Below are 51,947 nucleotides of genomic sequence, written 5' to 3'. Positions count from 1 at the left end.
GGCGTCAGCCGGGGTGGGCACCGCCGGGGCCGGCGTCGCCGCGACCGCGGCCGGGACACCGCCGGGCGTGGGCGCCACAGCGGCGGGGTGCTCGCTGCGGTCGACGTGCGGCAGGGACCGGAGCGACCGTTCCAGGTGCCACTGCGCGTAGGCCGCGACCACGCCGGAGGCCCGGGACCGAGTGCGTTCGTCGGCTGCGTCGACCACCCGCCAGTCGCCGGCGAGCAACGACCCGAGCAGGCGGAGCGTGTCGTCGTCGAGCCGCGGCGTGCCCGGAGGAGCAGCGTGGTCGGCCACGACACCGCCGAGCTGGACGACGAACGCGGAGTGCGGCCCCGGCTCACCGGTCACCGCACAGTCACGGAACGAGGGCGCCCACCCCGCGATGCTCATCGCCCGGAGCAGGTACGAGTCGAGCGTCGCGCTCGACACGTGCTCACCGCGGGACAGGGAACGCAACGCGCCGACGAGGAGCAGGTACTGCTGGAGCCCGGCGTCGGCCTCGCTCAGGCGGTCGGCGGTCTCGACCATGGCGCTGGCAGCGGTGTACGCCCCGTAGTCGGCGACGATCTGTGCGCCGTACGACCCGAGGGACTCGGCCTGGGTGACGATGTCGAGCGAGCGGCCCTCGTAGAACTGGGCGTCGACGACCATGAACGGTTCGAGCCGGGACCCGAACTTCGACGCGGTCCGCCGGACGCCCTTCGCCACCGCGCGGATCTTGCCGTGCTGCCGGCTCAGCATCGTGACGATGCGGTCGGCTTCCCCGAGCTTGTGGGTGCGCAACACGACGCACTCGTCCCGGTACAGCGGCATGGCTCCAGTATCCCCCTCCCCACCGACGCCCCGCGCCGACCCGCAAAACGCAACGTCGGCGGCACCTCGCAGCGGTATGTCGCTGCGCAGAACCGCCAACGTTGCGTTTTGCGGGAGGGAGGTCAGGCGGAGACGAGCTCCGACGCTCCGGATGCCGCCCCCGCGCGGACTGCCCGGTTGACCGCCGAGACGATCGCCTTGAGCGACGCCGTCGCGATGTCGGCGTCGATGCCGACGCCCCACAGCCGCACGCCGTCGACATCGAGCTCGACGTACGACGCCGCCTTCGCGTCGCCCGAGGCGCTCATCGTGTGCTCCGAGTAGTCGTACAGCGTGACGTCGACACCCTGCTCGCGCATCACCGTGAGGAATGCGTCGATCGGGCCGGTGCCCACGGCATCCGCGGCGACCGAGCCCTCGTCGACGCGCATCGCGACCGAGAGCTTCGTGGTGCCGTCGAAGTCGCTCGACGTCGCCGTCTTCGTGATCTCGTACCGGCCCCACTTGTCCGACTCGTCGGCGGCGGGCAGGTACTCGTCGCGGAACAGGTCCCAGATCCGCTCCGAGGAGAACTCGCCACCCTCGGCGTCGGTGCGCTGCTGCACGACCCCGGAGAACTCGATCTGCAGCTTGCGCGGCAGGTCGATCGCGTGGTCGGTCTTGAGCAGGTAGGCGACACCGCCCTTGCCGGACTGCGAGTTCACGCGGATGACGGCCTCGTACGAGCGACCGATGTCCTTCGGGTCGACGGGCAGGTACGGCACGGCCCACTCGATCTCGTCGATCGACTTGCCCGCCGCCTCGGCCTTGGCCTTCATGGCGTCGAAGCCCTTGTTGATGGCGTCCTGGTGCGAGCCGCTGAACGCCGTGTACACGAGGTCGCCCGCCCACGGCTGACGCTCCGGCACGGGCAGCTGGTTGCAGTACTCGACGGTGCGCTTGATCTGGTCGATGTCCGAGAAGTCGATCTCGGGGTCGATCCCCTGCGTGAACAGGTTCATGCCGAGGGCGACCAGGTCCACGTTGCCCGTGCGCTCTCCGTTGCCGAACAGGCAGCCCTCGATGCGGTCGGCGCCGGCCATGTAGCCGAGTTCTGCCGCGGCCACGGCGGTCCCGCGGTCGTTGTGCGGGTGCAGGGACAGGATCACGTCGTCCCGGTGGGCGAGGTGGCGCGACATCCACTCGATCGAGTCGGCGTACACGTTCGGCGTCGCCATCTCGACCGTCGCCGGGAGGTTGATGATCACCTTGCGGTCGGGGGTCGGCTCGAAGACCTCGAGCACGGCGTTGCAGATCTGGACCGCGACCTCGAGCTCGGTGCCGGTGTACGACTCCGGCGAGTACTCGTAGAAGACCGTCGTGGGGTGCTGCAGGTTCGCCTCGGCCGCGCGGCACAGCTTCGCCCCGGACACCGCGATGTCGACGACGCCCTGCACGCCGGTGCGGAACACGACCTCGCGCTGGACGATCGAGGTCGAGTTGTAGAGGTGGACGATCGCCTGCTTCGCGCCGTCGATCGCCTCGTACGTGCGGTTGATGAGGTGTTCGCGTGCCTGGGTCAGCACCTGGATGGTGACGTCGTCGGGGATGGCCCCCTCGTCGATGAGGGAGCGGACGAAGTCGAAGTCGGTCTGCGAGGCGCTGGGGAACCCGACCTCGATCTCCTTGTATCCCATCCGGACCAGCAGGTCGAACATCGCGCGCTTGCGCTCGGAGTCCATCGGGTCGATCAGGGCCTGGTTGCCGTCGCGCAGGTCGACCGCGCACCAGCGAGGCGCCCGCTCGATGCGCTTCGTCGGCCAGGTGCGGTCCGGGAGGTCGACGCGGATCTGCTCGTGGAAGGGAACGTACTTGTGGATCGGCATCCCGGAGGGGCGCTGCGTGTTCTGCATCGTTTCGTCGCTTTCGTCGTCGTGCTGTTCGTCAGCACTGCGTGGTTGCGGCCACGACGGACTCCGCGACGAGGTGGGCCGTTGTGTCAGGCCTCGTCGCGGCAGCGAAGGAGGAGGAGCGCCGAGTACATCGCCTCCACGGTAGCACCGGCCGGGGGCCGTGTGACAACCGACTTGTCGGACTGGAGGCGCGGCGCGTGCCCGCCCCGCGCCTCCAGTCCGACACCCCGGACGACCAGGGCACCCCGTCAGTCGACGGCGAGCGCCTCGGTCGGCGGGACGCGCATCGCCCGCCGCACCGGCGCGATGGTGGCGACCACCGCGAGCACGAGGGCTCCGACGACCACGATCCCCACCGTCACCGGTGGCAGCACCGGTGTCGTGGCGAACCCGAGCGAACCGAGCAGCGTCTGACCGCCGACCCACCCGTAGAAGGTGCCGAGCACGAGCCCGGTGACGACGGCCGCGACGACCATCTGGACCGCCTCGGTGACGATCATGCGCCGGACCTGTGCGCCGGTGAGCCCGAGGACGCGCAGGAGTCCGAGCTCCCGGCGGCGCTGCAGGACCCCGAGGGCGAGGGCGTTGACGACGCCGACGGCCGCGATGACGGCGGAGAACCCGACGATGACGCTCACGACGACGTTGAGCTGCACGAAGAAGTCACGCTGTCCCTGGACCATCTCGGTGGTCATCTGACCGTGGTCCATCGACCGGAGCTGCGCTTCGAGCACGTGCTGCATGATCCCGAGGGCGACTGCGAACGTCACGAGGAGGGTGACGCCGATGACGAGACCGATCGTCGCGCGTGCGGAGCGGCCCGGCGCACGCATGGCGTTCCGCCCGGCGAGCAGGACCACGGGGTCGCGCGACCCGATCCGACCGATCAGCTGGAGGACGGGCGGCATCACGATGGTGGCACCGACGGCGACCCCGGCGAACGAGACGAAGCCGCCGAGCGCCGCCGGCAGCACCGCGACGGGCGACAGGCCGCTCGCGAGCAGCCCGACCAGCAGGAGCAGACCGCCGCCGGCCATGAGGACGATCGCCCAGACCTTCCGCGCGGTGCCCGAGCGGACGTCGTCGTGGCTCGGCTCGACGCTCGACGACAGCGCTTCGAGCGGCGTCACGGTGAGCACCCGGCGCGACCCGACCGCGAACGCACCCCAGGTGGCGAGGACGACGGCGACGACGGGGAGCACGAGTTCCCACGGCACGAGCGTGTACGTCGTGTCGGGCAGGAAACCGTTACCGCGGAGGATCGCGACGAAGAGCGACGAGAGCCCCGTGCCGACGACCGCGCCGATGAGACCGCCGAGCACACCGACGACCAGCCCCGTGCGGGTGATCCGGCCGCGCAGCGTCGCACCGGTCGCGCCGACGAGCCGCTGCAGCGCGATGATCCGCGTCTGCCCGGCGATGAGGGTCGCGCAGGTGTTCGCCGTGACGATCGCGCCGACGTACAGCGCGATGCCGAGGAACAGCCAGCCGACGACGGACAGGATCGCCTTGACCGGACCGAGTTCGGAGAGACCGGTCGCGGCGAGCGCCTCGGTCACGATGCCGGGAGCGATCACGAGCGCCGAACCGAACGTCGTCCCGAGGGCAGCGACGAGGATCGTCGGCGAGAACGCACGGACGCCGTTCACGCGGCGGCCTCCATCCCGAGCATCGTGGTCGAGATCGCGGCGGCGTCCATCGCGGGGCGGTCGCCCACGACACGCCCGTCCGCGAGGAACAGGATCCGGTCCGCGTTCGCCGCCGCCACCGGGTCGTGCGTCACCATCACCACGCTCTGCCCCCACTCCGACACGGCCCCGCGCAGGATCTGCAGCACGTCGCGCCCGGTCCGGGAGTCGAGTGCACCCGTCGGTTCGTCGGCCACGACCACTGCGGGCCGGGATGCCAGCGCTCGCGCGATCGCGACGCGCTGCTGCTGGCCGCCCGACAGCTGGTGCGGCCGGTGCGACAGCCGGTTGCCCAGTCCGAGCATCTCGATGAGCCGGTCGATCCACGCCGACTCCTCAGGGCTCGGCCTGTGGCCACCGAGGAGGAACGGCAACCGGATGTTCTCGCTCACGTCCAGCGTCGGGACGAGGTTGAACGACTGGAACACGAACCCGAGCCGACGACGTCGGAGTTCGGTGAGGTCCTTGTCCGCCAGGCCGGTGATGTCGGTGCCGTCGATCTGGATCCGGCCGGCCGACACCGCGTCGAGCCCGGCCGCGACGTGCATCAACGTCGACTTGCCCGACCCGGACGGTCCCATCACCGCGGTGAACTCCCCCGCGCCGATGTCCACGCTCACGTCGTCGAGCGCGGTCACCCGCCGCGCGGCGTCGCCGTAGTGCTTCGAGACGTGGTCGAGACGGATGATCGGTGCATGGCTGGTGGTCATGCCTCCACGATGACGTTCTGGAGGCCCGCCCCGCGTCGGTCTGACGGCTCCTGTGGATGGTCCGCTCGGCTCGGATCCCTGTGGGGAAGTCATCCGAGCGGATGACAGGAGCCCTCGGTCAGTCCTGCTTCGCCACGAGCCCGTGCTCGTGGGCGAACACGACGAGCCGAACCCGGTCGCGCAGCTCGAGCTTGGTGAGGACCCGCGAGATGTGCGTCTTCACCGTCGCCTCGCTCACGTACTCGTGCTGCGCGATCTCGCTGTTGCTGAAGCCTCGCGCGGCCAGGTCGAAGATCTCCCGTTCGCGCGGCGTGAGGTCGGCGAACGCCGGCGGCACCGACGCGGCCTGCTCGCTGGTGTCCTCGTAGCGGCGGAGGAGCTCGCGCGTCGCCGAGGCCGCGAAGACCGCCGTCCCCGCGTGCACCGTGCGGATCGCGGCGAGCAGGAACTCCGGGTCGGCGTCCTTCAGCACGAAGCCGCTCGCTCCGGCACGGATCGCCTTCGCCGCCGCCTCGTCGAAGTCGAAGGTCGTGAGCACGAGGACCTTCGCGCCGTCCGCTCCACCGTCCTCGACGATGTGCGCGGTCGCGGTGATGCCGTCCATCACCGGCATGCGGACGTCCATCAGCACGACGTCCGGACGACCACGACGGACGAGCTCGACACCCTCCGCACCGTCGCCGGCCTCGCCGACGAACTGCAGGTCCGGCTGCGAGTCGATGAGCATCCGGATGCCGGTGCGGAAGAGTGCCTGGTCATCGACGAGCGCGACGCGGATCGGGGTCTCGTTCATCGGCCGGAGCGCTCCTTGGAGGTCGAGGTGGGGGTCGAGGTGGGGGTCGAGGTCGGGGTCGAGGTGGTGCTCGGGACGAGCCCGCGCGGCATGTGGCCGCTCGCAGGGACGGACGGCATCCGGACGGCGACGGCGAAGTCGTCGCCGCGGGGTCCCGCGGTCATCGTGCCCCCGGTCATCGTGGCACGTTCGCGCATCCCGACGAGGCCGTGGCCGGTACCCGGTCCACGGGTGCCGTCGTCCGCGCGACGGTTCACCACGGTGATCTCGACGGTGTCCGGTCGGTAGGTGAGAGCGGCGTGCACCGGGGTCCCCGGTTCGCCGTGCTTCCACGCGTTCGTCAGGCTCTCCTGGACGATCCGGTAGACCGCGAGCTGCGTCGTGGTGGGCAGACCCGCCGGGTCCCCCTCGCGCTCGACCCGCACGTCGAGGCCGACGCCGCGCATCTCCCCCACGAGCCGGTCGATGTCGTCGATCTCCGGAGTCGGCGCACTGCCCTGCTCGTGCCGCAGCGCACCGAGCAGTTCGCGGACGTCCCCGAGGGCGCGGCGCGCGGTCGTGGAGATCGTCCCGAGGGCCTCGTCGGCGATCGCCGGGTCGGCCTTCAGCGCGTAGCGGGCACCGTCGGCCTGGGCGATCACGACCGCGAGCGAGTGGGCCACGATGTCGTGCATGTCGCGGGCGATCCGGACGCGCTCCTGCTCGACGGCGACGGCCCGATCGGCGCGGGCGGCGTCGCGCTCGGCGACGAGCTGGGCTTCGCGGCTCAGGCTCGCGGAGCGACGGACCCGGCGGACGAGCCCGGCGAGCCAGGGCAGCAGCAGCAGGAGCAGGACGACGGCGAAGTACGAGATCGCGACCTTGAGGGACTCCTGCTCCGGCGTCGTCGCGGTCTGGATGCCGGTGCGGGTCCGGTAGTCGTCCAGACCGAGGTAGGCGGCGGCGATCAGGGGGCCGGCGATCGCCGACACGAGACCCGCGAACCGGACCCGGCGGCTGCCGTACGCGCTGGTCGTGTACATGACGCCCGCGATGAACAGATTCGACAGGTCCGGGTCCTGCCCGGTCACCATCTCGAACGCCGCGAACACCCAGGCCGTCGCGAGGGCGACGCCGGGCGAGAGCCGCCGGAGTGCCAGCGCGGCGGTCATCCCCACCACGGTCAGGATCGCGAGCGGCGAGTCCATCCCCCGGGCCGTCGCGATGAGCACGAGCGCGCCGAGGACCACGGCGACGACGACGTCGGTGATGACCTGCGCGCGCAGCATGGGACGGAACACCACACCACGGTACGGCGCTGAACTGCCGCACGCGTCATCCCGCCGATTGACTCGCGACCACTCGACGCGGGGTTTGCATTTCCCATGCGATATATTTGTATGGTGCAGCAACCCCTCAAGCGACCAGACATCGAAGGCCTTCGCGCCTTGGCCGTCCTGGCAGTGGTCACGGAGCACACGTTCGCGACGCCCTCCGGTGGTTTCCTCGGCGTCGACGTCTTCTTCGTGATCTCGGGATACCTCATCACCCGCTCCCTGCTCGACGAAGTCCATCGCACCGGTCGCATACGCATCGGGCGCTTCTGGCTGCGCCGAGTCCGCCGACTCGCTCCCGCATTCCTCGCGATGGCGGGCACCACGGCGGTGGCTCTTCTGCTCCTGTTTCCGTCGCAAGACCCGGTCTCCCTCCTCACCCCTCTCGGAGCAGCGGTCGCATCCGTCTCGAACTGGTGGTTCATTAGCCAGGGAACCGACTACTTCGGGGGCTTCGACGTCGTCTCACCCTTCCAGCACACGTGGTCCCTGTCGGTGGAGGAGCAGTTCTACGCGCTCTGGCCGCTGCTCATCGTCCTGTCGACGTGGATCGTGCGACGGCGAACGGGAACCGTTCGATCGTCCCCGCTGCTGAAGCGGCTCCTCCTGGCGTTCCTCACCTTGGCAGTGTGCTCATCCCTCGCAGCGGCGTTCGTGACCTCCGTCGACGATCCGCAGACCGCGTACTTCTCCACCGCGACGAGGGCGTGGGAACTCGCGGCGGGAGCGATGCTCGCTGTGTTCATCGGCAGCGCCCGACCGGTGTCGGAACGGAGCGGCCTCGTGCTCGTGATCGGCGGCATGACCCTGATCGTGTCCGGCATGGTGTTCTTCGCGCCGTCGGTGCCCATGCCGGTTCCCGGTGCGGTGCCCGCCGTGGTCGGGACCGTCCTGGTGCTCGTGGGCGGACGATCACCTCGCGGTGGCACCTGGCTCCTCGAGAACCGCGTCTCTCGCTTCTTCGGCAGGATCAGCTACTCGCTCTACCTCTGGCACTTCCCCATCCTCATCATCGTGCAGCAGGTGCATCCCGAAGCACTTTGGTCGGTCATCCCGGTCTCCTGCGCGTTCGCAGCCGCGTCGTTCTCGTTCATCGAACGACCGATGCTCGCGGGTGGCGCCCGCACTGTTCCCAGCAGCCTTCGGCGGACGTTCACCGCTGCCGGAACCATCGCCTCGACGGCAGTCGCGATGGCAGCAATCGGAGCCGCCCTGCCCACCTCGACCGTGATCACTGCACCCGCTCATGCCGCTCCCACCCCGACCTCGTCGGTCGACGCTCGTCAGGAGTCGCTCGAACGCGCGCTTCGTGAGACGAACTGGGACACCGCCTTGCACGATGACGGGCGACACCCCGGTGGCCCCGACCCCCGTGACTGTGGGCGCCTCTCACTCGAGCTGCCAGAAGAGAAGTGCACGTTCGGTGCGAGTGACGCGGAGCACACGGTCGTCCTCGTCGGGGATTCGATCGCCGGTGCGTGGAGCGAAGCAGTCATCGAGCTGATGCGGACGACGCGTCCGTCCCGGAAGGTGGTCGTACTCGCACGGAACGGTTGTCCCTTCATCGATGCCGAGGTGCAACGCGGAATCGAATGCGGACGCGTGCAACAGCAGGTCATCGATCGAGTCGCAGATCTCAGGCCGGACGCCGTCATCATCGGCTCGCGCATGGACGGCATCCCGTTCGAACAGGTCGACGGCCGCGGTGTACTGACGGCGTCGCAGTTCGAGCGCGCGAGTGCAAGCATGCTCGAGGAACTCCGCGGTACGACCGGAGTCGTGCTCCAACTCACAGCGCCCCCGGCCGGCAAGGACCCGGCGCGGTGCCATGTTCGATTCGGTTCGCCCCAGGCATGCACGCAGCGGGTGTCGCAAGAATGGCTGTCGAGGATGGCTTCGACCGAACGCGTTGCTGACAAACACGATGTCCGGCTCGTCGACACGCGCCCTCTCGTCTCGGTCGACGGGCTCACTCCCGGTACAGCGGACGGCGCGTTCATCCGAACGGACGCTGTGCACGTGACGCCGTCGTTCTCTCGCGCGAGTGCGCCCGCTCTCGGGGAGCTCATCGACGAGGCCGGCGGTCTCGACCCTCGTTGAGACCGGTCAGAAGCCGAGGCGCCCCAGCTGCTTCGGGTCGCGCTGCCACTCCTTCGCGACCTTCACCCGGATGTTGAGGTACACGTGGCGTCCGCCGAGCAGCGCTTCGATCTCGGCACGGGCGCGCGACCCGACGTCCTTCAGGCGCTCGCCCTTGCGACCGATGACGATCGCCTTCTGGCTGTCCCGCTCGACGAACAGGTTCGCGAAGATCCGCAGCGGACCGTCCGGGTCGTCGTCCTCGTCCGGTTCGACCACGTCCTCGATCACCACGGCGAGCGAGTGCGGCAGTTCGTCGCGGACGCCCTCGAGCGCGGCTTCACGGATGAGCTCCCCGATGCGTTCCTCGTCGGTCTCCTCGGTGACGGTCGAGGCGTCGTACAGCTGCGGCGACTCGGGCAGCAGCTTCGTGATCTCGTCGAGCAGCACCTCGAGCTGCAGCCCCTTCGTGCCCGACGTCGGGATGACGGAGTCCCACTCGCGGAGCTTCGACACCGCGAGGAGCTGCTCGCCGACCCTGTCCTTCGCCGTGCGGTCGATCTTGGTCACGATGGCGACCTTCTTCGCACGCGGGTACTGGTCGAGCGTGTCGTTGATGAACCGGTCGCCCGGGCCGATCGGCTCGTTCGCCGGCACGCAGAAGCCGATCACGTCGACGTCGCCGAGGGTGGACTGCACGAGGTCGTTGAGCCGCTCGCCGAGCAGCGTCCGGGGGCGGTGCACGCCCGGGGTGTCCACGATGATGACCTGCCCGTTCGGCCGGTGCACGACGCCCCGGATCGCGCGACGAGTGGTCTGCGGCTTCGACGAGGTGATCGCGACCTTCTCGCCGACGAGGGCGTTCGTCAGCGTGGACTTGCCGACGTTCGGGCGCCCGACGAACGAGACGAACCCGGCACGGTACGGCTCCCGGGTGTCGGAGGCGGCAGGGGTGGTGTCGGTCATGTGTGCGTGGGTCCCGTCGTGGTGGATGCTGCGTCGTCGAAGGCGTCCTCGACGCCGGCGAGTTCCGGTGTGCGCTCGGCGAGCACGGTGATGAGGTGTCGGCGCTTGCCCTCGACCCGGTCGGCCGTCAGTACGACGCCGGACACGGTCACGGTGTCGCCGCGGATCGCCAGGTGACCGAGCTCCTTGGTGAGCAGGCCGCCGGCGGTGTCGACGTCGTCGTCCTCGAGCTCGATGCCGAACAGGTCGCCGAGCTCGTCGATCGGGAGCCGGGCGGAGATCCGCCACACCCCCGGCTCGACCTCGACCCGGTCGACCACGGCGCGGTCGTACTCGTCCGAGATGTCGCCGACGAGCTCCTCGATGAGGTCCTCCATCGTGACGAGCCCGGCGACGCCGCCGTACTCGTCGACGACGAGCACGAGGTGGTTCTTGGCGACCTGCATGTGGCGCAGCGTGTCATCGGCCGCCTTCGACTCCGGCACGAACTCGGCCGGGCGCAGCAGGGTGGTGACGCGATCCGAGCCCGACCCCGGCCGCTCGTACAGCGCGCGGGAGACGTCGCGGAGGTACAGGACCCCGAGCACGTCGTCGCTGTCCTTGCCCGTGACGGGCATGCGCGAGACACCGGCGGCGAGGAACTGCTCCATGCCGGCGGCCAGGGTGTCGGAACCGTCGACGGTGAGCATGTCGGTACGCGGCACCATGACCTCGCGGACGACGGTGTCGCTGAACTCGAACACCGAGTGGATGAGCTCGCGGTCGTCCTGCTCGAGGACGTTGCTCTCGGTCGCTTCGTCGACGAGCGACAGCAGCTGCTCCTCGCTCGAGACCGTCGAGGCGCTGCGCCCCCGGCCGGGCGTGACCCGGTCGCCGATCGCGACGAGCAGTCCTGCGAGCGGCCCGAGGACGATGCGCACCCCGCGGACGAGACCACCCGTCGACCCGATGAGCCGCTCGGCGTGCGCGCGTCCGACGCTGCGCGGACTCGACCCGACGAGCACGAACGACACCGCGGTCATGATCGCCGCCGCCACGATGAGGGCGACCCACCAGGTGTCGAACACCATGACGAGCGCGATCGTGACGAGCACGGCCGCCGCGGTCTCGGCGAGCACCCGGAAGAAGTTGAGCGCGTTGACGTGGGCGCCGACGTCGTCGCCGATCGCCTCGATCGCCCGACGGTGTCCGCTCCCCCGCGCGATCTCGTCGAGGTCGGCGCGGGACAGCACGGAGAGCGCCGCATCGGACGCGGCGAGCAGCCCGCCGACGACGACCAGCACGAACGCCACCGCCAGCATGACGACGACGAGCAGCATCAGGTCACCGTCCTCGGCGCTGCGCGGCGAACGCGCTGAGGATCTCGCCCTGCAGCCCGAACATCTCCGCCTTCTCGTCGGGTTCGGCGTGGTCGAACCCGAGCAGGTGCAGGATGCCGTGGCAGGTCAGCAGGAGCATCTCGTCGGTGCTCGAGTGGCCGGCCGTCTTCGCCTGCTCCTCGGCGACCTGGGGGCAGAGCACGATGTCGCCGAGCAGTCCGGCGGGCGTCGGGTCGTCCTCCGTGCCGGGCCGGAGCTCGTCCATCGGGAAGCTCAGGACGTCGGTGGGCCCGGGCTCGTCCATCCACCGGACGTGCAGCTGTTCCATCGCCCCCTCGTCCACGAGCACGATGGCGAGCTCCGCGTCGGCGTGGACGTGCAGCGCGTCGAGTGCGAAGGCGGCGAGGCGCTGGATGGCGGCCTCGTCGACCTCGACGCCGGACTCGTTGTTGAGCTCGATGCTCACCGGTTCCCTCCTCGGGGATCGTTCTGGGGGTACGGGGAACGCTGGCGGTCCTGCGGCGGACGCCCCCGCCGCTCGGCGCGGTTCGCGCCGGCGGGGTTCGGCGTGGCAGCGCTGCCCCGGCCGCCCGGGCGGTACCCGGACTGCTCGGCGAGGCGCTCTTCGTCGTACACGGTGTAGGCGTCCACGATCCGTCCGACGAGCGTGTGCCGGACGACGTCCTCGCTGCCGAGGCGTGCGAAGTGGATGTCGTCGACCTTGTCGAGGATCCGTGTCACGAGTCGGAGCCCGGACAGGTTGCCGGGGAGGTCGACCTGGGTGATGTCACCCGTGACGACCATCTTCGAACCGAACCCGAGACGCGTCAGGAACATCTTCATCTGCTCGGGCGTGGTGTTCTGGGCTTCGTCGAGGACCACGAAGGAGTCGTTGAGCGTCCGCCCGCGCATGTACGCCAGCGGAGCCACCTCGACCGTGCCGGCCGCCAGCAGCTTCGGGACCAGCTCGGGGTCCATCATCTCGTTCAGGGCGTCGTACAGCGGGCGCAGGTACGGGTCGATCTTGTCGGTGAGCGTGCCGGGCAGGAAGCCGAGCCGCTCGCCGGCCTCGACCGCGGGGCGCGTGAGGATGATCCGGTTCACCTCGCGCCGCTGCAGTGCCTGCACCGCCTTCGCCATCGCGAGGTAGGTCTTGCCGGTACCGGCCGGACCGATGCCGAACGTGATGGTGTTCTCGTCGATCGCGTCGACGTAGGCCCGCTGGCCGTCGGTCTTCGGCCGCACGGACTTGCCGCGGCTCGAGACGATCGGGGTGCCGAACGTGTCGGACGGCCTGCGGTCCTCGTCCAGGAGTCGCGCGGACACCGGGATGTCGGTCGGGCCGATGTCCTGCCCGCGCTTGACCATGCCGACGAGTTCGTCGACGAGGGCGTGTGCGCGCGTGACGTCGCGCTCCGGACCGGTCAGCGAGACCTCGTTCCCGCGGACGAGCACACGGACACCCGGGTACTGCCGTTCGACGGTCTTGAGCAGCCGGTCCTGCGGGCCGAGCAGCTGCACCATCGCGATGCCGTCGACCTGGATCTCGGCGGAGACGTCCGTCGGGTCGGCCTGGGAGGGTACTGGTTCGTTAGCCGGCAAGAGTGCCTTCCTGCAGTTCACCTGCGAGTACGTGCGCGTGCACGTGGAACACGGTCTGACCGGCGGCTTCGCCGGTGTTGAAGACGAGTCGGAACTGGCCGTCGGCGCGCTCGTCGGCGATGCGCTGCGCGGTGGCGACCACGTGGGCGAGGAGGTCCGGGTCGCCGGCGGCGAGCTCGGAGACGTTCGCGTACTCCTCGGTCTTGGGGATGACGAGCACGTGGACGGGAGCCTTCGGTTCGATGTCCTCGATCGCGATCACGCGGTCGTCCTCGGCGACGATCGCCGCCGGGATCTCGCGCGCGATGATCTTGGAGAAGACGCTGGGCGTGCTGGTGCTCATGGACCCATCGTAGAACGCGGGACCGACGCTCGGCCCTACCAGCGCCCGAGCCGCGTCTGCAGGACCGCCAGGGCTGCGGGCCCGGCGGTGGAGGTCCGGAGCACGGTGTCGCCGAGCCGGACCCGGAGGGCGCCGGCGGCCACCAGCCGGTCGAACTCCGAGCGGTCGATCCCGCCCTCCGGCCCGACGACGAGCACGATCTCCTCGACGTCGACCGGTGGCTCCCAGGCGGACAGTCGCACGTCCCCGACCGGGTCGAGCACCAGCACGACGCGCAGAGCGCCGGCACCGGCGCCGGCACCGGCACCGGCACCGGCAGCGGCACCGGCAGCACCGGCACCCGCTCCGGCCGCCAGCTGCGCCGTCGTCACCGGCGCCTCCACGACGGGCACCCGCGACCGGATCGCCTGCTTCGACGCCTCGTGCGCGATGGCCGCCCAGCGCGCCCGGCCCTTCTCGACCTTCGCGCCGTCCCACCGGGAGACACTGCGCGCCGCCGACCACGGCACGATCCGGTCGACGCCGATCTCGGTCGCCGCCTGCACGGCCATCTCGTCGCGGCCGCCCTTCGCCAGCGCCTGCACGAGCGTCAGCGCCGGTGTGGGTGGCGCGTCGGACGCCACCGACGCCACCGACAGGGACAGGGAGTCGCGGTCGACCGACGCGACCGTCCCGGTCACGACGGTGCCGCGGCCGTCGCCGATGCGCAGCGTCTCCCCCACCCGCACGCGTGCGACGGACACCGCGTGGCGTCCCTCCGCCCCGTCGAGCGGGACCGTGTCGCCGACCGCGACGCCGTCGAGCGACCCGACGAGGTAGAGCGACGCCATCAGAAGTTGAAGAACCGGTCGCGGAGCTTGCCGAACATCCCCTGCTGGAAGCGGGCGAGCTGCGGCTTCGGTGCCCGGTGCGACTTCGCGAGCTGCTCCACGAGCTGGCGTTCCTTGTGCGAGAGCTTCGTCGGTGTCACCACCTGCACGCCCACGCGCAGGTCGCCGCGCCCGTTGCCGCGGAGCTTCGTGATGCCGCGGTCCTTGATCACGAGCACGTCGGCGCTCTGCACACCCGGGCGGATCTCGAGTTCGACCGGCCCGTCGAGCCCGTCGATCGTCGTGTTCGTGCCGAGCACGGCGTCGGTCATCTGGACCTCGAGCGTGGCGAGCAGGTCGTCGCCGTCGCGGCTGAACACGTCGTGGTGACGCACCCGGATCTCGAGGTACAGGTCGCCCGAGGGACCGCCGGCCGGACCGACCTCGCCCTGCCCGGGCATCTGCAGCCGGAGACCGGAGTCGACACCTGCCGGGACGTCCACCGGCACCGTGCGGCGCGCACGGACACGGCCCTGCCCCTGACACGTCGGGCACGGGCTCGGGATGACGGTGCCGTACCCGCGGCACGTGCCGCACGGCGCGCTCGTCACGACGTTGCCCAGGAGCGATCGGACCTGGCGCTGGATGTGCCCGGTGCCGCCGCAGATGTCGCAGGTCTGCGGGCTGGTGCCCGGCGCGCAGCAGGAGCCGCCGCACGTCTCGCACAGCACGGCCGTGTCGACCTCGACGTCCTTGTGGGTGCCGAAGACGACCTCGTCGAGGTCGACGTCGATGCGGAGCAGGGCGTCCTGCCCGCGCTCGGCACGGCTGCGCGGCCCGTTGCCACGGCCGCCGCCGCCACCGCCCCCGAAGAACGCGTCGAAGATGTCGCTGAACCCGCCGGCACCGCCGAAGTGGCTGTCGGCCTGCGGTCCGGCGTCGTAGCGGCGGCGCTGTTCGGGGTCGCTCAGCACGTCGTACGCGTGCGTCACATCCTTGAACCGCTCGGCCGCTTCGGGGCTCGGGTTCACGTCCGGGTGCAGTTCGCGCGCCAGACGGCGGTACGCCTGCTTGATGTCGGCATCGGAGGCGTCCTGCTGGACGCCGAGGACGTCGTAGTGGTCTGCCACGTATCCCTCAGTCGGTTTCGTTCGGTCGGTGCGGTGCGGCGGTCGCCGCGGTTCTGGTGGTCGTCGGTCGGCCTGGAGGCGCGGATCGCCCGCTCGGGGTCGGCCCGCTCAGGCGCGTGGGGGCCTGGTCAATGTTCGCCCAGGAGTTTGGACAGGTACCGAGCGACGGCGCGCACGGCGGCCATGTTCGTGCCGTAGTCCATGCGGGTCGGCCCGAGCACGCCGAGCCGGGCGACCTCGCCACCGGCCAGGTACCCGCCGGCGACGATGCTCGTGGCGTCGAGCCCGTACTCGGCGTTCTCCACGCCGATCCGGGCGGCGACGCCGTCGTCGATCTGCATCTCCCCGAACAGCCGGAGCAGGGTCACCTGTTCCTCGATCGCCTCGAGCACGGGGAAGAGGCCGCCGGAGAAGTCCTGCTCGCTCTTCGCGAGGTTCGCCGCGCCGGCCATCACCAGGCGGTCCTGACGGTTCGCCGCGACCTGCTCGATGAGCGTCGCGACGACGACGCCGGCGAGGGGCTGGGCGTCCGGACGGATCTGCAGCGGCACCGCGCGGAGCGCCGTCGCGACGTCCTGCAGCAGCAGCCCGACGGTGGCGCCGTTCACGACGGCACGGAGTTCGGTGAGCGCGCCCTCGTCGAGGATCACGTCGGTCTCGACCACGCGCTGCTCGACCCGCGCCGTGTCGGTGATGAGCACGACCATCAGGCGGTTGTCGCCGAGGCGCACGAGCTCGATGTGCTGCACCCGTGCGCGCACCATCGACGGGTACTGCACGAGGGCGACCTGGTTGGTGAGCTGGCTGAGCAGCCGGACGGTGCGGCCGAGCACCTCGTCGAGGTCGTTCGGCGCCCCGAGGAACGTCTCGATCGCGTGCCGCTGCGCGCTGGAGAGCGGTCGGGTGCCCGCGAGGTGGTCGACGAAGAGCCGGTACCCCTTGTCCGTCGGGACGCGGCCGGACGAGGTGTGCGGCGCGGCGATGAGCTGTTCGTCCTCGAGTTGCGCCATGTCGTTCCGGATCGTGGCGGCGCTCACCCCGAAGGCGTGCCGCTCGACGATGGTCTTGGAACCGACGGGCTCGCGGGAGGCGACGTAGTCCCGCACGATGGCCTTGAGGACCTCGAGGCTGCGTTCGCTGACCACCCGGACCCCTTCCACTCGTTCTGGCACTCGGACGTGTCGACTGCTGATCCTACGCCCGACCGCCGACCGACCGGGACTTCTGCACGGCCTGCCGATACGCTTCCGGCATGACCTACGGACAGCAGCCCGGCGGCCCGCAGTTCCCCGGCGGAGCAGGACCGAACTACCAGCCGCCGCAGCCGATGTCGCCCGAGGACCAGCGCCTCTGGGCCACGCTGACCCATGTCGGCGGCATCCTCTTCAACTTCATCGCTCCGCTCGTGGCGTACCTCGTGCTGCGCGACCGCGGCGGCTTCATCCGCGAGCACACCCGCGTCGCGCTGAACTTCCACATCACGATGGCGATCGCCTACTTCGTGGCCGGACTGCTCACGCTGGTACTCATCGGCGCGCTCCTGCTGCCCGTCATCTGGATCGTGACGATCGTCTTCGGGATCATGGCCGCCGTCGCCGCGAACCGCGGGGAGTTCTACCGCTACCCGCTCTCGATCGAGTTCGTCAAGCCGTAGCGACGGCAGGTCAGTCGAGCAGCTCGCGGACCACCGCGTCCGCGAGCAGGCGACCCTGCAGCGTCAACTCGATCCGTCCCCGCACCGCGGCCGACCCGTCCACGAGACCACGTGCGATGAGGTCGGCGACCCGGCCCCGCGCCTCCTGGCGGAGCTCGGTCGTGGCGAGCTCCCCGCGGACCCGCGCCGCGAGCAGCACGCGCTCGACGTACCGGGTCTCGTCGTCGAGGGCCTCGCGACCCGCTGCCGGCGACTCGTCCTGCAGCACGCGGTTCGCGTAGGCGGCCGGGTGCTTCACGTTCCACCAGCGTGTGCCGGCGACCGCCGAGTGAGCACCAGGGCCCACGCCCCACCAGTCGTGGCCCTTCCAGTAGGACAGGTTGTGCCGGCTGGCGTGCTGCTCGCCGCGCGCCCAGTTCGACACCTCGTACCAGGAGTAGCCGGCGTCGCCGAGGACCCGGTCCGCGAGCTCGTACATGTCCGCCGCGAGGTCGTCGTCCGGCGCGGGCAGCTCACCGCGCGCGACCATGCGGCCCATCGCCGTGCCGTCCTCGACGATGAGCGAGTACGCCGACACGTGGTCCGGCTCGCACGCGAGGGCTGCGTCGAGCGAGGTCCGCCAGTCGTCCAGCGTCTCCCCCGGCGTCGAGTAGATGAGGTCGAGCGAGACGTCGAGGCCCTGCTGCTTCGCGAGGTCCACCACCAGGGGCACGCGCGAAGGGTCGTGCGTCCGGTCGAGGGTCGCGAGCACCTGCGGCACCGCCGACTGCATGCCGTAGCTGACGCGGTTGAAGCCGCCCGCGCGGAGCACCTCGAGCGAGGAGGCGTCCACCGAGTCCGGGTTCGCCTCGGTGGTGACCTCGGCGCCCGGGAGGATCCCCCAGGTGTCGTCGATCGCGCGCAGGATCATCACGAGGTCGGACGCCGGCAGCATCGTGGGCGTCCCGCCACCGAAGAACACGGTCGACACGGGTCGACGCGGGACACCGGACCGATCGAGCACCTGGGCGGCCCACTCGATCTCGCGGACGGCGTGCCCGGCGTAGTCGTCACGCCGCACCCCGCGCAGCTCCGACGCCGTGTACGTGTTGAAGTCGCAGTAGCCGCAGCGCACCCGGCAGAACGGCACGTGCACGTACACCCCGAACGGCACGGCACCCGCGTCGGACACCGGCGTGATCAGTCCGTCCGCGGGAGCAGGATCGGCGATCGGCAGGGCACTCGGCATGGACTCCATTGTCCGTCATGATGGAGACATGGAGCACCACACCGTCCCCACCACCGTGCTGTGGGACATCGACGGGACCCTCGTGATGAACGCCGCGTCACCGGGCAACCTGTACCACGTCGCGCTCGAACGGGCGGTCGGTCGTGACCTCGTGCTGCGGGTGGGTCACCAGCACGGCCGCACCGACGCGGGGCTCATCGCGGAGCACGTCCGCGCGCACGAGCTCGACACCGATCTCATCCCGCTCGTCAGCCGACACCTTCGCGACCTCACCGAGGAACGCCACCGCTCCGGCGACCACCGCAGTCCGGCCCCCGGTGCGGTCGCCCTCGTCGCCCGGTTCGCGGAGCTCGGCTGGCGGAACGGACTGCTCACCGGCAACTCCGCGTACCGTGCCCGCGTGAAGCTCCAGGGCGCCGGCTTCGACGTCGACGCGTTCGACTGGGACCACTCGTTCTTCGGCGACGCCGAGGTCGAGCGGATCGGCGTCACGGCGCGCGCCGCCGAGGCCCTCGCGGGCACCCGTGCCGTCATCGTCGGGGACACGCCGCGCGACGGCGAAGCCGCGGAGGCTGTCGGCATCCCGTTCCTCGCCGTCGCGACCGGTGTCTACGACGTGGCCGCGCTCCGCGCCACGGGTGCCGTGACGATCGCCCGGAACTGCGTCGAGGACGCGCAGCTCATCGAGGACGCCATCGCCGCACTGCCCCCGCTCCGCCCGGTCGAGCGCTAGTCGCCGCGCAGCGCCTCGAGGTACTTCTCCGCCATCACCTTCTGCTGCCGACGCAGCAGCGGCGCGACGAACTGCCACTTCCGGCTCGACGGCTGCGAGAACTGCCGGATCTGCAGCCACACCGAGCCGTCCGGCGTCCGCTCGACCACGAACGACTCCTCGCCCGAGAGCGGGTGCCCCTCCAGCGTGCCGTACGCGAAGCCCTTGCGGTCGGCCTCGTCGATGATCGACACGACCCGCACCGGCGCCTGCACCGTCTGCCCGAACGCGTGCATCGTGAGCGTCGCGGTCGTGCCCGCCGTCATCAGCGGCGTCCCGTCGGGCGCGAACTTCTCCACGCGCGGCGTCCCGATCGACGCCGGCGCGATGGGCACACCGTCATCGTCGAACGTCACCGGGTTGTAGCGCACCTCGTCGTCGTCGGGCTGCTCCTCGACGTGCACACGGATCCCGCTGCGCTCCTGGATCTGCCACGTCAGGGCCTGCGTGACCGCGGTCTCGAACCGCTGGTCGCCGTGGCCGATCCGGGAGCGCGACTCCGACGGGGTGAACCCCTCCGGCGGGTACGTCATGAGGTCCGGGGCCTGGGTCGCGCCCACGGCTCCGTACGTCAGGGCGGTCCGGTAGCTCCCGCGGGTACTCATGCCGCCCATGCTACTGGGGCCTCCGGGCTCGCATCGAACCGACCTCGCCTCGCCGACGGTGCGCCGACCGAACGCCGCTGCGCGCTACTTCTTCTTCTCTTCCACATCGCCCGACAGCGCGGCGATGAAGGCTTCCTGAGGGACCTCGACGCGACCCACCATCTTCATGCGCTTCTTGCCCTCCTTCTGCTTCTCGAGGAGCTTGCGCTTGCGGGTGATGTCACCGCCGTAGCACTTCGCGAGGACGTCCTTGCGCATCGCCCGGATGCTCTCGCGGGCGATGATGCGCGCACCGATGGCGGCCTGGATCGGGACCTCGAACTGCTGGCGCGGGATGAGCTTGCGGAGGCGCTCGGTCATCAGCGTGCCGTAGGCGTAGGCCTTGTCGCGGTGGACGATCGCACTGAAGGCGTCCACCTGCTCGCCCTGCAGCAGGATGTCGACCTTCACGAGGTCCGCTGCCTGGTCACCCGTCGGCTCGTAGTCGAGCGAGGCGTACCCCTGCGTCTTGCTCTTCAGCTGGTCGAAGAAGTCGAAGACGATCTCGCCGAGGGGCATCTCGTACCGGATCTCGACGCGGTCCTCGCCGAGGTACTCCATGCCGAGCAGGGAGCCGCGGCGTGACTGGCAGAGCTCCATGATCGCGCCGACGTAGTCCTTCGGCGCGAGGATCGCCGCACGGACCATCGGCTCGCGGACCTCGACGATGCGACCGCCGGGGAACTCGGACGGGTTCGTGACCTCGGTCACGGTGTTGTCCTCGTTCGTGACCTCGTAGATCACGCTCGGGGCCGTGGTGATGAGGTCGAGACCGAACTCGCGGCTGAGGCGCTCGGTGATGATCTCGAGGTGGAGCAGGCCGAGGAAGCCGCAGCGGAAGCCGAAGCCGAGCGCCACCGACGTCTCGGGCTCGTACACGAGCGCGGCGTCGGAGAGCTTGAGCTTGTCGAGCGCTTCACGCAGGTCGGGGTAGTCCGAACCGTCGATCGGGTACAGCCCCGAGAAGACCATCGGCTTCGGGTCCGTGTACCCGGCCAGCGCGTCGGTCGCGGGCTTCTGCGCCGACGTGACCGTGTCACCGACCTTCGACTGGCGGACGTCCTTCACACCGGTGATGAGGTAGCCGACCTCACCGACGCTGAGGCCCTTGGTCGGCTTCGGCTCCGGAGCGGAGACCCCGATCTCGAGGATCTCGTGCGTCGACTTCGTCGACATCATCTGGACCTTCTCGCGCGGGTGGATCGTGCCGTCCACCATGCGGACGTACGTCACCACACCGCGGTAGCTGTCGTAGACGGAGTCGAAGATCATCGCGCGCGGCGGAGCGTCCACGTCGCCGACGGGAGCGGGCACGGACCCGACGACGCGGTCGAGGAGCTCCGGCACGCCCACACCCGTCTTGCCGGACACGCGCAGGACGTCATCCGGCGAGCCGCCGATGAGCTGCGCGAGCTCGGCGGCGTACTTCTCCGGCTCGGCCGCCGGCAGGTCGATCTTGTTGAGGACCGGGATGATCTCGAGGTCGTTCTCGAGCGCCAGGTACAGGTTCGCGAGGGTCTGCGCCTCGATGCCCTGCGCCGCGTCGACGAGGAGGATCGCTCCCTCGCACGCGGCGAGCGATCGGGACACCTCGTACGAGAAGTCGACGTGTCCGGGCGTGTCGATCATGTTGAGCGCGTACGTCCGACCGTCGAGCTCCCACGGCATGCGGACCGCCTGGGACTTGATCGTGATGCCGCGCTCGCGCTCGATGTCCATGCGGTCGAGGTACTGCGCACGCATGGCGCGGTCCTCGACGATGCCGGTGATCTGCAGCATGCGGTCGGCCAGCGTGGACTTGCCGTGGTCGATGTGCGCGATGATGCAGAAGTTGCGGATCGCGTCGGCCGGGGTCGAGGCGGGCTCGAGCGGCGCGGATGCTTGTGGGCTCACGGTTCCTCGGGGTGGGTCGGACGGTCGAACGATTCTCCCACGGTTGCGCGCCGGCGGCGCGCAACCGCGCCCGTCCTGGGGAGGACGCGACGGGTTCCGACGGTGTGGAGGACCGACGGGAGGCGCGGGTCGGGCCCGCACCGTGCCTCCAGACCGTCAGACGGTCACCGTGGAGGGCGAGGGCAGGGCACCGAGCCCGCGACGCAGGTCCGCCGCCGTCGCCGCGAGGCAGACGCGGATCCAGCCCTCACCCGTCCGGCCGAACGCACTGCCGGGAGCCACCGCGACCCGCTCGCGCTGCAGGAACTCGAGCGCCCACTCCGCGACGTCGCCCCGGGAGACGTGCGACACGTCGATCCACAGGTAGAACGCACCGTGCGGGTCGAGGTACCGGATGCCGGCTGCGTCGAGGACGTCCTTCGCCACGTCGAGGTTGGCACGGTAGTGCTCGCGGGCGTCCTGCACGGCGGAGTGGTCCCCCACGATCGCCGCGAGGGCCGCCCACTGATCGGGCTCGGCGACGCAGCTGATCATGGCCTCCTGCGTGGTGCGCATGGTCGGACCGAGGCCCTTCGGCGTCACGAGGTACCCGACCCGCACGCCGGTCATCGCGTACGTCTTGCTCAGCGAGAACGCCGTGAAGACGCGATCGTCCTCGTCGAGGCTCGCGAGGCTGACGTGCCGCGTGCCGTAGGTGAAGTACTCGTACACCTCGTCGCTGATCACCCAGAGGTCGTGGCGCTTCGCAAGGGCGAGCAGGTCACGGAGGGTCTGCTCGCCGAACACCGAGCCGAGCGGGTTCGACGGGGAGTTCACCACCAGGGCGCGCGTCCGCTCGGTGATGCTCGCCTCGAGCGCCTGCAGGTCCGGCTCGAAGCCGTGCTGCGGTTCGAGCCGGTACGGCACCGGGGTGGCGCCGATGATGTGCGCGTTCATCGTGAAGGTCGTGTACCCGGGGTCCGGGACGAGCACCTCGTCGCCGGGCGACAGCACCAGGGTCATCGCCTCGAAGAGGGCCTGCGTCGCTCCGATCGTCATCCAGATCTGCTCGAGGTCGACCTCGATCCGGTTCTCACGACGGAGCTTCTCACGGACGGCCTCCCGCAGTGGGGCGATGCCGCCGTTCGGGGTGTAGGCCGTCCGGTCCTCCGACCACGCGCGCCGAGCAGCCTCGCCGATGTGCGGGGCGACCGGGACGTCCGGCTCGCCGATGACCAGCATCGCGACGCCTTCGTCGCCGGCGTCACCGCCGTGGTCGGCACGCAGGAGCGCCGCCTGCTCGAACACCCGACGGATGCCGGAGGCGGGCACGGTCTCGATCCGGGGTGCGAGGGATGGCATGCTCGTCACCGTATCCGGTGCGTGTTGCGGCGCGGTTTCGGCGTTTCGGTGCTTTGGCCGTGGCCCGTCGGGCTGGTAGTGTTGGTGGCTGGCTTCCGCGTTCCCCGCCCACGGGTGGAACGCGATGCGACCAAGGGCCCCTCTACCCAGCGGTCGCGACCACCCGTAGAGACGATCAAGGAGCAACACGCATGGCGAACATCAAGTCGCAGATGAAGCGCATCAAGACCAACCTCAAGGCCCAGGAGCGCAACAAGGCCTACCGTTCGGAGCTCAAGACGGTCATCCGTCACACGAACGAGGCCGTCGTCGCCGGCGACAAGGACAAGGCCGTCGCGGCACTGACCCTCGCCTCGAAGAAGCTCGACAAGGCCGTGAGCAAGGGCGTCATCCACAAGAACCAGGCCGCGAACCGCAAGTCGGCCATCGCGAAGAAGGTCGCTGCGCTCTGACGCACTGATCTCGTTCGAAGGCCCCGCACCGTTGGTGCGGGGCCTTCTTCGTTGTGGGGGCGGGCGGCATGCCGTAGCGCGGCGTCGAACCGCGGGGACGCACCGCTCGCGTTCGTCGACGTTCCACGGACCGGCACCAGCCGCCGAGAGATGCCGCGTTCTCGGTACCTCGAGCGCGCCCGCGCGTCCGCCGGGTCGGGAGGCGCGGGTCGTCTCAGCGGGATTCGCCGCGCCGGGCGATGGTCCGGACCATGACCTCGAGCGCGTAGTGCGCGTCGCGCGAGCCGCCCTTCACCGCGGTGTCCGCCTCGGCGATGCTGATGATCGCGTTCGCCAGTCCGGCTTCGCTCCAGCCCGCCACGTCGCGCTGCGCCCGCTGCACTTGCCACGGCGCCATGCCGAGGGCGGAGGCAGCCTGCCCGCTCGGGCCCCGGAAGGCGCTCACCTTGGCCATCGTGCGGATCTTGCTCGCGAACGCGGCGACGATCGGCACGGGTGCTTCTCCGGTCGACAGTGCGTGCCGCAGCTCGACGATCGCCGGAGCCGAACGTCCCGCGAGCGCGATGTCCGCGACCTTGAACGCGTTCGTCTCGACGCGACCGCCGTAGTACTTGTCGACGACCTTGTCCGTGATCTCTTCTGCTTCGTCCGCGAGGAGCTGTCGGCACGCCGCTGCGAGCTCCGCGAGGTCGTCTGCGAAGGCGGCGACGAGGGTGCGCACCGCCGAGGGCGCGATCTTCCGACGTGCGGCGCGGAACTCGGCCGTGACGAAGTCGATCCGGTCGGTCTCGCGCTTGAGTTCGTCGCACTGCACCTCGACGCCGCCGCCGACCCCGCTGCGGATGGTGTCGAGGAGCTTCTTGCCACGGACGCCACCCCCGTGGCGGAGGACGAGCGTGACGTCGTCCGCCGGGGCGCCGAGGTAGGAGATCGTCTCCGTGATGAAGGCGTCGGTGCACTTCTCGACGTTGGTGACCCGGACCAGCCGTGGTTCGCCGAACAGGGACGGGCTGGCGAGGGTCGCGAGCAGCCCCGGTGCGTACTGGTCCGCTTCGAGGTCGTGAACCTCGAGCGCCGGGTCCTCGCCCACGAGCAGGTCGCGCAGCACCGTGCTCGCGCGGTCGGCCAGGAACGCCTCGGGCCCGGTGATGAGCACGACGGGCGCCGGGCGGATCCCCGACCAGGGCACCTGGTCGATCTTCGCTGCGGCGCGTGCGGGCTTCTTGGCGGGCATGCCTCGATCCTACGGGCGACCGCCGACGCCGAACGCTCCGTCCACAAGCGGAGCGAGTCGGGTCCGTCGCGGCCCACGACGACCGTTCCGTGGAGGTCGGTGCGGTACGCCGACGTGCCCGCGGTCTCGAGCATCGCGAGTGCCGAGCGGGTCGGGTGGCCGTACGTGTTGCCGGCGCCGACGCCGACGAGGCCCACGGCCGCCGCCGTCTCGCGGTACAGGACCGGGTCCTGGTCCGCCGACCCGTGGTGCGCCACCTTCACGACGTCGACCGGGCCTGCTGTGCCGATCGGAGCACCGCCGAGGGCGCTGCGGAGGCGGCGCTGTGCGGACTCGCCGAGGTCCCCGAGGAACAGCCCCGAGACGCATGACGTGCAGCCGGGGCCCGGCTCGGTCCGGAGCACGAGGCTCGCGTCGTTGCCCGCGTCGCGTGCACCCGCACGCGGCCACAGCAGGCGCCAGCGGAGCGGGCCGAGCGATCCCGAGGTCGTGTCGTCGGCCTGGTGGACGTCGATGCCGGCGTCCTCCAGGGAGCGCACGACGCGTTCGTCCTCGGGCCGTCCGGTCGGGCCGACGAGCGCCGTCGTCACGCGGTCGGTCACGACCTCGGCCGCTCCGACGTGGTCGCGGTCGAAGTGCGTCAGCACGAGGAGGTCGATCCGGTCGATGCCGAGCAGGTCCAGGCACGCCGTCAGACGCTCGGCGTCGTCCCCGGTGTCCACGAGTGCGACGGCCGCGCCGCCACGGACGACGACCGCGTCCCCCTGCCCGACGTCGCAGGCGGCCACCGACCAGTCCGCCGGCAGTCCCGCGCGGACGACGACCCGGGGCAGCGCGACGGCCGCCACACCGATGACCGCGACGGTGCCGGCGAGCAGGAGCAACCGGAAGCGCACCGTTCTCGGGGCGAGGACGGCCACCGCGATGCAGGCGCTGACGATCGCCGCGGCGCCCACCCCCACGACTCCGCTCGGCCAGGGCGCGGAGGCGTACGGGAGTGCCGCCGCCCCGTGCGCGATCCCGCCGATCGCGCTCGCCGGTGCCCAGGCGACCCCGGCGAGCACCGCCCCGCCCCACGGCCAGATCGGCGCCGTCAGACACGCGGCGAGCCCGACCACCGTGACGATCGGCGCGAGCGGCTCGGTGAGCAGGTTCGCCGGTACCGCGTACGTGGGGAAGGCCGCGGACAGCGGGATCGTGACCGGCCAGCACGCGAGCTGCGCCGCCACGGGGATCGCCAGCGCAGCGGCCACCGGCGTCCAGATCCGCCGCGCGAGCAGTGCCGTCAGCGGTGGGCCGAGCACGACGATGCCGCTCGTGGCGAGGACGGACAGGGCGAAGGCGAAGGAGCGCGCGTACCAGGGATCGACCACCAGCATGCCGATCACGGCCAGGGCGATCAGCGGCACGCCACGAACGGGACGCCCGGTCAGGTGCACGACGAGGACGACGACCGCCATCACGGTCGCGCGCACGATCGACGGATCCGGGCGAACGAGCACGACGAACGCGAGCAGCAGCGCGACGGCCACGACAGCACGGGCGAGCCGCGGGAGCCCCAGCGCCCGGCCGGCCACCACGACCAGTCCGACGATCACCGCGCAGTTCGCCCCGGAGACCGCGGTGAGGTGGGTCAACGCCGAGGTCTCCATCGCGGCCTCGGTCGCCGGGTCCAGGCCGCTCCGGTCACCGATCGCCAGCCCCCGGAGGAGCGACCCGCCCGGCTCCGGCAGCGTCGAGGTCGCGGACACGAACGCCTGTCGCGCGCGGTCGGTGGCGGCGAGCAGCCCGGTCGGTGGTTCGACGTCGAAGCCCCCGCGGAGGAACGCGACGTACGACGTTGCTCCGCCGGGCTCGTCGGGTTCGAGCGAGGCGGACGAGGACACCCGGGTTCCGGCCGCGAGGACGTCGACGACCGTGGGGGCGGCCGGCACCGCACGGACCGGCACGTGCAGCCCGCCGATCGCCCCGGCGCGCTCGAGCGTCCCGACGACCGACCTGTCGCCGGGTACGAGGTCCCGCGCGAGCACGATGTCGACCTCAACGGCGCCGGAGACGCGGTCGGTTCCGGTGCCCGCGAGCGGCTCGGGGCTCCGTCGCGCTTCGCCGACCACCACGGCGACCGCGACCAACCCGCAGAACGACGCCACGGTGACCAGGAGACCGAGCGCACCCAGCACCCGACGAGGCCACCGTACGACGAGCCCGACCACACCACCGGACACCACGAGTGTGCACGCGAGCACCACCCATCCCGCGCTCCCGGGCACGCCCACGAGCACCGCGGCGCAGATCCAGGCAGCCGCCACCGGACCGGCCACCCGCAGGTCGCGCACACCCGGCGCGAGGTCCACTGCCACACGCGGTCCCGGTCAGACCCGGACGAGGTCGCGGAGGTCCGCGAACCGGCCGTCACCGATGCCGCTCACGTCGAGCAGGTCCTCCACTGCGCTGAACCGGCCGTGTTCGTCCCGCCACGCCAGGATCCGGCCGGCGAGCGACGGCCCGATGCCCGGGAGCGTCTCGAGCGCCGCCTGGTCAGCGGTGTTCAGGTCGACGACCACGTCACCGGCCCCGGTCCCGACGCCGGCACCGGCACCGGCACCGGCACCGACACCGCCGCCGCCTGACGGCACAGCGAGGGAACCGTCCAGTGCCGCCGGAATGTCGGTCTCCCCCACCCGCGGCACGTACAGCCGTTCCCCGTCCTCGAGCACACGTGCGAGGTTGAGCCGTGCGAGGTCCGCCTCCGTGCTCGCCCCTCCGGCACGGTCGATCGCCGCGGACACCCGGCTGCCCGCGGCGAGCGTCACGACGCCCGCGCGCTCGACCGCCCCGACGACGTGCACGACCACCGGCCCGGCCGACGCCGCCCCGGACGACGAGGCCCCGCCCGGCGCCGCCGCGGCCGACGGCGCCCCCGACGACGACCCCGCGGGCGCGGACGACACCGACGACGGCGCTCCCGTCACGGTGACCCGCCCGTCACCACTCCCCGACGTGGCTCCGGACCGTGCGCCGAGCAGCACCACCACCACGGCGACCGCGACGACCACCGCCGCCAGTACCACCGCGGCCCGCGGCGACAACGCCAGCGCAGCGAGACGCGACGAGGACGAGGACGGAGACGACGAACCCGAGGACATGCCCGAACGCTACGGAGCCCGGCCGATCGGCCGGGCTCCGTAGCGAGCTCCCGTGGACGACGCGCTCGGCCCCGCCGCTGTGGAGGAGGAACTACCCCTTGATCGCGATGTTCACGAGCTTCGGCGCCCGCACGATCACCTTCACGATCTCGCGGTCCCCGATGTACCGCTGCACGTTCGCCGACGCACGCGCCATGGCCTCGAGTTCGGACGGCTCGATCGCCTTCGACACCTCGAACGAGTCACGCACCTTGCCGTTGACCTGCACGACCGCGGTCAGCGACTCCTGCACGAGCAGCGTCGGGTCGGCCTTCCGCCAGCCGTACGTGGCGACGGTGGCCTCGTAGCCCAGCTTCTCCCACATCTCCTCGCCGGTGTACGGCGCGAAGACGCTGAGTCCGAGCGCGATGGTCTCGACGGCCTCTCGCACGGCGGGGTCACCGGCGCCGGGGCCGCTGTCGATCGCCTTGCGGGTGACGTTCACGAGGTCCATGAGCCGCGCGATCACGACGTTGAACTTGAACGACTCCATCATCCCCGGCGCGTCGGCCAGGAAGCGGTGGGTCACCTGGCGGAGCGCACGGTCGCCGTCGGCCCACACGGCGTCGGGCGACGAGGTCACGTCGAGCGCCAGGCGGTACGCCCGGGCCAGGAAGCGTGCGGACGCCGACGGGGAGACGTCCTCCCAGTTGATGTCGTCCTCGGGTGGGCCGGCGAAGCCCATGACCAGGCGGATCGCGTCGACACCGTTCGCGTCGAGCTCGTCGCCGAGGGAGACACCGCCCTTCGACTTCGACATCTTCGAGCCGCCGGACAGCACCATGCCCTGGTTGAGCAGTGCCGAGAACGGCTCGGTGAAGTCGAGGTAGCCGAGGTCGAACAGGACCTTGGTGACGAAGCGGGCGTAGAGGAGGTGCAGGATCGCGTGCTCGATGCCGCCGATGTACTGGTCGACGGGCGCCCACTTGCGGGCCACGGCGGGGTCGAACGCCTGCGTGTCGTCGTTCGCCGCCAGGAACCGCAGGAAGTACCACGACGAGTCGACGAACGTGTCCATCGTGTCGGTGTCGCGCGTCGCCGGCGTGCCGTCGACGGGGTTCGGCACGTTGACCCAGTCGGTCGCCCCACCGAGCGGCGAGGTGCCCTTCGGCTTGAGGTCGAGCCCCTCGGTGTCGGGCAGCCGCACGGGGAGCTGGTCGAACGGCACCGGGTGCTCGGTGCCGTCGGCGCCGTGGATGATCGGGATCGGGGTGCCCCAGAACCGTTGGCGCGAGATGAGCCAGTCGCGCAGGCGGTAGGTCTTGGCGGCGCGGCCGGTGCCGCGCTCCTCGAGCAGCGAGATCGCGGCGGTGATGGCGTGCTGCTTCGACATGCCGTCGAGCGGCCCGGAGTTGATCATCCGGCCCTGGCCCGTCAGTGCTTCACCGGTCGACACCGGGTCCAGAGCAGGCAGTTCCATGTCCGGGGTGATCACCGGGATCGCTCCGGTCACGGCGGCGTTGGTGTCCACGACGACCTTCACCGGCAGGTCGAACGCCCGCGCGAAGTCGAGGTCGCGCTGGTCGTGCGCCGGGACCGCCATGACCGCGCCGTGGCCGTAGTCGGCGAGCACGTAGTCGGCGGCCCAGATCGGCAGGCGCTCGCCCGTCAGCGGGTGGATCGCGAAGCGACCGAGCGGCACACCGGTCTTCGGGCGGTCGGCGTTCTGCCGGTCGATCTCGGAGGTCTTCTGCGTGGCGGTCAGGTAGTCCGCGAAAGCAGCACGCACCCCGTCATCAGCAGAGGCGACCAGGGAAGCCGCAAGGTCCGAGTCCGGTGCCACCACGAGGAACGTCACCCCGTGGATCGTGTCCGGACGCGTGGTGAACACCGTGACGGGTTCGTCCCGCCCTTCGATCACGAAGTCGACGTCGGCGCCGACCGACCGGCCGATCCAGTTGCGCTGCTGCGCGATGACCTTCGCCGGCCACCGCCCCTCGAGCTGGTTGAGGTCGTCGAGGAGCCGGTCCGCGTACTCCGTGATCTTGAAGTACCACTGCGTCAGCTTCTTCTTGACGACGACCGCGCCGGAACGGTCCGAGGTGCCGTCGGGCAGCACCTGCTCGTTGGCGAGGACGGTCTGGTCCACCGGGTCCCAGTTGACCCAGCTGTCCTTCCGGTACGCCAGGCCCTTCTCGTACATCTTGAGGAACAGCCACTGGTTCCACTTGTAGTACTCGGGGTCCGAGGTGTGGATCTCGGTCGTCCAGTCGAAGGACGGGGCGTAGCGCTTGAACGACGCCTTCTGCTGCTCGATGTTCGCGTAGGTCCACTCCTTGGGGTCGACCCCGCGCTTGATCGCCGCGTTCTCGGCCGGCAGCCCGAACGAGTCCCAGCCGATGGGGTGCAGCACGTTGAAGCCCTGCTGCCGCCAGTACCGCGCCACGAAGTCGCCGAGCGCCCAGTTCTCGGCGTGCCCCATGTGCAGGTCACCGGACGGGTACGGGAACATCTCGAGGATGTACTTCCGCGGGCGCGTGTCGTCGAGATCGGTGGTGAAGAGGCCGAGCTCCTCCCAGCGGGGCTGCCACTTCTCCTGCAGACGACGGAAGTCGTAGGCGTTCGGGTCCTCGGGGTGCTGCTCGGTGGTCACGGAACTCTCAATCGGTCTGGAGGCACGGCTCACGTCCGTCGGACGCGCTCCGGTCAACAAGGATATAAGGCCTGGAGGCGCGCATCACCGCAGCCCGTCGTCTCTCCCCACGCAGGTGGTCGGGCTCACGCCCCGACGAAGCGTCCGTCGCACATCCGGACCGTCCGGTCGACGAGGTCGTCGGCGACCGGCACGTGCGACACGATGACGACGGTCCGACCTTCCTGCCGCGCGGCACCCACGAGGTCCCGCAGCACGGCGTCGCCGAGGTCGGGATCGATGTCGGCGGTCGGCTCGTCGAGCACGAGCACGGGGAACGCGTGCAGGAGCGCCCGGGCGAGCGCGAGCCGGTGCGCCTGCCCGCCGGAGACCAGCACGCCCCGCTCCCCCACGCCCGCGTCGAGCCCGCCGCGCCGTTGGACCCACGAGCCGAGACCCACCCGGTCGAGCACGGCGAGCAGGTCGTCGTCGGACGCGGTCTCGCGCGCGAAGAGCAGGTTCTGCCGCACGGACTGGTCGAACACGAACGGGTCCTGCTCGATGAGGCCGATGCGGGCGCGGACGGCGTCCGGGTGCATGTCCTTCGCCTCGACCCCGTCGAGCGTGTAGGACCCCTCGTGGTCGACGAACCGGACGAGCGCGTCCACGAGCGTCGACTTGCCCGCACCGCTCGGCCCCTCGAGCACGACGACCTCACGGGGCCGGAGATCGAGCGAGACCCCGTCGACCGCTGCGGTCGACCCCCCGGGCCAGCGCACCGTCAGGTCGCGCAGCGACACCGCGACCGGCCCGTCGACCACGAGCGTGGCGGGGTCGGCGTCGTTCTCCGGTTCGGGGACGATGCCCGCCGGCACCGCTGCCGGCACGACCCGTTCCACACGATCGGCGGCCGCGCGCACCCGGCGGAGCGTCAGGACTGCGAGCGGCACGCCGCCGACGACCTCGAACAGGGCGAGCGGCACGAACACGGCGAGGGCCCAGAGCGGACCGTTGAGCGCTCCGGCGACGACCGCGGGCGCCCCGACGGCGAGGATGCCGATCACGGCGCCTCCACCGACGAGCCCGACGAGCGCCCCGACGAGCGACTCGACCGTCCCCCGACGACGGACGGCCGCGGTGACGCGGGCGTCGAGCCGTGCAATGTGGCGGAGCCGTTCGTCGAGCGTGCCGTACGCGGCGAAGACGTCGAGCGTCCGGACGGTGTCGAGCACGAGGTCGGCCACGTGTCCGCGCTCGGCAGCGGTCTGCTCGTCGGACCGCTTCGCGATCGACAGCGTCACGACCGAGCCGAGCAGGGCGGCCACGGCGAGGGCGACGAGCAGCACGAGCGCCGCCGGCACCGACACGAGCGCCACCGCGACGACGGACAGCAGCGCGACGATCCCCGCGGACACGAGCGGCCCGACGACCCGGATCGGCAGGTCCTGCAGCCGGTCGGTGTCGGTGACGAGCCGCGTGAGGAGGTCCCCGCGACCGGTGGACCCGAGCCCGGCCGGAGCGACCGACGACAACCGCCGGTACATCTCCGTCCGCACGACGGCGAGCTGCCGGAACGACGCGTCGTGCCCGGCGAGCCGGTCGACGTAGCGCAGGGCCGCACGGCCGAGTGCGAACGCCCGCACCCCGACCATCACGAGCGTCAGGTAGAGGATCGGCGGGTGTTCGGCCGCACGCGTGATGAGGTAGCCGCTCGCGGCGAGCAGCGCGACGGCGCACGCGGCGCTGAGCGACGCGGCCGCCACGGCCTTGCCCCAACCGGCCCCGTGCGGCATGGCGAGCCGCAGGACGGACTCGTGCCGCGCCTCCCGGCTCATGCCTGCGCTCCGATCGACCGGGTGACCGTCACCGATCCGTCGCTCCGCAGGTCGACGCGGACGTTTCCGGCGGCGACCACGGCCGGCCGGTGGCTCGCGACCACGACGACCGCGCCGGCATCCGCGAGGCTGCGGAGCGCGTCGACGACGTGCGCCTCGGCCTCGACGTCGAGTGCCGAGGTGGGCTCGTCGAGCAGCACCAGCGGCGTGCGCGCGCGCTCCGCGCGGTAGAGGGCGCGTGCGACGGCGACGCGCTGTGCCTGGCCGCCGGACAGACCGCTGCCGCCGGAACCGACCTGGAGGCCCGGGTCGAGTCCCAGCCCCGCCTCGCGCAGGGCGGTCCAGACGCCGGTGGCGTCGGGGGTCGCGCTGAGCGCGACGTTCTCGGCGATGGTGCCGCGGACGAGTCGGGGGCGCTGGTCGGCCCACGTCGTGCGGTCGGTCGTCGTGGTGCCGACCGGTCCAGGCACGACGACCGTGCCGTCGTGCGGCAGTGCGCCGCGGATCGCGGCGATGAGGCTGGACTTGCCGGATCCGCTGGGGCCGGCGAGGACGACGATCGTGCCGGGCGCGGCGCGGAGGTCGACGGGTCCGATGACGACGTCCGGGCGTCGGACGGTCAGTCCGTCGAGCACGAGGTCGTCGGCGGCGGGGACGTCGGCCGGGCGGGCGGGCGGCGGAGCGGTGTCATCGAGGACGTCGAGCACGGCGGTCGAGGCCTCGACGCCGTCCTGGGCTGCGTGGAAGTCGGCGCCGACCTGGCGGATCGGGGCGAACGCCTCGGGCGCGAGGACGAGGACGAACATCGCGGCGCCGAGTCCCAGCGAGCCGTCGACGAGCCGGATGCCGATCGACACCGCGACGAGCGCCACCGAGAGGCTGGCGGCGAGCTCGAGCGCGAAGCCGCTGACGAACGACAGGCGCAGCACGCCGAGGGTGCCGCGGCGGTACTCGTCCGTGACCGCACCGATGCGGCCGACCTGGCGCCGGGCCCGGCCGAACACCTTGAGGGTCGCGAGTCCCTCGACCGCCTCGGTGAAGGCGCCGCCGAGCTTCGCGAGGGCGTCGGACTGCTTCCGCTGCAGTGACTGTGTCGCCAGCCCGATGAGGATCATGAACACCGGGATGACCGGCAGGGCGCAGAGGAGGATGATCCCGCTCGTCAGGTCGCCCAGACCGATCGCGACGAGGAGGACCGGCGTGGCGATGGCGGTCAGGGCGAGCTGCGGCAGGTAACGCCCGAAGTACGCGTCGAGGGCGTCGAGCCCGGGGCCGAGCGTCGTGGCGAACCCGGCGCTCGACCGTTCGGCGAGCCACGACGGTCCCCGTTCGGCCGCTCGCGCGAGGACCGTCGCCCGGAGCTCGCTCTTCACCTTCGCCGCCGCGCGGGCCGCGAGGTCGTCCGTGGCCCACGCGGCCACGGCGCGGAGGACGAACGCCCCGCCGAGGAGTGCCAGGGCCTGCGCGATCGCGGTCGGGACGGTGCCGTGGTGCACGGCGTCCACCCCGAGCGTGACGGCGGCGGCGATCCCCCACGCGATCGCGATGGTCGCGAGCGTGCGGAGGACGCCGGTGCCGGCGGCCGCGACGATGAAGCCGCGCGCCGTGCGCGACAGACGCAGGAGTCGCGGGTCGAGCGGCTTCACCGTCGCCCCGCTAGTGCGCGGCCTGGGTGATCTGGGTCCGCGAGACGCGCTTGCGGAACACCCAGTACGTCCAGGCCTGGTAGGCGAACACGAGGGGGACGAAGATCAGCGCGACCCAGCTCATCACCGTCAGGGTGTACGTGCCGCTCGACGCGTTGAAGACGTTGAGGCTGTTCGCGGGGTCGTTCGTCGCGGGCATGACGTCCGGGAAGATCGCGGTGAACATCGCGAGCACGACGGCCGCGATCGTCACCGCCATCAGCGTGAACGCACGCCCCTCCTTGCCCCACGCGTTACAGAGCACGGCCAGGACGAGGGCGAGTGCGGCGACGACGGAGAGCACCAGCGACGCGGGGGTCGCTCGGACGAACGCCATCGTGACGAGGAACGCCGCGCCGACGACGATCGTGACGATGCCGGACCGGGTCGCCAGACGCTTCGCACGCTCCCGGATCTCACCCTCGGTCTTGAGCGCCACGAACACCACGCCGTGGGTGAAGAACACCAGCAGCGTCGCCAGGCCGGTGAGCAGGGCGAAGGGGTTGAGCAGGTCGAACAGGGTGCCGGTGTAGTTGTGGCCGGCGTCCATCGGGATGCCGCGGACGACGTTCCCGAACGCGACGCCCCAGAGGAACGACGGGACGGCGCTGCCGATGATGATCATGAGGTCGAAGCGGCGCTTCCACTCCAGGTGCTTGTTCTGGTGCCGGTACTCGAACGAGACACCACGGGCGATGAGCGCCGCGAGGATGAGCAGCAGGGCGAGGTAGAACCCGGAGAACATCGTGGCGTACCACTCGGGGAACGCTGCGAACAGGCAGGCGCCGGCGACGATGACCCAGGTCTCGTTGAGGTCCCACACGGGTCCGATCGTGTTGATGAGCACGCGTCGGTCGGTGTCGTCCTTGCCGAGGAACGGCAGGGACATGCCGACGCCGAAGTCGAAGCCGTCGAGGACGAAGTAGCCGACGAAGAACACGCCGACGATCGCGAACCAGAGAACGGGCAGGTCCATCTCAGTACACCGTCACTTCGTGCTTGACCTCGCCGGTCTCCTCGTCGACCTCCGCCGGGGCGGCGGGGCCCTCCTGCGCCACCTTCTTGATGAGGCGGAACTCGACGACGGCCAGCGAGCCGTAGATGAGCGTGAACACGACGAGCGAGATGAGGACCTCGACCCCGGTCACGTTCGGCGAGACGCCGTCGCTCGTCTTCAACAGCCCGAACACGAGCCACGGTTGCCGGCCCATCTCCGTGAAGATCCAGCCGACGATCATCGCGGCCATCGGCAGCGGGACCGTCCACGTCGCGATGCGCCACACCCACCGCTTGGTCGGGAAGCGGCCCTTGCGGGTCAGCCACAGGCCGACGAGGGAGACCAGCACCGCGCCGACGCCCAGGGCGATCATCCAGCGGAACGCCCAGTACGTGACCCAGATGATCGGCTTGTAGTCGCCGGGACCGTACACCTGCGAGTACTCGGCCTGCAGGTCGTTGATGCCCTCGACGGTGCCGTTGAAGGTGTGCGTCGACAGGAACGACAGCAGGTAGGGCACCCGGATGGAGAACAGCTCGTGCACACCGTCCGGCGTGCCGAGCGTGAAGATCGAGAACGAGGCGTCCTTGCCGGTGGCGGTGTTGTACAACGCCTCGGCCGCCGCCATCTTCATCGGCTGCGTGTCCACCATGGTGAGCCCGAGCTGGTCGCCCGTGAGCACCGTCAACGCCCCCGCGGCGAGCATCGTCCACATGCCGAACTTCAGCGCCGGCATCATCGTCTCGAGGTTCTGGTTGCGTGCCAGGTGGTACGCGGCGACCGAGATGATGACCGCCGCGGCGACCATGAAGCAGGCGAACAGCGTGTGCGGGAACGCGGCCAGGGCGACCTTGTTGCCGAGCACGGCCCAGATGTCCGTGAGCTCCGCGCGCCCCTTGGCCCCGTTCATGGTGAACCCGACCGGGTGCTGCATGAACGCGTTCGCGGCGATGATGAAGTACGCCGACATGATCGAGCCCGCACTGACGCACCACATGCTCGCGAGGTGCAGGCCCTTCGGCAGACGGTCCCAGCCGAAGATCCAGATCCCGATGAACGCCGCCTCGAAGAAGAACGCGAGGATGCCCTCGAGCGCGAGCGGTGCGCCGAAGACGTCACCGACGAACCGGGAGTAGTTCGACCAGTTCATGCCGAACTGGAACTCCTGCACGATCCCGGTCACCACGCCCATGGCGAAGTTGATGAGGAAGATGCGCCCGAAGAACCGGGTCAGCTGGAGGTAGTGCGCTCTGCCCGTCCGGTACCAGGCCGTCTGGAACACGGCCACGACGACGGCCATGCCGATCGTCAGCGGGACGAACAGGAAGTGGTAGATCGTCGTCAGACCGAACTGCCACCGCGACAGGATGAGCGGATCGAGGATGTCGTTCATGCGGCGCGTCCTTGCCGGGTCGCCGCGCGCTGTTGGTGCACGTCAGTTGCTTCCTGTGGAAGGGGGAACTTCTGGTGTCACAGCCGTTGGGACACCTCCACGCTACCGTGCGGACACCTCGCTCGACAAGTTGTAGAACCCTCGCCTGCACGAACGTGCATCCATCGTGCACGGCACAACCGTGCGGCACGATCGTGCCGCCTGTCCGCTCCGCGAACGACGACAGGTGCCGGGCGGATGCCCGACACCTGTCGTTTTGTTCTGTGGGATCGCCCTACAGGAGGTCCTTGTCCTGCAGGAAGGACTTCGCGACCGAGGCCGCCGACTTCTGGTCCACCGAGTTCTGGCGGTTCAGCTCGATGAGCATGTCCGTCGTGAGGAGCTTGTCGACCTTGTCGATCGCCTCCGCCGCCTTCGAGTCGAGGTCCTTCGAGACGATCGGCGTGACGTTGTTCGCCGGCACGAGGTGCTTCGGGTCCTCGAGCGTGACGAGCTTCTCGGTCTTGATCGAGGCGCTCGCGGAGTAGATGTCCGCCACCTGCGAGTCACCGTCCTGGATCGCCTTGATCGTCAGCGGGCCGCCCGAGTCGTTCTGCTGGTTGACCTCGCCGGTGATGCCGTACTTCTCCTTGAGGCCCTTGGGACCGTACGCGGCGGTCGCGAACTCGGGGTTCGCGGCGATCGAGATGGTCCCGCCGATCTTGGACAGGTCGGCGATGGACTTCAGGCCGTACTTGTCGGCGGTCTCCTGGGTCACCGTGTAGGTGTCCGCGTCGGACGCGTCGGCCGAGGTCAGCGCCTTCACGCCCGAGGGCAGCGCGTCCTTCAGCGCCGAGTTGATGCCGTCCGTCGTCGTCTCCGTCGTGGTGTCCTTGCCGTCTTCCTGGAGCAGGAAGTTGAGCAGGTTGCCGTTGTACTCGGGGAAGACGTCGATGCTGCCCTTCGAGACCTCGGGCCAGTAGGCCTTGCGCTGCCCGATGTTGAGCTTCTTCGTGACGGTGAAGCCCTCGTGCTGGAGCTCCTGCGCGTAGAGCTCGGCGATGATCTCGTTCGACGGGTACGCCTGCGAACCCACGACGATGGTCTTGGAGTCCCCGCCGCCGGAGCCGGAGGAGAGCGGGTCGCTCGACGAGCAGCCCACGAGGGCGATGGCGGCCGCGGAGGCGACGGCGATCGTCGCGGCGAGGCGCCGGGTCGTTGCTGTGATCACGGGTGGGTTCCTTCCACAGGGGTTGATGCTCGTGGTGCTGAGCTACGGGTGTTCCGACGCGACTGCCGCCCGGACCCCGCGGAGACACCCGCGGGCACGGCGAGCCGCTGCAGTGCGGCGAAGACGATCTCGAACGCGATGGCGAGCACGATCACCAGGATCGAACCGCCGAGGACCTCGACGTAGTCCGAATTGGCGAGACCGGAGAACGCGTACCCGCCGAGACCGCCGGCGTTGATGTACGCGGCGAGCGTGACGGTGGCGACGACCTGCAGGACCGCCGCGCGGATGCCGCCGACGATGAGCGGCAGTGCGAGCGGGATCTCGACCTTGCCGAGCACCTGCCACGGGGTCATGCCCTGCGCGCGGGCGGCGTCGATCGTCGCCCGGTCGATCGCCTCCACCCCGGAGTACGTGCCGGCGAGGATCGACGGGATGGCGAGGATGACGAACGCGATCACCGGTGCCTGCAGCCCCAGGCCGAGCCACAGCGCGAGGAGCGTCAGGACGCCGAGGGTGGGCAGGGCGCGGATGCCACCGGAGAGCCCGACCGCGACGCTCCGTCCCTTGCCGGTGTGGCCGATCAGCAGCCCGAGCGGCACGGCGATCACGACCGCGACGGCGACGGTGAGCAGCGTGATCGTGACGTGCTCGCCGAGCCGGACGAGGATGGCGTTGTTCCCCGTGTTGTTGGCCGGGTCGAAGATCCACGCGATGCCCTGTGCGAAGAGGTTCATGCGGAGACCTCCCCCGCGCGGACGTCGGCGGCGGCCCGTCGGCGCACGGCTCGGGCGGCGCGGCCGGTCCCCCGGGTCCACGGCATGACGATCCGCCCGAGGAGCACGAGCAGCCCGTCGATGACGAGGGCGAGGGCGATCGTCAGGACGATCCCGGTGAGGATCTCCACGCTGATCCCGCGCTTCAGCCCGTCCGTGAGCAGGAAGCCGAGGTTCGCGATGCCGAGCAGCGCACCGACCGTGACGAGGCTGACCGTCGACACCGCCACCACGCGGATGCCGGCGAGCAGGACCGGACCGGCGAGCGGCAGCTCCACCTTGAAGAACCGCTGGGCCGGCGAGTACCCGAGCGCCTCGGACGCGCCGACGACCTCGGCGTCGACGGCGTCGATCGCGTCCGCCGCCGACCGGGCCATGAGCGCGATGCCGTACACCGTGAGCGCGATCACGACGTTGACGGGGTCGAGGATGCTCGTCCCCAGGATCGCGGGCAGCGCCAGGAAGAACGGGAACGACGGGATCGCGTAGAGGAGGCTCGATACCACGACGATCGTCGAACCGGTCGCGTGCGCGGCACCGCGGCGCTTCCGCAACCGCGACACGACCAGCCCGATCGGCACCGACAGCACGAAGCTGATGACGATCGGCGGGATCGACAGCCAGACGTGCGCGATCAGGTTCGACGTGATCGTGTCGAGGTTTCCCAGGACCCAGTTCACGCGTCGTCCCGCTGCTGCTGCACGGCCTCGGCGGCGTCGACGACCTGGACCGGCCCGGTGAGCACTCCCGCGGCGCGGCCCTCGCCGTCGACGACGATCGGCCCGGTCGGCGTCTGCTCGACCCGGAGCGCGCGGCGACCACGACCGGCGCCGATGAAGTTCGCCACGAAGTCGTCGGCCGGTTCGGCGAGGATCTGGGCCGGGGTGCCGAGCTGGGCGATCTCGCCGCCCTTCTTGAGGATGACGACCTGGTCGCCGAGCTTGAACGCCTCGTCGATGTCGTGGGTGACGAACACGACGGTCTTGCCGAGCTCGCGCTGCAGGCGGATGAGTTCGTCCTGCAGGTCGGTGCGGACGAGCGGGTCGACGGCGCCGAAGGGCTCGTCCATGAGCAGGATGTTCGGGTCCACCGCGAGGCCGCGGGCGACGCCGACGCGCTGCTGCTGCCCGCCGGAGAGCTGGGACGGGTACCGGTTCGCGAAGGCCCGGTCGAGGCCGACGGTGTCCATGAGCTCGAGGGCACGTGCGCGCGCCTCGGCCTTCGAGACGCCCGTGAGGAGCGGCACGGTGGCGATGTTGTCGACGACCTTGCGGTGCGGCAGCAGCCCGGCGTTCTGCATCACGTAGCCGATCCGGCGACGGAGCTGGACCGGGTCCACACCCGCGACGTCCTCGCCGTCGATCTCCACGGCGCCCGCGCTCGGGTCGACCATCCGGTTGATCATCCGGAGGAGGGTGGTCTTGCCGCAGCCGCTCGACCCGACGAAGACCGTCGTGGTCCTGGAGGGGATGACGAGGCTGAAGTCATCGACCGCGTTGGTGCCGTCCGGGTAGGTCTTGCGCACCGAGCGGAACTCGATCATGGGTGCCCTTCTGTTCGGAGGTAGCCCGACTCCGAGTGAGAGTACCCGCCGGGTCCGACACCGGTTCAGCCGTGACGATCCGTGACGCGCCCCGGACGGCCGGTCGACGTTCTGCGGCCGGCCGACTGCGCGACCGTCGGCCGCGCGCACGACGACGCCCGCGCCTCCAGTTCGGAGCGCGGGCGTCGTCGGTTCGGTGACCCGACCCGACCGGGTCGGTCAGGAGGCGGCGACCACCGCTTCGAGGTGGGCGCGGCTCATCGTGCGGTACTCCTCGATCAGGTCCGTCTCGGGGTTCGAGGGGTCACGGTGCGCGCGGGCGAGGACCGCGTGCGCCGACTCGGCGAGCACCACCCACGTGCGTTCGATGCGCTCGCCGGTGGGCAGACCGAACCGTTCGTGCATGATCTGGGCGACCGCGCTCCCCAGCGCCGCCATCCGGTCCTCGGCGTCGCCCGTGCCGGTGTCCGCCGCGTCGCCGAAGCGGATGGCGCGGAACCCCGGCTCGGTCCGGTACATCTCGGCGGTCGCGTCGATGAGTGCGTCGCAGGCGTCCTGCCAGGTCGCGGCGGCACTCGCGTCGAGCGCCGCGACGAACCGCTCGGCCAGACGCTGGGTGCTCCGGATCGCCAGCGCCTCGACGACGGCGATCCGGTCCGGGAAGTAGCGGTAGACGGTACCGATGGACGCCCCCGCCCGCTCGGCGACCATCGCGGTGGTCAGGCGCTCGAACCCGATCTCGTCGATCACCGCGGCCGCGGCGTCGAGGAGGCCGGCGAGGCGCGCCGAACTGCGGGCTTGGACCGGCTCGTTCCTGAGCAGTGATGATCCCCCCGGCAGTGCGTTCGATACCTCGGTGACGAGCACGTGTTCTCCTCTTGCGCGGACAGCGCGGTCATGTGGGTGTGACGGACCAACTGTCGCAGAGACCGGCTGGAATATCGCTGCGACTCTCCCAGAGCGCCTGCGAGGTCGTAGGTGTCCCGGGTCCGGCCGTGGAATGATGGGGCGATGCCCGACCCGACGCCCCACGAGCCGTCGCTGGCCGAGCCGATCCTCCACCGGGCCGCCCGCATCGAGGACGCCGTCCAGGAGTTCCGCGAGCAGCGAGCACGCCGCCGCGGCCTCGTGCCGACGGTGATCCCGTACAACGGCTACGGCGCTCCCGGCTGGGTGCGTGTGCTCTGCCGTGTCCTGCTCACCCGGCGCGGACTGGCCTCCGACGCGTCCTTCTACGGCGTGCGCGGCTGGAAGAGCTTCACGAGCGTGGCGGTCGACGACGCCGAGGTCACGATCACGGCCGGCGGCACCACGCACGTCGTGCAGTCCGACCGGGGCGGCGTGGTGGACACCATCGTGCCGATCGACCTCGAACCGGGGTGGCGCACCATCAGGCTGTCCGCCGGGGGCATGCGGGACGTCGAGGCCGACGTCTTCATCGTGCACCCGGACACCCGCTTCGGGCTGCTGTCCGACGTCGACGACACCGTCATGGTGACCTCGCTTCCCCGTCCGTTGCTCGCCGCCTGGAACTCGTTCGTCCTCACCGAGCACGCGCGCCGTCCGGTGCCCGGCATGTCGGTCCTCTACGAACGCGTGCTCGCCCAGCACCCGGGCGCCCCCACGGTCTACCTCTCCACGGGCGCGTGGAACGTGGCACCGACGCTCCAGCGGTTCCTGACCCGCAACCTCTACCCGTCGGGGACGCTCCTGCTCACCGACTGGGGCCCCACGCACGACCGCTTCTTCCGCAGCGGCCAGCTCCACAAGCAGCAGAACCTCGAACGGCTGGCGAAGGACTTCCCGGACGTGCAGTGGCTCCTCGTCGGCGACGACGGGCAGCACGACGAGGCCCTGTACGGCGAGTTCGCCCGGCAGCACCCGGAGAACGTCGCGGCCGTCGCGATCCGCCAGCTCTCCACCAGCGAGGCCGTCCTCGCCGGTGGGCGTTCGCGCGCCCAGGAGCGCTCGCGCGAGTCGTCCGCGCCCTGGGTGTACGCACCGGACGGCGCCGGGATGTGGTCGGAACTCGCACGCGTCGGCCTCGCCGAGGCGGATCCCGCCGACCCGGCCTGAGGCATCCCTCAGCCCGCTGCGCGGTGTCCGGAGCCGCCGGTGGTTGGATCGCCCCATGACGACGGCGAACGCACCGACCAACCGCATCGAGGACCACGCGCTGATCGGTGACACGTACACCGCTGCACTGGTCGGCCGGGACGGCACGATCGACTGGGCCTGCCTCCCCCGGTTCGACAGCCCGTCGACCTTCGCGTCGATCCTCGGCACCCAGGACCACGGTGAGTGGACGCTCCGCCCCACGGACCCCGACGCGACCGCCACCCGTCGGTACGACCACGACACGCTCGTGCTCTCCACGGTGTGGACGACGAGCACCGGTGTCGTCGAGGTCACCGAGTGCATGCCCATCGGTGCGCACCGGGCGACGATCATCCGGCGGGCGCGGGGTCTGCGCGGATCGGTCGAGCTCCGTCAGACGCTGCGGATCCGTTTCGACTACGCACTCGCGCTCCCCTGGGTCCGGCAGATCGGCGGCGACGAGGAGCCGGCGCTCCTCGCGACCGCCGGCCCGGGCTCGATCATCGTCCGCGGAGTGCGCTTCCACGCCGACGACCACCGGCACACGGCGACGAGCACCGTGCACGACGGCGACGTCCTCGACACCGTGCTCACCTGGTACCCGTCGCACCGCGAACCCCCGGAGCCGGTCGACGTCGACGCGGCACTCGAGCGCACCCGATCGTGGTGGCGCGCCTGGATGGCACCGCTCCGGACCCAGGGACGCTACGTCGAGGCGACCCGGCAGTCGCTCATGTTCCTCCGCGCGATGACGCACGCCGAGACCGGCGGCGTGGTGGCGGCCGCGACCACGAGCCTCCCGGAGGACCCCGGTGGCGTCCGCAACTGGGACTACCGCTACGTGTGGCTCCGCGACGCGTCCCTCGCCCTGGCGTCCCTCATCGCACACGGGTACCGCGACGAGGCGGCGCACTGGCGTGGTTGGCTCCTGCGCGCCATCGCCGGGGACCCCGCGGACGTGCAGATCATGTACGGGATCGCCGGCGAACGCGAGCTCCCGGAGCGCGAGCTGCCGAACCTGCCCGGCTACGCGGGCTCCGCACCGGTCCGGATCGGGAACGGCGCGTACACGCAGTACCAGGGCGACGTGTTCGGCGAGGTACTCGCGGCACTGCACGACGCCCGGGAGCTCGGCGTCGAGGAGAACGCCGACTCGTGGGCCCTCCAGCGCGCGCTGCTCGGGTACGTCGAGGAACACTGGCAGCAACCGGACAACGGCATCTGGGAGATGCGCGGACCACGCCGGCACTTCACGCACTCGCGCGCGATGATCTGGGCGGCGTTCGACCGCGGGGTCGCGGCCGTGGAGGAGTTCGGACTCGAGGGCCCCGTCGACCGTTGGCGCACCCTGCGCGCCGAGGTCCGCGCCGAGATCGAGCAGCACGGCTGGAACGCGGAGCGCGGCAGCTACCGGCAGCACTACGACACCGACGAGGTCGACGCGAGCCTGCTCGTCCTGCCGCAGATCGGCTACGTGAAGCCCGGCGACCCGCGGATGACCGGCACCGTCGCCGCGATCGAGCAGGACCTGCGGACCGGCTCCGAGGGGCTCGTGCTCCGGTACCGGACGTCCGCCGGCTTCGACGGGCTGTCGGGCAGCGAGCACCCGTTCCTCGCGTGCTCGTTCTGGCTCGTCGAGCAGTACGCCGCCTCCGGCCGTGTCGAGGACGCGGAACGGCTCATGGACGTGCTCGTCGGCTACACGAACGACGTCGGGATGCTCTCGGAGGAGATCGACGTCGCCACCGGGCACCACATCGGCAACACCCCGCAGGTGCTCTCGCACCTGACGCTCGTGTCGGCGGCGGACGCGATCGCGCGGGCGCGCGGTAGCGCGGCGGGGCACCGGACGCGGCTGGCCGTCCACGACGGCGGGACCCGGTCGTGGACGGGCGAGGGCGAGCGGGCGGGCACGCCCGCCTGATGCGGTGGTCCCGACCGCGAAAGCGACAGATTGCCGGCAAACTTCGGCGGCATCCTGTCGCCTTGCCGGGGTAGACGGGACCGAGAACGGACTGGAGGCGCGGTGCCAGCCGGCACCGCGCCTCCAGTCCGTCAGGTGGTGGCGTCCGTCAGGACGTCAGGAGGACGACTCCCAGTCCGCCGGGCCACGCGAACCCGCGCGGTACTCCTCCAACGGGACCTCGTTCGCCTTCCACGCCTCGACGACCGGCTCCACGATCTCCCAGCAGCGCTCCGCCACGTCACCGCGGATCGAGAGCAGCGGGTCGTCGTGGAAGATCCCGTTGAGGACCTCGCCGTACGGGGTCAGCTCGCCGTCGGCGAAGGACGAGGACAGCGTGACCTGGCCCATCTCGAACGGGTTGCCGCCGCCGTTCGCCGACACCGTGAGCTCGATCTCGTCCGGGTTGAGGACGATGCGGAGCGTGTCGGTCTTCGGACGGCCGGTCAGGCCGGAGGGCAGACGGGTCACAGGCTTGAACGTGATCAGGACCTCCTTGCGGCTGGCACCGAGGGCCTTGCCGGAACGGAGGGTGAACGGGACGCCCTTCCAGCGGGCGGTGTCGACCTCGACCGAGATCTCGGCCAGGGTCTCCGTCCGACGCGACGGGTCGACGCCGTCCTCGTCCTGGTACGACGGCAGGTCCTTGCCGTCGATCGTGCCCGCCGTGTACACGGCGCGACGCGAAGCGACCTTCGGGTCGTCGCCCTTGAGCCGGGTCGACCGCAGCACGCGGGCCAGCGAGGACCGGAACTCGACCGCGTCGATCGCGGACGGGGCGTCCATCGTGACCAGACCGAGGATCTGCAGCAGGTGCGACTGGATCATGTCGACCATCGCGCCGGCCTCGTCGTAGTACTGGGCGCGGTTCTCGAGGCCGAGGGTCTCGTCGTAGAAGACGTCGACCTTCTCGATGTTGTCCGCGTTCCAGATCGGCTCGAACAGGCGGTTCGCGAACCGCAGACCGATGATGTTCAGGACCGTGGTTCGGCCGAGGAAGTGGTCGGTGCGGTGCACGCGCTCCTCGGGGACCAGCTTCAGGACCGTCTCGTTGAGCGCCTCGGCACTGGCGACATCCGTGCCGAACGGCTTCTCGAACGCGAGCGTGGTGCCCTCGGGGAGCTCGACCTGCTGCAGGGCCTCGCAGATGTCCGACGCGATCTGCGGCGGCAGCGCGAAGTACAGGATCGGCTCGTGCTCCGCCGCAGCGAACAGCGCCTTGAGGTGCTCCGGGTCGGTGGGGTCACCCTGGATGAACTGCGTCGACGCGAGCGTCGCGTCGACGTCCGGGCCCTTCACGTCCTGCGACGCGAAGGACTTCGTGACGACGTCCTTCCACTGCTCCTCGCTGCGGGCGCTGCGGCCCGTGCCGATGAGCTGGACGGGGACCGCTCGACCGCTCTGCAGGAACGTGCCGAGACCCGGCAGCAGCAAGCGGGAGGCGAGGTCGCCCGTCGCGCCGAAGATGATGAGAGTGCGCTTGTCGGTCACCGGAGGTGACTCCTTTCGCTGTGGTGGGGTGTGGTCCGCTGGGATCGCCGGCCCCTGAGGCCAAGCGGCGCGCGGGCCGGTTGATTCCCGGTTCGGGCCGGGGAGCTGGTGGTCGGACCCGGATGGGATCGCAATCGGTGCTGGGCCGGGACGCACTTCGGGCGGCACCGGTGTGGTGCCGCCCGAAGTGTCAGGTGCGCTGCAGCGTCAGGTCAGTGACCGAAGTTGCCGCGGTAGTACTCGTAGACCCAGCCGACGAGCGTGACCGCCACGCAGGCGAGCCCGATCGGCACGATCCAGAGGCCGGCCGCGACGCCGAGGAAGCAGAGGGCCACCGCGCCCGCGAGGAGGATCGGCCACCACGACCAGGGGCTGAAGTGCCCGAGCTCGGCGTCGCCGTCCTCGATGTTGGCGTCGGGACGGTCCTCGGGAAGGACGCCACCCTGCGAGGACATGACCTTGCCGAGGTAGAACGCGATGAACGCGGACATGATCCCGGTGAGGCCGATGGCCAGGGTGCCGACCCACTCCAGCTCGCCGTAGTAGATGAGCGACCAGATGGAGTACGCCGCGTCGGCGACGATGAAGAACCCGAAGAGGATCCAGAACAGGTTGGTGTTGGCGCGCATCGCCTTACTTCACCTCGCCCTTCGCGGCGTCGTAGGTCGGAGCATCGGGAGCGTCCTTCGCAGGACCGACGCCGATCGGCACACCCGCTTCGGGGTGGTTCAGGTCGAACGCCGGCGACTCCGAACGGATGCGCGGGATCGACGTGAAGTTGTGCCGCGGCGGCGGGCAGCTGGTCGCCCACTCGAGCGAGCGGCCGTAGCCCCACGGGTCGTTCACGGCGACCTTCGGCGCGTTCCGAGCGGTGACGTAGACGTTGAAGATGAACGGCAGGAACGAGACCGCGAGGATCATCGAGCCGATCGTCGACAGCTGGTTCATCCACGTGAAGCCGTCGTTCGGCAGGTACGTCGCGTAGCGGCGCGGCATGCCGATGACGCCCAGCCAGTGCTGGATGAGGAACGTCGTGTGGAAGCCGATGAACAGGAGCCAGAAGTGGATCTTGCCGAGGCGCTCGTTGAGCATCTTGCCCGTCCACTTCGGCCACCAGAAGTAGAAGCCGGAGAACATCGCGAAGACGACCGTGCCGAAGACCACGTAGTGGAAGTGCGCCACGACGAAGTACGAGTCGGAGACGTGGAAGTCGAGCGGCGGCGACGCCAGGATCACACCGGTGAGACCACCGAACGTGAAGGTGATGAGGAAGCCGACGGCCCACAGCAGCGGGGTCTCGAAGGTGACCGAACCGCGCCACATCGTGCCGACCCAGTTGAAGATCTTCACGCCGGTCGGGACCGCGATGAGCATCGTCATGAGGGAGAACCACGGGAGCAGGACGCCACCGGTGACGTACATGTGGTGCGCCCACACCGTGACCGACAGCGCCGCGATCGAGATGGTCGCGTAGACGAGGGTCTTGTACCCGAAGATCGGCTTGCGGCTGAAGACCGGGAAGACCTCGGACACGATGCCGAAGAACGGCAGCGCGATGATGTACACCTCGGGGTGCCCGAAGAACCAGAACAGGTGCTGCCAGAGGAGCGCTCCGCCGTTGGCCGGGTTGAAGATCTGAGCACCGAACACGCGGTCGAGGCCGAGACCGAACAGCGCGGCGGCGAGCACCGGGAAGGCCATCAGCACGAGCAGCGCCGTGATGAGCGTGTTCCACGTGAAGATCGACATGCGGAACATGGTCAGACCGGGGGCGCGCATCGTGATGATCGTGGTGATGAAGTTCACCGCACCGAGGATCGTCGAGAAGCCGGTCATGCCGAGGCCGAAGACCCACAGCGTTCCGCCGAGCCCTGGTGTGAACGTCGTGTCACTCAGTGGCGCGTAGGCGAACCAGCCGAAGGACGCTGCGCCCTGCGGGGTGAGGAAGCCGCCGACGGCGATGAGCGAACCGAAGAGGTAGAGCCAGAAGGCGAAGCCGTTGAGACGGGGGAAGGCGACGTCCGGTGCACCGATCTGGAGCGGCATGATCGCGTTCGCGAAGCCCGAGAACAGCGGCGTCGCGAACATCAGCAGCATGATCGTGCCGTGCATCGTGAACAGCTGGTTGTACTGCTCCTTCGTCGCGACCACGTGCAGCCCGGGCTCGAAGAGCTGGGCGCGGATGACCAGGGCCATCACACCCGCGAGCAGGAAGAACATGAACGACGCGATCAGGTACATGTACCCGATGGTCTTGTGGTCCGTGGAGGTGATCCACCGGACGATGATGTTGCCCTTCCGACCCACCTTCGACGCCTGGAAGTCCGGCGTCGAGGGCCTGGTCGGCTGGCCGACGAGTGACGTTGTCATCTGACGAGCCCCTACTTGTTCTCGCTGGACGCCGTGACGGGCGTCTTGTCGTTCGGTTCGTTCGTGTTGGTGTTGTACTCGTTGCCGAGCAGACCGACCTTGCCCTGGTCCTTGAGGGTGCCGAGGTAGTCCTGGTACTGCGACGGGGTCACGACCTTCACCTGGAAGAGCATGAGCGAGTGGTACTCACCGCAGAGCTCGGCGCACTTGCCCTGGTACGTGCCGAGCTTCTCCGGGATGAAGTACTCGTAGTTCGTCTTGCCCGGGAGCATGTCCTTCTTGTACAGGAAGTCGATGATCCAGAAGGAGTGGTCGACGTCGCGCGAGGACAGCTCGATCTTGACCTTCTTGCCCTTGGGCAGGTACAGGGTCGGCAGCTGCGACTCGTCGATGGCGCCCTTGGCGTTCTCTTCTTCCTGGGCCTGGATGCCCTGGTAGTAGACGCTCTTGTCGGGGTTGTTCTGGTCGATGTAGTTGAAGTCCCAAGCCCAGCGCTTGCCGTAGACGTGGATCGTGGCGTCCGGGTTGGTGAACGGCTTCTCGATCGCGGCCTGGTCCTTCGCGGTGAAGGCGAAGAAGCCGAGCACGAGGATCAGCGGCACGATCGTGTAGAAGATCTCGAGCGGCATGTTGTACCGCATCTGCACCGGGAGGCCGGTCTGGCCCTTGCGGCGGCGGTACACGATCGCGGCCCAGATGACCAGGCCCCACACGATGAGACCGACCGCGAGGAGCACGACCCAGCTGGTGGTCCACAGACCGACGATGCGGCTCGTGTGGTTCGTGACGTCCTTCGTGTCCTCCGTGCCGGGGAGCCATCCGTTCAGCTGCTGCTGCGAGCAACCAGCCAGTGCGATGACCAGACCGACGGCCACCGGGACGGCCGCCCAACGTATACGGCGATTCGAACGCACTGTTACCTCTCGGAAGACGTGAAACCGGAGCAGGCCGTGACACGAAGGTCGCTCATGGCTCGCTCCCAGCTTGGTTGGAACACTCCTAGCTTACTCGCAGCTGGAGACCGCTCGCGCACACGCGACACGCCTCCGGCCGCGATCCGCACTCGCATCGACGGCGTTTTCCCTGATCGTGGCGATGCCACGCCCGGGGAACGAACGAGCGGGGAGCGACCGTGTCGGTCGCTCCCCGCTCGTGTCGGGCGGACGGGCGATCAGTGGAAGCTGTCGCCGCACGCGCAGCTGCCCTGCGCGTTGGGGTTGTCGATCGTGAAGCCCTGCTTCTGGATCGTGTCCTCGAAGTCGATCGAGGCGCCGTCGAGGTACGGGACGCTCATCTTGTCGACCACGACCTCGACCCCGCCGTCGAACTCGACGGTGGCGTCGCCGTCGAGCAGACGCTCGTCGAAGTAGAGCTGGTAGATGAGGCCCGAGCAGCCGCCGGGCTGGACGGCGAGACGCAGACGGAGGTCGTCGCGGCCTTCCTGCTCGAGGAGGCTCGCCACCTTCGCCGCGGCCGCGTCGCTGAGCAGGACGCCGTGCGACGGCGCCTCGGTCGCCGGTGCGTTGTCGGTGATGGTGTCGCTCATCCGCGCGTCTCCCTCCGGGCGGTGCCGTTCACCGCGCCTGCGTCGATTGTAAGCACGCGCCCCCGACGCTCGCACCGGCCCGTCGGCGCCCCTCCCGCAAAACGCAACCCCGACGGCTCCGCGCAGCGGTACACCCCTGCGGGCAACCGTCAACGTTGCGTCTTGCGGGCTGCCGCGTTGCGTTTTGCGGGCTGCCGCGTCAGCGCGTCGCGAGGCGCGCCAGCAGGATCGCCTCCGACGCGATCGCGCGGTGCAGGACGCCCAGGTGCTGGGACTCGTTCGGGCTGTGCGCCCGCGTGTCCGGGTCCTCGACGCCCGTCACGAGGATCTGCGCCTCGGGGAACTCGGCGGCGAGGTCGGACACGAACGGGATCGAGCCGCCGATGCCCTGCTCGACCGCCTCGTTGCCCCAGCCCTCACGCATCGCCGTGCGCGCCTCCTGGACGGCCCAACCGGCCGTGTCGACGAGGAAGCCGTCCCCCGCGTCCGGCTCGGAGATCTCGAGGCGTGCGCCGAAGGGCACGTGGGCGCGCAGGTGGCGCTCGACGGCCGCGGCGGCCTCGGTGGCCGGCTGACCGGGAGCGACGCGGACGGAGATCCGCGCGGACACCGTCGGCAGGAGCGTGTTCGACGCGTTCGCGACGCTCGGGACGTCCATGCCCGTGACCGTGATCGACGGCTGGAACCACATGCGCGAGAGCACGTCTCCCCGGCCGACGGGACGCACGCCGGGCAGCAGCGCGGCGTCGGTCGCCAGTTCGTCCTCGGTGCGGGCGGGCACGTCCGCCTCGTACGAGGTGAGCCCCTCGACGGCGACGGACCCGTCGTCGTCGTGGAGCGAGGCGAGCAGGCGGACCATCGGGATCATGGCGTCGGGCGCCGCTCCCCCGAACATGCCGCTGTGGCTCGCGTGCTCGAGGGTCGTCAGGGTGAGCTTGAAGGTGACGTTGCCGCGCAGGGAGACCGTGATCGACGGGACCTCGGCGGACCAGTTGTCGCTGTCCGCCACGACGATGACGTCCGCCGCCAGGTGCTCCTTCTGCTCCCGCAGGAACGTGCGGAACGACCGGGAGCCGAACTCCTCCTCGCCCTCGACGAACAGCACGATGCCGAGGTCGAGGTCGTCGCCGAACTGCGCGTGGACGGCGCGGAGCGAGGCGATGTGCGTCATCACGCCGGCCTTGTCGTCCGAGGCGCCGCGACCGTACAGGCGGTCTCCGCGGAGCGTCGGCTCGAACGGCGGCGTCTCCCACAGTGCGTCGTCGCCCTGCGGCTGGACGTCGTGGTGCGCGTAGAGCATCACGGTCGGCTTCCCGTTGCGGGCCGGGCGCACCGCGAGCACCGCGGGCTGACCGAGTTCGCGACCGTCCGCGTCCGCGGTCGCCGTGTCCCCCTCGACCGCCGAGCGCACGATCCGGACGGCGTCGTCGGCGAACACTCCCGTCGACCGGGCCAGGTCCGCGACGGCCTCGGCGCTCGCCCGGACGTTCGCCGGGTCGAACGCAGACCAGGACACCGACGGCAGGCGCACGAGCGCGGAGAGATCGGCGATCGTCGAGGGCAGCGCGCCCTGGACGTGTTCGCGGAGGGCGTCGAGGAGCGCGGGGTCGGTCGCGGTGCTGTGCTGTTCGGTGTCGGTCATGCCCGGTAATCTAGAGGACGATCCAGCACGCACACCGCCGTTAGGAACGCACCGTGGCGAAGGCAGCCCCCAAGACCAACACGACCGTGAACCCGACCGAGGCCGAGCTCCTCGAGCAGGGCAAGGGCCGGCCGACGCCGACGCGTCGCGAGCGTGAGGCAGCGAACCGCCGTCCGATCGTCGGCGGCTCCGCCGAGGACAAGAAGGCGGCGCGCGCTCGTCTCACCAACGAGCGCGAGAAGGCCCGCGTCGGCATGGCGAACGGCGAGGAGCGCTACCTCCCCGCGAAGGACAAGGGCGAGCAGCGCAGGTTCGTGCGCGACTGGATCGACGCCCGCTGGAACGTCGGCGAGATCATGATGCCGGTGCTCGTCCTGTTCCTCATCGTCGGGTTCGCCGCCTCGCAGACGGCGATCGCGTCGTACGCGCTGCTGCTGGTGTGGGCGTTCGTGGCGCTCTTCCTGCTGGACTGCCTCGTGCTCTGGCTGTCCTTCCGCAAGAAGCTGACGAACAAGTTCGGCTCGATGCAGCGCGGCACGTTCTTCTACATCCTCACGCGGTCGTGGCAGCTGCGCTTCCTGCGCCTGCCGAAGCCGCAGGTCAAGCGCGGGCAGTACCCCACCGTCTGACCTCACCCCGAAGCGCCGCCCGGTCCGCCGGGCGGCGCTTCGTCGTTCCCGGGCGGTCGCGCGGCCGGGCCGCGCGGCACCGAGCGGTCACGTTCTGTCGCTCTGAGCGCGCCATCCCGACCGTTCGTGCCCACTCGGCGACCGCAGACGGCGTGTTGCGCCCGCTCGGCGTCCGCACGGGAGGCGCGGGTCGGGCCCGCACCGCGCCTCCCGACCGTCCCCGGCTCGCTCCGCGCCGGGGGCGCCCCCCACTGAGCGGCCAGGACATGCCGCGCGCGCTCCGCCGAGCGGTCACGTTCTGTCGCTCTGAGCGCGCCGCCCCGACCGTTCTCGCC

At 70.4% G+C, this 51,947-nt stretch carries 43 protein-coding genes and 1 pseudogene; 7 read left to right on the top strand and 37 right to left on the bottom strand.

Annotated features, from left to right (window positions below; all coding sequences use genetic code 11):
- From recO to HP507_RS17745, 6 genes are all read right to left on the bottom strand, one after another.
- A partial coding sequence (gene recO, locus HP507_RS03790; protein WP_254700917.1) for a DNA repair protein RecO occupies positions 1-816 on the bottom strand: 816 nt, incomplete at its 3' end.
- Between the two features lie 122 nt (positions 817-938).
- On the bottom strand, positions 939-2,708 hold the full coding sequence (gene leuA / locus HP507_RS03785; protein ID WP_175350521.1) for a 2-isopropylmalate synthase: 1,770 nt from the start codon (positions 2,706-2,708) through the stop codon (positions 939-941).
- Positions 2,709-2,956: 248 nt separating this feature from the next.
- A complete protein-coding gene (locus HP507_RS18305) occupies positions 2,957-4,357 on the bottom strand; it encodes an ABC transporter permease (RefSeq protein ID WP_175350520.1) in 1,401 nt (466 codons plus the stop codon).
- Entirely contained in the window at positions 4,354-5,106 is a 753-nt protein-coding gene (locus HP507_RS03775) for an ABC transporter ATP-binding protein (RefSeq protein WP_175350519.1), read from the bottom strand. The genes HP507_RS18305 and HP507_RS03775 overlap by 4 nt, the downstream gene beginning before the upstream one ends.
- A gap of 118 nt (positions 5,107-5,224) precedes the next feature.
- The gene (locus HP507_RS03770; protein ID WP_175350518.1) at positions 5,225-5,899 is read right to left on the bottom strand and encodes a response regulator; all 675 of its coding nucleotides are present in this window, start codon (positions 5,897-5,899) and stop codon (positions 5,225-5,227) included.
- On the bottom strand, positions 5,896-7,179 hold the full coding sequence (locus HP507_RS17745) for a sensor histidine kinase (RefSeq protein WP_175350517.1): 1,284 nt from the start codon (positions 7,177-7,179) through the stop codon (positions 5,896-5,898). The genes HP507_RS03770 and HP507_RS17745 overlap by 4 nt, the downstream gene beginning before the upstream one ends.
- Before the next feature lie 84 nt (positions 7,180-7,263).
- On the opposite strand from HP507_RS17745, the gene HP507_RS03760 reads away from it, so the two are divergent.
- Positions 7,264-9,312, top strand: coding sequence for an acyltransferase family protein (locus HP507_RS03760; RefSeq protein ID WP_338085230.1), 2,049 nt, complete (start codon positions 7,264-7,266; stop codon positions 9,310-9,312).
- 6 nt (positions 9,313-9,318) lie between these two features.
- Here the strand turns inward: HP507_RS03760 and era are convergent, their stop codons facing one another.
- The 8 genes from era to hrcA form a co-directional block, all read right to left on the bottom strand.
- Positions 9,319-10,257 carry a GTPase Era gene (gene era / locus HP507_RS03755; RefSeq protein WP_175350515.1) on the bottom strand — a complete coding sequence of 313 codons (939 nt, stop codon included), beginning with the start codon at positions 10,255-10,257 and terminating at the stop codon, positions 9,319-9,321.
- The gene (locus tag HP507_RS03750) at positions 10,254-11,576 is read right to left on the bottom strand and encodes a hemolysin family protein (RefSeq protein WP_175350514.1); all 1,323 of its coding nucleotides are present in this window, start codon (positions 11,574-11,576) and stop codon (positions 10,254-10,256) included. Before HP507_RS03750 ends, era begins: the two co-directional genes overlap by 4 nt.
- Before the next feature lie 4 nt (positions 11,577-11,580).
- Positions 11,581-12,042, bottom strand: a complete 462-nt coding sequence (gene ybeY, locus HP507_RS03745; protein WP_175350513.1) for an rRNA maturation RNase YbeY — start codon at positions 12,040-12,042, stop codon at positions 11,581-11,583.
- The gene (locus tag HP507_RS03740) at positions 12,039-13,178 is read right to left on the bottom strand and encodes a PhoH family protein (RefSeq protein WP_217508458.1); all 1,140 of its coding nucleotides are present in this window, start codon (positions 13,176-13,178) and stop codon (positions 12,039-12,041) included. The genes ybeY and HP507_RS03740 overlap by 4 nt, the downstream gene beginning before the upstream one ends.
- A complete protein-coding gene (locus HP507_RS03735) occupies positions 13,168-13,521 on the bottom strand; it encodes a histidine triad nucleotide-binding protein (RefSeq protein WP_175350512.1) in 354 nt (117 codons plus the stop codon). The genes HP507_RS03740 and HP507_RS03735 overlap by 11 nt, the downstream gene beginning before the upstream one ends.
- 35 nt (positions 13,522-13,556) lie before the next feature.
- Positions 13,557-14,351 (bottom strand): 16S rRNA (uracil(1498)-N(3))-methyltransferase, encoded by a 795-nt coding sequence (locus HP507_RS03730; RefSeq protein ID WP_175350511.1) that lies wholly within the window; start codon positions 14,349-14,351, stop codon positions 13,557-13,559.
- Positions 14,351-15,460: a molecular chaperone DnaJ gene (gene dnaJ / locus HP507_RS03725; protein ID WP_175350510.1), complete on the bottom strand. Its 1,110-nt coding sequence runs from the start codon at positions 15,458-15,460 to the stop codon at positions 14,351-14,353. The genes HP507_RS03730 and dnaJ overlap by 1 nt, the downstream gene beginning before the upstream one ends.
- 128 nt (positions 15,461-15,588) lie before the next feature.
- The gene (gene hrcA, locus HP507_RS03720) at positions 15,589-16,605 is read right to left on the bottom strand and encodes a heat-inducible transcriptional repressor HrcA (RefSeq protein ID WP_175350509.1); all 1,017 of its coding nucleotides are present in this window, start codon (positions 16,603-16,605) and stop codon (positions 15,589-15,591) included.
- A gap of 107 nt (positions 16,606-16,712) precedes the next feature.
- On the opposite strand from hrcA, the gene HP507_RS03715 reads away from it, so the two are divergent.
- Positions 16,713-17,114, top strand: a complete 402-nt coding sequence (locus HP507_RS03715; protein ID WP_246328342.1) for a DUF4870 domain-containing protein — start codon at positions 16,713-16,715, stop codon at positions 17,112-17,114.
- Between the two features lie 10 nt (positions 17,115-17,124).
- On the opposite strand, the gene hemW is transcribed toward HP507_RS03715, so the two are convergent.
- Entirely contained in the window at positions 17,125-18,342 is a 1,218-nt protein-coding gene (gene hemW, locus HP507_RS03710; protein ID WP_175350508.1) for a radical SAM family heme chaperone HemW, read from the bottom strand.
- Positions 18,343-18,370: 28 nt separating this feature from the next.
- Here hemW and HP507_RS03705 point away from each other — a divergent pair, with 28 nt between their 5' ends.
- Complete coding sequence (locus HP507_RS03705; protein ID WP_175350507.1) at positions 18,371-19,075, top strand: HAD family hydrolase; 705 nt, start codon at positions 18,371-18,373, stop codon at positions 19,073-19,075.
- Here the strand turns inward: HP507_RS03705 and HP507_RS03700 are convergent.
- From HP507_RS03700 to HP507_RS03690, 3 genes are all read right to left on the bottom strand, one after another.
- On the bottom strand, positions 19,072-19,719 hold the full coding sequence (locus HP507_RS03700; protein ID WP_175350506.1) for a DUF1990 family protein: 648 nt from the start codon (positions 19,717-19,719) through the stop codon (positions 19,072-19,074). The genes HP507_RS03705 and HP507_RS03700 overlap by 4 nt on opposite strands.
- Positions 19,720-19,803: 84 nt before the next feature.
- Complete coding sequence (gene lepA, locus HP507_RS03695) at positions 19,804-21,651, bottom strand: translation elongation factor 4 (RefSeq protein ID WP_175350505.1); 1,848 nt, start codon at positions 21,649-21,651, stop codon at positions 19,804-19,806.
- A 156-nt stretch (positions 21,652-21,807) separates the two neighbouring features.
- Positions 21,808-22,992 carry a pyridoxal phosphate-dependent aminotransferase gene (locus HP507_RS03690; RefSeq protein WP_175350504.1) on the bottom strand — a complete coding sequence of 395 codons (1,185 nt, stop codon included), beginning with the start codon at positions 22,990-22,992 and terminating at the stop codon, positions 21,808-21,810.
- 191 nt (positions 22,993-23,183) lie between these two features.
- Here HP507_RS03690 and rpsT point away from each other — a divergent pair, with 191 nt between their 5' ends.
- Positions 23,184-23,444, top strand: coding sequence for a 30S ribosomal protein S20 (rpsT, locus tag HP507_RS03685; protein WP_175350503.1), 261 nt, complete (start codon positions 23,184-23,186; stop codon positions 23,442-23,444).
- A gap of 214 nt (positions 23,445-23,658) precedes the next feature.
- On the opposite strand, the gene holA is transcribed toward rpsT, so the two are convergent.
- The 13 genes and pseudogenes from holA to HP507_RS03620 form a co-directional block, all read right to left on the bottom strand.
- Positions 23,659-24,678 carry a DNA polymerase III subunit delta gene (holA, locus tag HP507_RS03680; protein ID WP_175350502.1) on the bottom strand — a complete coding sequence of 340 codons (1,020 nt, stop codon included), beginning with the start codon at positions 24,676-24,678 and terminating at the stop codon, positions 23,659-23,661.
- A gap of 575 nt (positions 24,679-25,253) precedes the next feature.
- Positions 25,254-26,429: pseudogene (locus tag HP507_RS18505) on the bottom strand (ComEC/Rec2 family competence protein); the annotation flags it as partial.
- A gap of 621 nt (positions 26,430-27,050) precedes the next feature.
- Positions 27,051-27,824, bottom strand: a complete 774-nt coding sequence (locus HP507_RS03670) for a ComEA family DNA-binding protein (protein ID WP_175350501.1) — start codon at positions 27,822-27,824, stop codon at positions 27,051-27,053.
- A gap of 91 nt (positions 27,825-27,915) precedes the next feature.
- Positions 27,916-30,456, bottom strand: coding sequence for a leucine--tRNA ligase (leuS, locus tag HP507_RS03665; RefSeq protein WP_175350500.1), 2,541 nt, complete (start codon positions 30,454-30,456; stop codon positions 27,916-27,918).
- A gap of 125 nt (positions 30,457-30,581) precedes the next feature.
- Complete coding sequence (cydC, locus tag HP507_RS03660; RefSeq protein WP_175350499.1) at positions 30,582-32,270, bottom strand: thiol reductant ABC exporter subunit CydC; 1,689 nt, start codon at positions 32,268-32,270, stop codon at positions 30,582-30,584.
- Positions 32,267-33,916 (bottom strand): thiol reductant ABC exporter subunit CydD, encoded by a 1,650-nt coding sequence (gene cydD / locus HP507_RS03655; RefSeq protein WP_175350498.1) that lies wholly within the window; start codon positions 33,914-33,916, stop codon positions 32,267-32,269. The genes cydC and cydD overlap by 4 nt, the downstream gene beginning before the upstream one ends.
- A 10-nt stretch (positions 33,917-33,926) precedes the next feature.
- The gene (gene cydB / locus HP507_RS03650) at positions 33,927-34,931 is read right to left on the bottom strand and encodes a cytochrome d ubiquinol oxidase subunit II (RefSeq protein WP_175350497.1); all 1,005 of its coding nucleotides are present in this window, start codon (positions 34,929-34,931) and stop codon (positions 33,927-33,929) included.
- Position 34,932: 1 nt separating this feature from the next.
- The gene (locus tag HP507_RS03645) at positions 34,933-36,345 is read right to left on the bottom strand and encodes a cytochrome ubiquinol oxidase subunit I (protein ID WP_175350496.1); all 1,413 of its coding nucleotides are present in this window, start codon (positions 36,343-36,345) and stop codon (positions 34,933-34,935) included.
- Between the two features lie 274 nt (positions 36,346-36,619).
- The gene (locus tag HP507_RS03640) at positions 36,620-37,555 is read right to left on the bottom strand and encodes an ABC transporter substrate-binding protein (RefSeq protein WP_271207046.1); all 936 of its coding nucleotides are present in this window, start codon (positions 37,553-37,555) and stop codon (positions 36,620-36,622) included.
- The gene (locus HP507_RS03635; RefSeq protein ID WP_175350495.1) at positions 37,552-38,292 is read right to left on the bottom strand and encodes an ABC transporter permease; all 741 of its coding nucleotides are present in this window, start codon (positions 38,290-38,292) and stop codon (positions 37,552-37,554) included. Before HP507_RS03635 ends, HP507_RS03640 begins: the two co-directional genes overlap by 4 nt.
- Complete coding sequence (locus HP507_RS03630) at positions 38,289-39,011, bottom strand: ABC transporter permease (RefSeq protein ID WP_175350494.1); 723 nt, start codon at positions 39,009-39,011, stop codon at positions 38,289-38,291. Before HP507_RS03630 ends, HP507_RS03635 begins: the two co-directional genes overlap by 4 nt.
- Entirely contained in the window at positions 39,008-39,874 is an 867-nt protein-coding gene (locus HP507_RS03625) for an ABC transporter ATP-binding protein (RefSeq protein WP_175350493.1), read from the bottom strand. The genes HP507_RS03630 and HP507_RS03625 overlap by 4 nt, the downstream gene beginning before the upstream one ends.
- A 219-nt stretch (positions 39,875-40,093) precedes the next feature.
- Complete coding sequence (locus HP507_RS03620; RefSeq protein WP_175350492.1) at positions 40,094-40,741, bottom strand: TetR/AcrR family transcriptional regulator; 648 nt, start codon at positions 40,739-40,741, stop codon at positions 40,094-40,096.
- A gap of 144 nt (positions 40,742-40,885) precedes the next feature.
- Between HP507_RS03620 and HP507_RS03615 the strand changes: the two genes are divergently transcribed.
- Together HP507_RS03615 and HP507_RS03610 are read left to right on the top strand one after the other, a co-directional pair.
- On the top strand, positions 40,886-41,950 hold the full coding sequence (locus tag HP507_RS03615) for an App1 family protein (RefSeq protein ID WP_175350491.1): 1,065 nt from the start codon (positions 40,886-40,888) through the stop codon (positions 41,948-41,950).
- A 55-nt stretch (positions 41,951-42,005) separates the two neighbouring features.
- The gene (locus HP507_RS03610; protein WP_175350490.1) at positions 42,006-43,895 is read left to right on the top strand and encodes a glycoside hydrolase family 15 protein; all 1,890 of its coding nucleotides are present in this window, start codon (positions 42,006-42,008) and stop codon (positions 43,893-43,895) included.
- Between the two features lie 156 nt (positions 43,896-44,051).
- Here HP507_RS03610 and HP507_RS03605 read toward each other — a convergent pair whose 3' ends face one another.
- The 6 genes from HP507_RS03605 to HP507_RS03580 all read right to left on the bottom strand — a co-directional run bounded on the left by HP507_RS03605 (position 44,052) and on the right by HP507_RS03580 (position 50,983).
- Complete coding sequence (locus tag HP507_RS03605) at positions 44,052-45,425, bottom strand: glucose-6-phosphate dehydrogenase (RefSeq protein ID WP_175350489.1); 1,374 nt, start codon at positions 45,423-45,425, stop codon at positions 44,052-44,054.
- Between the two features lie 212 nt (positions 45,426-45,637).
- The gene (locus HP507_RS03600) at positions 45,638-46,054 is read right to left on the bottom strand and encodes a cytochrome c oxidase subunit 4 (RefSeq protein WP_175350488.1); all 417 of its coding nucleotides are present in this window, start codon (positions 46,052-46,054) and stop codon (positions 45,638-45,640) included.
- Between the two features lie 4 nt (positions 46,055-46,058).
- The gene (gene ctaD, locus HP507_RS03595) at positions 46,059-47,795 is read right to left on the bottom strand and encodes an aa3-type cytochrome oxidase subunit I (RefSeq protein ID WP_175350487.1); all 1,737 of its coding nucleotides are present in this window, start codon (positions 47,793-47,795) and stop codon (positions 46,059-46,061) included.
- An 11-nt stretch (positions 47,796-47,806) separates the two neighbouring features.
- Entirely contained in the window at positions 47,807-48,709 is a 903-nt protein-coding gene (ctaC, locus tag HP507_RS03590; protein WP_175350486.1) for an aa3-type cytochrome oxidase subunit II, read from the bottom strand.
- A gap of 257 nt (positions 48,710-48,966) precedes the next feature.
- Positions 48,967-49,341 carry a HesB/IscA family protein gene (locus HP507_RS03585; RefSeq protein ID WP_175350485.1) on the bottom strand — a complete coding sequence of 125 codons (375 nt, stop codon included), beginning with the start codon at positions 49,339-49,341 and terminating at the stop codon, positions 48,967-48,969.
- A gap of 199 nt (positions 49,342-49,540) precedes the next feature.
- Positions 49,541-50,983 (bottom strand): dipeptidase, encoded by a 1,443-nt coding sequence (locus HP507_RS03580; RefSeq protein WP_175350484.1) that lies wholly within the window; start codon positions 50,981-50,983, stop codon positions 49,541-49,543.
- 53 nt (positions 50,984-51,036) lie between these two features.
- On the opposite strand from HP507_RS03580, the gene HP507_RS03575 reads away from it, so the two are divergent.
- A complete protein-coding gene (locus HP507_RS03575; RefSeq protein ID WP_175350483.1) occupies positions 51,037-51,612 on the top strand; it encodes a DUF3043 domain-containing protein in 576 nt (191 codons plus the stop codon).
- The last annotated feature ends 335 nt before the right edge of the window (positions 51,613-51,947 follow it).

The sequence above is a fragment of the Curtobacterium pusillum genome, assembly GCF_013359865.1.
GTDB lineage: Bacteria > Actinomycetota > Actinomycetes > Actinomycetales > Microbacteriaceae > Curtobacterium > Curtobacterium pusillum.
Note: the sequence above shows the minus strand (reverse complement) of the source record. Positions and strands in the feature narration are given on the sequence as shown.

Bases quoted from the DNA above. Each gene is read 5' to 3' on its own strand.
- leuA (WP_175350521.1), bottom strand. From the start codon at position 2,708: ATGCAGAACACGCAGCGCCCCTCCGGGATGCCGATCCACAAGTACGTT.
- HP507_RS03775 (WP_175350519.1), bottom strand. From the start codon at position 5,106: ATGACCACCAGCCATGCACCGATCATCCGTCTCGACCACGTCTCGAAG.
- HP507_RS03770 (WP_175350518.1), bottom strand. From the start codon at position 5,899: ATGAACGAGACCCCGATCCGCGTCGCGCTCGTCGATGACCAGGCACTC.
- HP507_RS03760 (WP_338085230.1), top strand. From the start codon at position 7,264: ATGCGATATATTTGTATGGTGCAGCAACCCCTCAAGCGACCAGACATC.
- era (WP_175350515.1), bottom strand. From the start codon at position 10,257: ATGACCGACACCACCCCTGCCGCCTCCGACACCCGGGAGCCGTACCGT.
- HP507_RS03750 (WP_175350514.1), bottom strand. From the start codon at position 11,576: ATGCTGCTCGTCGTCGTCATGCTGGCGGTGGCGTTCGTGCTGGTCGTC.
- HP507_RS03735 (WP_175350512.1), bottom strand. From the start codon at position 13,521: ATGAGCACCAGCACGCCCAGCGTCTTCTCCAAGATCATCGCGCGCGAG.
- HP507_RS03730 (WP_175350511.1), bottom strand. From the start codon at position 14,351: ATGGCGTCGCTCTACCTCGTCGGGTCGCTCGACGGCGTCGCGGTCGGC.
- HP507_RS03715 (WP_246328342.1), top strand. From the start codon at position 16,713: ATGACCTACGGACAGCAGCCCGGCGGCCCGCAGTTCCCCGGCGGAGCA.
- hemW (WP_175350508.1), bottom strand. From the start codon at position 18,342: ATGCCGAGTGCCCTGCCGATCGCCGATCCTGCTCCCGCGGACGGACTG.
- HP507_RS03705 (WP_175350507.1), top strand. From the start codon at position 18,371: ATGGAGCACCACACCGTCCCCACCACCGTGCTGTGGGACATCGACGGG.
- HP507_RS03700 (WP_175350506.1), bottom strand. From the start codon at position 19,719: ATGAGTACCCGCGGGAGCTACCGGACCGCCCTGACGTACGGAGCCGTG.
- HP507_RS03690 (WP_175350504.1), bottom strand. From the start codon at position 22,992: ATGCCATCCCTCGCACCCCGGATCGAGACCGTGCCCGCCTCCGGCATC.
- rpsT (WP_175350503.1), top strand. From the start codon at position 23,184: ATGGCGAACATCAAGTCGCAGATGAAGCGCATCAAGACCAACCTCAAG.
- holA (WP_175350502.1), bottom strand. From the start codon at position 24,678: ATGCCCGCCAAGAAGCCCGCACGCGCCGCAGCGAAGATCGACCAGGTG.
- HP507_RS03670 (WP_175350501.1), bottom strand. From the start codon at position 27,824: ATGTCCTCGGGTTCGTCGTCTCCGTCCTCGTCCTCGTCGCGTCTCGCT.
- cydC (WP_175350499.1), bottom strand. From the start codon at position 32,270: ATGAGCCGGGAGGCGCGGCACGAGTCCGTCCTGCGGCTCGCCATGCCG.
- cydB (WP_175350497.1), bottom strand. From the start codon at position 34,931: ATGGACCTGCCCGTTCTCTGGTTCGCGATCGTCGGCGTGTTCTTCGTC.
- HP507_RS03645 (WP_175350496.1), bottom strand. From the start codon at position 36,345: ATGAACGACATCCTCGATCCGCTCATCCTGTCGCGGTGGCAGTTCGGT.
- HP507_RS03635 (WP_175350495.1), bottom strand. From the start codon at position 38,292: ATGAACCTCTTCGCACAGGGCATCGCGTGGATCTTCGACCCGGCCAAC.
- HP507_RS03625 (WP_175350493.1), bottom strand. From the start codon at position 39,874: ATGATCGAGTTCCGCTCGGTGCGCAAGACCTACCCGGACGGCACCAAC.
- HP507_RS03615 (WP_175350491.1), top strand. From the start codon at position 40,886: ATGCCCGACCCGACGCCCCACGAGCCGTCGCTGGCCGAGCCGATCCTC.
- HP507_RS03610 (WP_175350490.1), top strand. From the start codon at position 42,006: ATGACGACGGCGAACGCACCGACCAACCGCATCGAGGACCACGCGCTG.
- HP507_RS03600 (WP_175350488.1), bottom strand. From the start codon at position 46,054: ATGCGCGCCAACACCAACCTGTTCTGGATCCTCTTCGGGTTCTTCATC.
- ctaD (WP_175350487.1), bottom strand. From the start codon at position 47,795: ATGACAACGTCACTCGTCGGCCAGCCGACCAGGCCCTCGACGCCGGAC.
- HP507_RS03585 (WP_175350485.1), bottom strand. From the start codon at position 49,341: ATGAGCGACACCATCACCGACAACGCACCGGCGACCGAGGCGCCGTCG.
- HP507_RS03580 (WP_175350484.1), bottom strand. From the start codon at position 50,983: ATGACCGACACCGAACAGCACAGCACCGCGACCGACCCCGCGCTCCTC.